Source organism: Streptomyces misionensis (assembly GCF_007896895.1).
GTDB classification, from domain to species: Bacteria; Actinomycetota; Actinomycetes; order Streptomycetales; family Streptomycetaceae; genus Streptomyces; species Streptomyces misionensis_A.
In genome coordinates, this window is sequence record NZ_VOGW01000061.1 from 23,360 (window position 1) to 64,209 (window position 40,850).

At 72.0% G+C, this 40,850-nt stretch carries 38 protein-coding genes; 23 read left to right on the top strand and 15 right to left on the bottom strand.

Annotated features, from left to right (window positions below):
* Together FRZ03_RS11140 and FRZ03_RS11145 are read right to left on the bottom strand one after the other, a co-directional pair.
* Nucleotides 1–516: Pr6Pr family membrane protein (locus tag FRZ03_RS11140; protein WP_146465013.1), on the bottom strand; the 516-nt coding region annotated here is incomplete at its 3' end.
* Between the two features lie 133 nt (nucleotides 517–649).
* The gene (locus tag FRZ03_RS11145; RefSeq protein WP_146464984.1) at nucleotides 650–1,576 is read right to left on the bottom strand and encodes a metallophosphoesterase; all 927 of its coding nucleotides are present in this window, start codon (nucleotides 1,574–1,576) and stop codon (nucleotides 650–652) included.
* Nucleotides 1,577–1,670: 94 nt separating this feature from the next.
* Between FRZ03_RS11145 and FRZ03_RS11150 the strand changes: the two genes are divergently transcribed.
* Nucleotides 1,671–2,138 carry a GatB/YqeY domain-containing protein gene (locus FRZ03_RS11150; protein ID WP_146464985.1) on the top strand — a complete coding sequence of 156 codons (468 nt, stop codon included), beginning with the start codon at nucleotides 1,671–1,673 and terminating at the stop codon, nucleotides 2,136–2,138.
* A 131-nt stretch (nucleotides 2,139–2,269) separates the two neighbouring features.
* Here the strand turns inward: FRZ03_RS11150 and FRZ03_RS11155 are convergent, their stop codons facing one another.
* Complete coding sequence (locus FRZ03_RS11155; protein WP_186785354.1) at nucleotides 2,270–4,573, bottom strand: transglycosylase domain-containing protein; 2,304 nt, start codon at nucleotides 4,571–4,573, stop codon at nucleotides 2,270–2,272.
* Nucleotides 4,574–5,067: 494 nt separating this feature from the next.
* On the opposite strand from FRZ03_RS11155, the gene FRZ03_RS11165 reads away from it, so the two are divergent.
* Nucleotides 5,068–5,406: a WhiB family transcriptional regulator gene (locus FRZ03_RS11165; RefSeq protein WP_070022059.1), complete on the top strand. Its 339-nt coding sequence runs from the start codon at nucleotides 5,068–5,070 to the stop codon at nucleotides 5,404–5,406.
* A 187-nt stretch (nucleotides 5,407–5,593) separates the two neighbouring features.
* Here FRZ03_RS11165 and bagB read toward each other — a convergent pair whose 3' ends face one another.
* On the bottom strand, nucleotides 5,594–6,958 hold the full coding sequence (gene bagB, locus FRZ03_RS11170) for an ATPase BagB (protein WP_146464986.1): 1,365 nt from the start codon (nucleotides 6,956–6,958) through the stop codon (nucleotides 5,594–5,596).
* Nucleotides 6,955–7,932, bottom strand: a complete 978-nt coding sequence (bagA, locus tag FRZ03_RS11175; RefSeq protein WP_146464987.1) for an ATPase BagA — start codon at nucleotides 7,930–7,932, stop codon at nucleotides 6,955–6,957. Before bagA ends, bagB begins: the two co-directional genes overlap by 4 nt.
* 102 nt (nucleotides 7,933–8,034) lie before the next feature.
* Here bagA and FRZ03_RS11180 point away from each other — a divergent pair, with 102 nt between their 5' ends.
* The 4 genes from FRZ03_RS11180 (at nucleotide 8,035) to FRZ03_RS11195 (ending at nucleotide 10,471) form a co-directional block, all read left to right on the top strand.
* Nucleotides 8,035–8,193: a DUF4177 domain-containing protein gene (locus tag FRZ03_RS11180; protein WP_146464988.1), complete on the top strand. Its 159-nt coding sequence runs from the start codon at nucleotides 8,035–8,037 to the stop codon at nucleotides 8,191–8,193.
* Nucleotides 8,190–8,654, top strand: coding sequence for a RidA family protein (locus FRZ03_RS11185; RefSeq protein WP_146464989.1), 465 nt, complete (start codon nucleotides 8,190–8,192; stop codon nucleotides 8,652–8,654). Before FRZ03_RS11180 ends, FRZ03_RS11185 begins: the two co-directional genes overlap by 4 nt.
* A gap of 96 nt (nucleotides 8,655–8,750) precedes the next feature.
* Nucleotides 8,751–9,644 (top strand): NUDIX hydrolase, encoded by an 894-nt coding sequence (locus FRZ03_RS11190; protein ID WP_146464990.1) that lies wholly within the window; start codon nucleotides 8,751–8,753, stop codon nucleotides 9,642–9,644.
* On the top strand, nucleotides 9,641–10,471 hold the full coding sequence (locus tag FRZ03_RS11195; RefSeq protein ID WP_146464991.1) for an MBL fold metallo-hydrolase: 831 nt from the start codon (nucleotides 9,641–9,643) through the stop codon (nucleotides 10,469–10,471). Before FRZ03_RS11190 ends, FRZ03_RS11195 begins: the two co-directional genes overlap by 4 nt.
* 32 nt (nucleotides 10,472–10,503) lie before the next feature.
* Here the strand turns inward: FRZ03_RS11195 and FRZ03_RS11200 are convergent, their stop codons facing one another.
* On the bottom strand, nucleotides 10,504–11,340 hold the full coding sequence (locus tag FRZ03_RS11200; protein ID WP_146464992.1) for a nucleotidyltransferase domain-containing protein: 837 nt from the start codon (nucleotides 11,338–11,340) through the stop codon (nucleotides 10,504–10,506).
* 141 nt (nucleotides 11,341–11,481) lie between these two features.
* Nucleotides 11,482–12,156 carry a Crp/Fnr family transcriptional regulator gene (locus tag FRZ03_RS11205; protein WP_014674022.1) on the bottom strand — a complete coding sequence of 225 codons (675 nt, stop codon included), beginning with the start codon at nucleotides 12,154–12,156 and terminating at the stop codon, nucleotides 11,482–11,484.
* Between the two features lie 275 nt (nucleotides 12,157–12,431).
* On the opposite strand from FRZ03_RS11205, the gene nth reads away from it, so the two are divergent.
* The 3 genes from nth (at nucleotide 12,432) to FRZ03_RS11220 (ending at nucleotide 15,504) form a co-directional block, all read left to right on the top strand.
* Entirely contained in the window at nucleotides 12,432–13,433 is a 1,002-nt protein-coding gene (gene nth / locus FRZ03_RS11210; RefSeq protein ID WP_398660116.1) for an endonuclease III, read from the top strand.
* A 55-nt stretch (nucleotides 13,434–13,488) separates the two neighbouring features.
* On the top strand, nucleotides 13,489–14,184 hold the full coding sequence (locus FRZ03_RS11215) for an NUDIX hydrolase (RefSeq protein ID WP_146464994.1): 696 nt from the start codon (nucleotides 13,489–13,491) through the stop codon (nucleotides 14,182–14,184).
* A gap of 120 nt (nucleotides 14,185–14,304) precedes the next feature.
* Nucleotides 14,305–15,504 carry a MarP family serine protease gene (locus tag FRZ03_RS11220; RefSeq protein ID WP_146464995.1) on the top strand — a complete coding sequence of 400 codons (1,200 nt, stop codon included), beginning with the start codon at nucleotides 14,305–14,307 and terminating at the stop codon, nucleotides 15,502–15,504.
* A 9-nt stretch (nucleotides 15,505–15,513) separates the two neighbouring features.
* Here the strand turns inward: FRZ03_RS11220 and FRZ03_RS40230 are convergent, their stop codons facing one another.
* From FRZ03_RS40230 to acs, 5 genes are all read right to left on the bottom strand, one after another.
* Nucleotides 15,514–15,693 (bottom strand): hypothetical protein, encoded by a 180-nt coding sequence (locus FRZ03_RS40230; RefSeq protein WP_070022044.1) that lies wholly within the window; start codon nucleotides 15,691–15,693, stop codon nucleotides 15,514–15,516.
* A gap of 139 nt (nucleotides 15,694–15,832) precedes the next feature.
* Nucleotides 15,833–16,768, bottom strand: coding sequence for an alpha/beta fold hydrolase (locus FRZ03_RS11230; protein WP_146464996.1), 936 nt, complete (start codon nucleotides 16,766–16,768; stop codon nucleotides 15,833–15,835).
* On the bottom strand, nucleotides 16,765–17,253 hold the full coding sequence (locus tag FRZ03_RS11235) for a phage holin family protein (protein ID WP_146464997.1): 489 nt from the start codon (nucleotides 17,251–17,253) through the stop codon (nucleotides 16,765–16,767). The genes FRZ03_RS11230 and FRZ03_RS11235 overlap by 4 nt, the downstream gene beginning before the upstream one ends.
* A 109-nt stretch (nucleotides 17,254–17,362) precedes the next feature.
* Complete coding sequence (gene nhaA, locus FRZ03_RS11240; protein ID WP_186785356.1) at nucleotides 17,363–18,805, bottom strand: Na+/H+ antiporter NhaA; 1,443 nt, start codon at nucleotides 18,803–18,805, stop codon at nucleotides 17,363–17,365.
* Nucleotides 18,806–19,050: 245 nt separating this feature from the next.
* On the bottom strand, nucleotides 19,051–21,006 hold the full coding sequence (gene acs, locus FRZ03_RS11245; RefSeq protein WP_146464999.1) for an acetate--CoA ligase: 1,956 nt from the start codon (nucleotides 21,004–21,006) through the stop codon (nucleotides 19,051–19,053).
* Nucleotides 21,007–21,384: 378 nt separating this feature from the next.
* On the opposite strand from acs, the gene FRZ03_RS11250 reads away from it, so the two are divergent.
* The gene (locus tag FRZ03_RS11250) at nucleotides 21,385–22,659 is read left to right on the top strand and encodes a polysaccharide deacetylase family protein (protein ID WP_146465000.1); all 1,275 of its coding nucleotides are present in this window, start codon (nucleotides 21,385–21,387) and stop codon (nucleotides 22,657–22,659) included.
* A 3-nt stretch (nucleotides 22,660–22,662) separates the two neighbouring features.
* Here FRZ03_RS11250 and FRZ03_RS11255 read toward each other — a convergent pair whose 3' ends face one another.
* Entirely contained in the window at nucleotides 22,663–23,763 is a 1,101-nt protein-coding gene (locus FRZ03_RS11255) for an ATP-binding protein (protein WP_261398879.1), read from the bottom strand.
* Between the two features lie 101 nt (nucleotides 23,764–23,864).
* Here FRZ03_RS11255 and FRZ03_RS11260 point away from each other — a divergent pair, with 101 nt between their 5' ends.
* Nucleotides 23,865–24,689 carry a Fic family protein gene (locus FRZ03_RS11260; RefSeq protein ID WP_146465001.1) on the top strand — a complete coding sequence of 275 codons (825 nt, stop codon included), beginning with the start codon at nucleotides 23,865–23,867 and terminating at the stop codon, nucleotides 24,687–24,689.
* A 337-nt stretch (nucleotides 24,690–25,026) separates the two neighbouring features.
* Here the strand turns inward: FRZ03_RS11260 and FRZ03_RS11265 are convergent, their stop codons facing one another.
* Nucleotides 25,027–25,857 carry an HAD family hydrolase gene (locus tag FRZ03_RS11265; RefSeq protein WP_146465002.1) on the bottom strand — a complete coding sequence of 277 codons (831 nt, stop codon included), beginning with the start codon at nucleotides 25,855–25,857 and terminating at the stop codon, nucleotides 25,027–25,029.
* A gap of 590 nt (nucleotides 25,858–26,447) precedes the next feature.
* Here FRZ03_RS11265 and ssd point away from each other — a divergent pair.
* From ssd to FRZ03_RS11300, 7 genes are all read left to right on the top strand, one after another.
* Nucleotides 26,448–27,545, top strand: coding sequence for a septum site-determining protein Ssd (gene ssd / locus FRZ03_RS11270; RefSeq protein ID WP_146465003.1), 1,098 nt, complete (start codon nucleotides 26,448–26,450; stop codon nucleotides 27,543–27,545).
* A gap of 103 nt (nucleotides 27,546–27,648) precedes the next feature.
* Entirely contained in the window at nucleotides 27,649–28,842 is a 1,194-nt protein-coding gene (locus tag FRZ03_RS11275; RefSeq protein ID WP_146465004.1) for a TadA family conjugal transfer-associated ATPase, read from the top strand.
* Nucleotides 28,823–29,695: a type II secretion system F family protein gene (locus tag FRZ03_RS11280; RefSeq protein ID WP_186785357.1), complete on the top strand. Its 873-nt coding sequence runs from the start codon at nucleotides 28,823–28,825 to the stop codon at nucleotides 29,693–29,695. The genes FRZ03_RS11275 and FRZ03_RS11280 overlap by 20 nt, the downstream gene beginning before the upstream one ends.
* A 56-nt stretch (nucleotides 29,696–29,751) precedes the next feature.
* Complete coding sequence (locus FRZ03_RS11285; RefSeq protein ID WP_146465005.1) at nucleotides 29,752–30,531, top strand: type II secretion system F family protein; 780 nt, start codon at nucleotides 29,752–29,754, stop codon at nucleotides 30,529–30,531.
* 91 nt (nucleotides 30,532–30,622) lie between these two features.
* Nucleotides 30,623–30,832: a DUF4244 domain-containing protein gene (locus FRZ03_RS11290; RefSeq protein WP_146465006.1), complete on the top strand. Its 210-nt coding sequence runs from the start codon at nucleotides 30,623–30,625 to the stop codon at nucleotides 30,830–30,832.
* A gap of 22 nt (nucleotides 30,833–30,854) precedes the next feature.
* Nucleotides 30,855–31,193 (top strand): TadE family type IV pilus minor pilin, encoded by a 339-nt coding sequence (locus FRZ03_RS11295; RefSeq protein WP_146465007.1) that lies wholly within the window; start codon nucleotides 30,855–30,857, stop codon nucleotides 31,191–31,193.
* A gap of 146 nt (nucleotides 31,194–31,339) precedes the next feature.
* The gene (locus tag FRZ03_RS11300) at nucleotides 31,340–31,690 is read left to right on the top strand and encodes an Rv3654c family TadE-like protein (RefSeq protein ID WP_261398890.1); all 351 of its coding nucleotides are present in this window, start codon (nucleotides 31,340–31,342) and stop codon (nucleotides 31,688–31,690) included.
* 279 nt (nucleotides 31,691–31,969) lie between these two features.
* Here FRZ03_RS11300 and FRZ03_RS11305 read toward each other — a convergent pair whose 3' ends face one another.
* On the bottom strand, nucleotides 31,970–34,495 hold the full coding sequence (locus FRZ03_RS11305; RefSeq protein ID WP_261398889.1) for a DEAD/DEAH box helicase: 2,526 nt from the start codon (nucleotides 34,493–34,495) through the stop codon (nucleotides 31,970–31,972).
* A gap of 81 nt (nucleotides 34,496–34,576) precedes the next feature.
* On the opposite strand from FRZ03_RS11305, the gene bldG reads away from it, so the two are divergent.
* The 5 genes from bldG to FRZ03_RS11330 all read left to right on the top strand — a co-directional run bounded on the left by bldG (nucleotide 34,577) and on the right by FRZ03_RS11330 (nucleotide 40,817).
* On the top strand, nucleotides 34,577–34,918 hold the full coding sequence (gene bldG / locus FRZ03_RS11310; RefSeq protein ID WP_010986038.1) for an anti-sigma factor antagonist BldG: 342 nt from the start codon (nucleotides 34,577–34,579) through the stop codon (nucleotides 34,916–34,918).
* A 230-nt stretch (nucleotides 34,919–35,148) separates the two neighbouring features.
* Complete coding sequence (locus FRZ03_RS11315; protein WP_146465009.1) at nucleotides 35,149–35,586, top strand: ATP-binding protein; 438 nt, start codon at nucleotides 35,149–35,151, stop codon at nucleotides 35,584–35,586.
* Nucleotides 35,587–35,904: 318 nt separating this feature from the next.
* Entirely contained in the window at nucleotides 35,905–38,310 is a 2,406-nt protein-coding gene (locus FRZ03_RS11320; RefSeq protein ID WP_146465010.1) for a sodium-translocating pyrophosphatase, read from the top strand.
* 192 nt (nucleotides 38,311–38,502) lie between these two features.
* A complete protein-coding gene (locus FRZ03_RS11325; RefSeq protein WP_186785358.1) occupies nucleotides 38,503–39,135 on the top strand; it encodes a small secreted protein in 633 nt (210 codons plus the stop codon).
* Between the two features lie 161 nt (nucleotides 39,136–39,296).
* On the top strand, nucleotides 39,297–40,817 hold the full coding sequence (locus FRZ03_RS11330) for a DUF7059 domain-containing protein (protein ID WP_146465011.1): 1,521 nt from the start codon (nucleotides 39,297–39,299) through the stop codon (nucleotides 40,815–40,817).
* Nucleotides 40,818–40,850 lie beyond the last annotated feature (33 nt).

The following is a 40,850-nucleotide window of genomic DNA, read 5'->3' on the forward strand; positions in this document are numbered from 1 at the left end:
GTGCAGGCGGGCCGCCGGGGTCAGGCACAGCCAGTCCAGCAGAGTCGCCGCCGGGGCCACCGTGTGGAGGAGCTGGAGGGCCGCCCACTGCAGGTGCCAGCGTTCCGGGGGCGTCGTCGCGCCGGTCATGGAGAACGGGGGCGTGCCGTGGGCCAGGAGCAGGTGGTAGGCCAGGGCCGAGACCAGCGTGTAGAGGAGGGCCGCGCCGGACAGCCAGGGGGAGAGGGGGCGGCGGGCTCGCCATGCCCGTGAGGCCGAGATGAACATCGTCAGGGCCAGCAGCGCGTTCGCCTGTACGGCGAAGTAGCTCAGGGCGTGCGGTGGCGTGCTCCGGAGGATCGCCAGGGTGACGCCGGCCGTCGCGATCAGTGCCGTCAGCAGGCGGAACAGCGCTGCCCTCGGGCGGTGGGACGGGGCCAGTACCGCCGTGGCCGGCACCGGGGGGCGCAGCAGCGGGGGTGTGGTGGCCCGGACCGCGGGCAGGTCCGGGATCTCCCTGGGTATCGGGGCGGTCATGCCCTCACGCTAGGAGCGGGGGTGGTGAGGGGCCATGTGGCCTAGCCCGAGCGGGTGAGGGCGGCAGTCGCATCGGCCACCGCCGCTTACCCGGGCCATTCGAGTTGCCGAGGGCTGCGCGCCCCCCTCCGCGCTACCCCTTCGCCACCAACGTCAGCAACGTCGCCTCCGGCGGGCACGCGAAGCGGACCGGGGTGTAGCGGTTGGTGCCGCAGCCCGCGGAGACGTGGAGGTAGGAGGTGCGGCCCTCCGCGGTGTGGGTGGAGAGGCCCTTCACGCGGTCCGTGTCCAGGTCGCAGTTGGTGACCAGCGCGCCGTAGAAGGGGATGCACAGCTGGCCGCCATGGGTGTGACCGGCCAGGATCAGCGGATAGTCGTCCGCCGTGAAGGCGTCGAGGACGCGCAGGTAGGGGGCGTGGACCACGCCGAGGGAGAAGTCGTACGAGTCGGTCGGGCCGCCGGCCACCCGTGCGTAGCGGTCGCGCTTGATGTGGGGGTCGTCCAGGCCGGTCAGCTCGATCGATACGCCGTCGATCTTCAGGGCGCCCCGGGTGTTGGTCAGGTTCACCCAGCCCGCCTCGTCGAAGCCGTCCCGCAGGTCCTCCCACGGGTTGTGGATGGCGCCCACGGCCGGCTTGTTGCCGTTCAGGCCGTGGCGGCCGTTCGCCTTCTCCAGCAGGTAGCGGGCGGGGTTGCGGAGTTTGGGGCCGTAGTAGTCGTTGGAGCCGAAGACGTACGCGCCGGGGAACTCCATCAGCGGGCCCAGTGCGTCCAGCACCTCCGGCACGCCCTCGGGGTCCGACAGGTTGTCACCGGTGTTGATGACGAAGTCCGGGCGCAGGCCCGCCAGCGAGCGCAGCCAGCGCTGCTTCTTGCGCTGTCCGCTCACCATGTGGATGTCAGACACCTGGAGCACGCGCAGCGGGTGCATGCCCGGCGGGAGGACGGGGACGGTCACCCGTCGGAGGCGGAAGGAGCGGGCCTCGAAGCCCGCCGCGTACACCAGACCGGCGGCGCCTGCCGCCATGATTCCCAGGGGGACTCCGTATCGCGCGCGCATATGACCATCGTGTCAGACCGCAGGGGGGCGGTGAGACCGCCCGGCCCCTAAATCGGCGGGCGTCCGGCCCGCCGCACCTGAGACAATCGACCACATGACCACCAAGCTCAAGTCGAAGCTGCAGGACGACCTCAACACCGCGATCAAGGAGCGCAACGAGCTCCGCTCCTCGACGCTCCGGCTGACGCTCGCCGCCATCACCAAGGAGGAGGTCGCGGGCAAGGAGAAGCGGGAGCTGTCCGACGACGAGGTCCTCAAGGTGATCACCCGGGAGGCGAAGAAGCGCCGCGAGGCGGCCGAGGCGTTCGCGCAGGGCGGTCGCGCCGAGTCGGCGGACCGGGAGAAGGCGGAGGGCGAGGTGCTCGCCGAGTACCTGCCCAAGCAGCTGTCCGACGAGGAGCTGAACGCGATCGTCGCCGAGGCCGTCCAGGAGGCGAAGGCGGCGGGTGCCGAGGGGCCGAAGGCCATGGGCGCCGTGATGAAGATCGTGAACCCGAAGGTGGCCGGGCAGGCCGAGGGCGGCCGCGTCGCCGCCGCGGTGAAGAAGCGCCTCCAGGGCTGAGCTCGCGGAAGCTCCTCCAGGGCTGAGCCCGCGGACGCCGGTGCGTCCGGCGGGTACGACGGTGGGGCCGCCCCCTCGGGAAGAGGGAGCGGCCCCACCGTCGTGTCAGTGGACCGGAGTCCGGCGGACGCCTACCGCCGGCCCCCGTTCCCGTGTCCGTTGCGGCCCCCGTTCGTCTGGCCCTGGATGAGGGTGCCGGGGAGGGTGAAGGTCGGGTTCGGGTTGGGGCCCCCGGTGCCGCCGCCCGTCGCGGCGCCGCCCGGCAGTCCGCCGAGCAGTCCGCCGATCACCTGTCCCGGGTCGCCGGTGGTGCCGCCGTGCTGCCCGCCGTTGCCCCGGTCGTGGCCGTTGCCCGGGTTGTTGTCGTCCGGGATGTCGACCAGGTTGAAGTCCTGCACGGGCTTGCCCTCCAGGGCGCCGTTCATCATGTCGCGCCAGATCGGGCCGGGGACCTCACCGCCGAACACCTTGTCGTGCGGGACGCCGCCGATGGTGATGTTGATCATGCGGCGCCGGTGCTGCGGGTCACCGACCCAGACCGCGCCCGCCATGTTCGGGGTGTAGCCGACGAACCAGGCGGCGAAGCGCTCGTCCGTCGTACCGGTCTTGCCCGCGCTCGGGCGGTCGCCGAGACCGGCCTGCTGACCGGTGCCGTCCTCGACCACGCCCTTGAGCAGCGTGCTGACGGTGTCCGCGGTCTTCTCCGACATCGCGCGCGAGCACGTCGACTTCGGCACCGGCAGGGACTTCACCCGGCTGCCGGTCGTCTGGGTGATCGACTCGATGGCGATCGGGGTGCAGTACATGCCGCGCGAGGCGAAGGTGGCGTACGCGCTCGCCATCGTCAGCGGGGACATCTCCTGGGTGCCGAGGGCGATCGAGGGGGCCTGGTCGATCTTGCGGCCGTCGGAGCGCGCCACGCCCATCTTCTTCGCCATGTCGATCACCGGGCAGATGCCGATGTCGCTGATCAGCTGCACGTAGTAGGTGTTGACCGACTTCGCGGTCGCCTCCTTCATGCTGTACGGGCCGTGCTCCGTCTCGTTCTCGTTGGTCAGCTTGGCCGGCTTGCGCGGATCGTTCTTCCAGGTCTTGCCGTCACAGGCGGCCACCGGGCTCGGGTACGGCATCTCGTACGGCGACGAGTACTCCTGCGTCGCCGGCTTGCCGCCCTCGAGCGCGGCCGCCGCGACGATCGGTTTGAACGTCGAACCGGGCTGGTAGCCCGCGCCGCCGCCCATGCTCTGGTTCACCGACAGGTTGATCTGGGTCTCGTCGGTGCCGAAGCCGTACGGCCGGGACTGGCCCATGGCGAGGATCTTGCCGGTGCCGGGCTCGACGATGGTCGCTGCCGTCGCCACCTGGTCGGACTTGTAGACGTGGTCCTTGATGGAGCTCTGCACGGACTGCTGGGCCTGCGGGTCGAGCGTCGTACGGATCGTCAGGCCGCCCTGGTTCCACAGCTTGGCGCGGGCCTCCTTGGTCTTGCCGAAGACCGGGTCGGTCAGGAAGACCTCGCGCACGTAGTCGCAGAAGAAGCCGGCGCCCTGCACCGCGGTGATGCAGCCGTTCTTGGGCCGGCTGGTGTTCAGCCCGAGCGGCTGCCGCTTGGCCTGGGCGGCCTCCTGCGGGGAGATGTCGCCCAGCTCGGCCATGCGCTGGAGGACGATGTTGCGCCGCTTGGTGGCCTCCGCCTCGTCGTTGACCGGGTCGTAGCGGCTCGGCGACTGCACGATGCCGGCCAGCAGCGCGGATTCCTGGAGGTTCAGGTCCTTGGCGTGCTTGGAGAAGTACCGCTCGGAGGCGGCCTCCACGCCGTAGGCCTGCTCACCGAAGAAGGTGATGTTCAGGTAGTTCTCCAGGATCTTCTTCTTGCCGAGCTTCTCCTCGATCTGGATCGCGTACTTCAGCTCACGGATCTTGCGGCCCATGGTCTGCTGGGTGGCCTCGGCGACCTTCGTCGGGTCGTCGCCGGCCTCCTCGATGAAGTAGTTCTTCACCAGCTGCTGGGTGAGCGTGGAGGCGCCCTGGGCGACCCCGCCCTCCTGCGCGTTCTTGTTCAGGGCGCGCAGCACGCCCTTGAGGTCGATCGCGCCGTGCTGGTAGAAGCGCGAGTCCTCGATCGCGACGATCGCCTTCTGCATGTACGGCGAGATGTCCTTGAGGTCGACCACCGTACGGTCGCGCGAGTAGATACTCGCGATCTGCCGGCCCCGGCTGTCCAGGATCGTGGTGCGCTGGCTCAGCTGGGGGCTCTTCAGGTTGTCCGGGATCTCGTCGAAGCTCTGCACCGAGCCCTTGGCCGCGAGACCCAGTGCGCCGGCCCCGGGCAGCGCGATGCCCGCCATCACGGCTCCCGCGAGGACACTGACACCGAGGAACTTCGCGGCCTGCTGCAGCGGCGACAGACCACCGCCCGAGCGCTTCTTTGGCATGGGGGCAGCCTAATCCGTACTCCTGAACGTTTTGAGGGAGCGGCTTGCCTTCGGGATGTTCCGGTGCCGTCCTGCCCTCGCCGGGCCGCCTGACCTGCCTACGTTTCCATTTCCCGGACAGGCGCGCAGCCCTTGGCCTAAGCTGCTCCCAACTGTCACGGCAGTACGGCCCCGTGCCACCGCGTCCGGCGTTCCCGAATCGTTCCGCACCACCCCTGTCGTGTGCCGAGGTATGTCCGAATGCGCCTCGTGTGTCACCCGATGCCCGCTGTGGCGCACCGCAGCTGTCCTGGTATGCCGGGATGGTCGCGCATGTCGCCAGCTCACTCCCGCGGGTGATCTGCCGCTTACCCATAGTCCGTTCGGGCCATTCAAGATTGGGCCCGAAGGGGGTGTTGCGCTGTCCCCACCTTCCGTAACGTCCTCAACTGGCGGCGGTGAATATGCCGCTGCCGCCGTGGGGGAGCCTCGATTCGGGAGAGGACGGCGCCGGTATGGGCTGGGTTACCGACTGGAGTGCGCAGGCTGCCTGCCGCACTACCGATCCGGATGAACTGTTCGTTCAAGGAGCAGCGCAGAACAGAGCCAAGGCGGTGTGCACCGGATGCCCGGTACGCACCGAGTGCCTGGCCGACGCGCTGGACAATCGCGTCGAGTTCGGCGTGTGGGGAGGCATGACGGAGCGGGAGCGCCGCGCACTGCTGCGCCGGCGACCCACCGTGACCTCGTGGCGCAGGCTGCTGGAGACCGCCCGCTCGGAGTACGAGCGGGGCACCGGGATCATGCGCCTCGACAGCGACGAGGTGTACGACGAGTACGCGGCGGTCAGCTGAGGGCCTGGCCGACTGAGAGCACGGCCGGCCGAGAGCATGGCCGACCGACGCCACCGGCCCAGCGCCCGGGTCCGGCCGAGAGCCCCGGGCGGCCGCATGGTCCCGCGACGCCCGGTTGGTCCGGCCGTGTGACGACGGCTCCGCTGGTACGGCGGTGCGACGACGGCTCTGCCGGTTCGGCGCGGTGTTACGACGGCTCCGTTCGCCCCGTCGCCGCGCCCGCCGCGAGCCGGTCGCCGATGTCGCGCAGGCCCGTGAGGTCATGGACGTCACCGGGGAGCGCGGGGACGTCGACCACCGCCACCTCGGGGTGGCGCGCGGTGAAGCGGTCGCGTGTGCGCTGCTCGCGCGCCAGCAGATGCATGCGTTCGGCGTGCAGCCTCAACAGGCCCGCGGCGAGCCGGTCGACGGAACGTTCCTGGTCTTCCTGGTCTTCCTGATCGGCGGGGGAGCCTGTGTCGGAAGCGTCGGCACCGGTTGCGTCCTCGGCTGCGGGAGATGATGAACTGCCGCACGTGTCGGGGGAGTTACGAAGTCCAGCTTTCCCGCCCCCCTGATCCACAATGCCGGGGTCCGCAAGATTTTCCGCGGCGTCCAGCGCCCTCTCGGCCGACAGCCCGCCGGCTCCGGTGCCGTGCACCCGGTTGAGCACCAGCCCCACCAAGGGCATGTCCTCCGCGGCCAGCCGCTCCACGAAGTACGCGGCCTCGCGCAGCGCGTCCCGCTCCGGGGCCGCCACCACCAGGAACGCCGTGCCGGGCGCCTGGAGCAGCTTGTACGTGGCGTCGGCGCGGGTGCGGAAGCCGCCGAAGGTGGTGTCCATCGCGGACACGAACGTCTGGACGTCCTTGAGGAGCTGGCCGCCGAGGAGCTTGCCCAGGGTGCCGGTCATCATCGACATGCCGACGTTCAGGAAGGCCATGCCCGCGCGGCCGCCCAGCTTGGCCGGCGCGGTGAGCAGACGGATCAGCCGGCCGTCCAGGAAGGAGCCGAGCCGCTTGGGGGCGTCCAGGAAGTCCAGGGCCGAGCGGGACGGCGGGGTGTCGACCACGATCAGGTCCCACTCCTCCTTCGCGCGCAGCTGGCCCAGCTTCTCCATCGCCATGTACTCCTGCGTGCCCGCGAAGCCCGCCGAGAGCGACTGGTAGAAGGGGTTCGCCAGGATCGCGGCGGCCCGCTCCGGGTCCGCGTGCGCCTCCACGACCTCGTCGAAGGTGCGCTTCATGTCGAGCATCATGGCGTGCAGCTCGCCCGTGCCGTCGGTGCCCTTCACCCGGCGGGGCACGTTGTCGAGGGAGTCGATGCCCATCGACTGGGCCAGTCTGCGCGCCGGGTCGATGGTGAGCACCACCACCTTGCGGCCCCGCTCGGCCGCGCGCAGGCCCAGGGCGGCCGCGGTCGTGGTCTTGCCGACCCCGCCCGAGCCGCAGCACACCACGATGCGGGTCTTGGGGTCGTCCAGCAACGAGTCGATGTCGAGCACCCGGGAGGAGGCGAGTCTGCGGCCCGCCACCTCCCGGTCCTCGGTCTCGGCGTGTTCCTCGGCCGTCATGACACCCCCTGCTTCCGCAAGTCGGCGGCGAGTTCGTACAGGCCCGCCAGGTCCATTCCCTCGGCGAGCAGCGGCAGTTCGTGCAGGGGCAGGCCCAGCTCGCCGAGGACCGCACGCTGCTCCTGCTCCAGCGCGTACCGCTCCGCGTACTCGGCGGCCTGCGCCAGCAGCGGGTCCACCAGTTTCTCCGCGTGTCCGCCGCGCCGGGCGCCGCCGAGCCCCGCGGCCGACAGGGACCGGGCGACGGAGGAACGCTCCACCGTGCGCACGAGTTCCAGGTCCGCGGCGTCCAACACCTCGGGCCGGACCATGTTCACGATGACCCGGCCCACCGGCAGCCGCGCCGCGCGCAGTTCGGCGATGCCGTCGGCGGTCTCCTGGACGGGCATCTCCTCCAGCAGCGTCACCAGGTGGACCGCGGTCTCCGGGGACTTCAGGACGCGCATCACGGCCTGCGCCTGATTGTGTATCGGGCCGATCTTCGCCAGGCCCGCGACCTCGTCGTTGACGTTGAGGAAGCGGGTGACGCGGCCGGTCGGCGGGGCGTCCATGATCACGTAGTCGTAGACGAAGCGGCCGGCGCGGTCCTTGCGGCGCACCGCCTCGCACGCCTTGCCGGTGAGCAGGACGTCCCGGATGCCCGGCGCGATGGTGGTGGCGAAGTCGATGGCGCCGAGCTTCTTCAGGGCTCTGCCGGCGCCGCCCAGTTTGTAGAACATCTGGAGGTAGTCCAACAGGGCCAGTTCGGCGTCTATGGCCAGGGCGAACACCTCCCCGCCCCCGGGCGCTACGGCGATCTTCCGCTCCTCGTACGGCAACGCCTCCGTTTCGAAGAGCTGGGCGATGCCCTGCCGGCCCTCGACCTCCACGAGAAGCGTCCGCTTCCCCTCGGTCGCGAGGGCCAGCGCGAGTGCGGCGGCGACCGTCGTCTTTCCGGTCCCGCCCTTGCCGCTGACGACCTGGAGCCTGCTCACGTCTTCGAGACTAACCAGTCCGGCCGACGGTCACGCGGGAGGCTGTGGATAACGGGGGAGACGGCGGGGGAGTGATCGGTCACAGCGGCTACAGTCGGCCCCATGACCAAGTGGGAATACGCAACCGTGCCGCTGCTCGTCCATGCCACGAAGCAGATTCTGGACACCTGGGGCGAGGACGGCTGGGAGCTCGTCCAGGTCGTGCCCGGGCCGAACGCCGAACAGCTCGTCGCCTACATGAAGCGGGAGAAGCAGGCATGAGCGCGGTCGAGGAGAAGCTGGCCGCACTGGGCCTGAGCCTGCCGGAGGTCGTGCCGCCGCTGGCCGCGTACCAGCCGGCCGTGCAGTCCGGCGTGTACGTCTACACCGCCGGCCAGCTGCCGATGGTCGACGGCAAGCTGCCCGTCACCGGCAAGGTGGGCGCCGAGGTCACGGCGGAGGAGGCCAAGGACCTGGCCCGCGTCTGCGCGCTGAACGCGCTGGCCGCCGTGAAGTCCGTGGCCGGCGACCTGGACCGGATCGCGCGCGTGGTGAAGGTCGTCGGGTTCGTCGCCTCCCAGGCAGACTTCACCGGCCAGCCGGGTGTCGTCAACGGCGCCAGCGAGCTGCTCGCCGAGGTCCTCGGCGACAAGGGCGTGCACGCCCGCAGCGCGGTCGGCGTCGCGGTGCTGCCGCTGGACGCGCCGGTCGAGGTCGAGATCCAGGTGGAGCTGGCCGAGTAGTCACCTCGGTGGCCCGGTGGCCCGGTGGATCCCCCGGTTCCGCTCCGGCCCCGGGTACCTCTCGAACATTCGCCCTACACGGGATAGCCTCCGGCCATGGCGAACGGTCAGTGGTACCCCCCGGAGTGGCCGGACCGCATCCGCGCGCTCGCGGACGGCGCCCTCACCCCGGTGTCCCCCAAGCGCGCGGCGACGGTCCTCCTGCTCAAGGACACCGAGGCCGGACCGGTCATCCACATGCTGCGCAGACGCGCCTCCATGGCCTTCGCCGGAGGCGCGTACGCGTACCCCGGGGGCGGCGTCGACCCGCGCGACGACGACACCCGGATCCGCTGGGCGGGCCCCACGCGCGCGTGGTGGGCGAAGCGGCTCGGGGTGGACGAGGCGGGCGCCCAGGCCATCGTCTGCGCGGCCGTACGGGAGACGTACGAGGAGGCGGGTGTGCTGCTCGCCGGGCCCGGCCCGGACACGGTCGTCGGCGACACCACCGGCGCCGACTGGGAGGCCGACCGCGCCGCCCTGGTCGCGCGCGAGCTGTCCTTCGCCGAGTTCCTGCACCGGCGCGGTCTGGTGCTGCGCTCGGACCTGCTGGGTGCCTGGGCCCGCTGGATCACCCCGGAGTTCGAGGACCGCCGCTACGACACCTGGTTCTTCGTGGCCGCCCTGCCGGAGGGCCAGCGCACCCGCAACGCCTCCACGGAGGCCGACCGTACGGTGTGGACCCGTCCGGCCGAGGCCGCCGCCGGGTACGACCGGGGCGAGTTGCTGATGATGCCGCCCACCATCGCCGCCCTGCGCGAGCTGCTGCCCTACGGCACCGCCGCCGAGGCGCTGGCGGCCGCCGACGCGCGCGATCTGACACCGGTGCAGGCGACCGCCCGGCTGGTGGACGGCGAGATCGTGCTGTCCTGGCCGGGGCACGAGGAGTTCACCAAGCACGTTCCGGCCGGGGCGAAGGCCGCCGACGCGACCGGTGGAGGCCAGGCATGACCCACGCCGGCGCGCTGCCGGGCCAGCCCAGGGGAGCGGTCGGTTCGGGCCCCGCCACCGAGCGGGCCGTGAACGTCCTCGCGCCCAACGCCTCCGCGATGACCCTGGACGGCACCAACACCTGGATCGTCGCCGAGCCCGACTCCGACCTGGCCGTGGTGATCGACCCGGGCCCGCTGGACGAGGGGCATCTGCGGGCGGTCGTGGACACTGCCGAGAAGGCCGGCAGGCGCATAGCCCTGACCCTGCTCACCCACGGCCACGAGGACCACGCCGAGGGCGCCGCCCGCTTCGCGGAGCTGACCCGCACCCGGGTGCGGGCGCTCGACCCGGCGCTGCGCCTCGGCGACGAGGGCCTGGCCGCGGGCGACGTGATCACGACCGGCGGCATCGAGCTGCGGGTCGTACCGACCCCGGGGCACACCTCCGACTCGCTGTCCTTCCACCTCCCGGCCGACCGGGCGGTGCTGACCGGGGACACCATCCTCGGGCGGGGCACGACGATGGTGGCCCACCCCGACGGGCGGCTGGGCGACTACCTGGACTCCCTGCGCCGCCTGCGCTCCCTCACGGTGGACGACGGCGTGCACACCGTGCTGCCGGGCCACGGGCCGGTCCTGGAGGACGCACAGGGCGCCGTGGAGTTCTATCTGGCCCACCGCGCCCACCGGCTCGCCCAGGTGGAGACGGCGGTCGAGAACGGCCACCGCACCGCGGCCGAGGTCGTCGCCCACGTCTACGCCGACGTGGACCGCTCCCTGTGGCCGGCGGCGGAGCTGTCGGTACGGGCCCAGCTGGAGTACCTGACCGAGCACGGGCTGATCTGACCGGCGGCCCCGGCCGGTCCGGTCGGCGGTCGCTAGCCGGCGGGTTCGTCCTCCGGCCGCGGGGCCTTCACGCCGTGCACGCGCGCGTACTCGGCGGCGAGCCAGGGGCCCAGGTCGTCCACGTACGTCCGCAGCACCTCCGGATCGCCGACGGGCTCGTGGCCGTGGCGGGCGGCCGTGCGCAGTTGGGCGGCACGCCCCGGGTAGTACGCGCCGCAGACCTCGGCCATCTCGGGCAGATCGCTCGTCCAGCCGTTCCAGCGGGGCATGACGAGGGTGAAGCCCGTTCGGACGAGGTGCCGGGACATGAAGCGCACCAGGGGCCGCAGGGCCGCCTCGCCGTCCCCGGCGTCGGCGATCCGCCGCCGCCAGCGGGGCAGCAGACGGCCGAGGTCGCCGTTGGTCTCGCGGGCGAGCAGCGAGTCGGGACCGTAGCGGGGCAGGTGGTCGGCCAGGTCGGCGCCGAGCAGCGGGGTGCACAGACAGGCCACGAACCAGCCCAGGTCGTACCGCTCCTGCTCGCTCAGCAGCCGCCGCCGGCCGTACAGCAGCGCCCCGACCCCGTCGATCTGCGGAAACTCCCGGTCCAGGGCCGCGCCCAGGGTGCGTACGACCGCGTGGTCGGCGTCCGCTGGCTCCTCGCGCAGGACGACGAACAGGTCCAGGTCGCTGCGGCCGGGGCGGGCGGTGCCGCGGGGGATCGAGCCGTAGAGGTACGCGCCGTCCAGCCGCGCCCCGAAGACCTCCGGCAGCCGCTCACGGACGGCGGCCACGACGGGGCGGAAGGCGACGGGTACGCGGGCCAGGGAGCCTTCCCGGGCGATGAAGCCGTGGGGGTCCAGGCCGCGCGGGCGGGGTGGCTGGGGCATGGGGTCACTGTGCCGCACGCCCTCGTCGCGGGCAGCCGGTTTTCGCCCTCGGGGGAGGGCCGCCCCAGAGCGCTCGGCCGGGACGCGGGCCCGGGCGGGCCCGCCCTGCGTGTCGTACCGGCCGGGACCCGTGTCGGCGGGTCAGCGCGAGCGCTTCGCCAGCCGCTCCACGTCCAGCAGGATGACCGCCCGCGCCTCCAGGCGCAGCCAGCCGCGCTGGGCGAAGTCGGCCAGGGCCTTGTTCACGGTCTCGCGGGACGCGCCGACCAGCTGGGCCAGCTCCTCCTGGGTGAGGTCGTGGACGACGTGGATGCCCTCCTCGGACTGCACGCCGAAGCGGCGCGACAGGTCGAGCAGGGCGCGCGCGACGCGGCCGGGGACGTCGGAGAAGACCAGGTCGGACATGGCGTCGTTGGTCTTGCGCAGCCGGCGGGCGACGGCGCGCAGCAGGGCGCCGGCCACCTCGGGGCGGGCGTTCAGCCAGGGCTGGAGGTCACCGTGGCCGAGGCCGAGGAGCTTGACCTCGGTCAGCGCGGTGGCGGTCGCCGTGCGCGGGCCCGGGTCGAACAGCGACAGCTCGCCGATCAGCTCGCCGGGACCGACGACGGCGAGCATGTTCTCGCGGCCGTCGGGGGAGGTGCGGTGCAGTTTGACCTTGCCCTCGGTGACGACGTACAGGCGGTCGCCCGGGTCGCCCTCGTGGAACAGGGAGTCGCCGCGAGCGAGGGTCACCTCGCTCATCGAGGCGCGAAGCTCCGCGGCCTGCTCGTCGTCGAGCGCCGCGAAGAGCGGGTTGCGCCGCAGAACGTCGTCCACGAGTTCTCTCCTATTCGACCTGCTCAGGGGATCTTGCATCCCCTGTGTGCCAGGGGACCGTGTTCTCATTTTGCCGGACGGTCCAAACAGTGTGATCTGTCACAAGGATGCCGCACGGGTGTGCCGGGGTAAGCGTCAGGGGTCCAATCGGGGGCCGATCTCCGGGGTCCGAGGCGGATGCCGGTGGCGGGCTCTAGGCTGGCCGAGTGTCCAAAACGCCGGTGAGAGCACAGGCCAAGGGGGCTTAGCGGGTGGTTGTACGTCGCGATTCCGCTGTGGGCGAACAGGGTCCCGAAGGCAGTAAGAAAAGTAGAAAAAAGGCTGAGGTGACTAAAAAGTCGGCTTCGGCCAAGAAGACGGGAACTGCCAGGAAGGCGTCCCCTGCCGGGAAAACGGCCTCCGTCCGGAAGGTCACCCCGGTCAAGAAGGCCGTGGCCACCGGCGCGTCGGTGGCCGTCGAGAAGGCCGCGCCGGCGAAGAAGGTCGCCGTCGAAGCGCCCGCCGGGGAGTCCCGCACCGCCCTGGTCCGCCGGGCCCGCCGGATCAACCGCGAGCTGGCCGAGGTGTACCCCTACGCCCACCCCGAGCTGGACTTCGAGAACCCCTTCCAGCTGCTGGTCGCCACCGTGCTGTCGGCCCAGACCACCGACCTGCGCGTCAACCAGACGACCCCCGGGCTCTTCGCCCGCTACCCCGCGCCCGAGGACCTGGCCGCCGCCGACCCGGAGCAGGTCGAGGAGATCCTGCGCCCGTGCGGGTTCTTCCGGGCCAAGACCAGGTCGGTCATAGGGCTGTCCAAGGCGCTGGTGGAGGACTTCGGCGGCGAGGTGCCGGGACGGCTGGAGGACCTGGTCAAGCTGCCCGGAGTCGGCCGCAAGACCGCGTTCGTCGTGCTCGGCAACGCCTTCGGACGGCCGGGGATCACCGTGGACACCCACTTCCAGCGGCTGGTGCGGCGCTGGAAGTGGACCGCGGAGACCGACCCGGACAACATCGAGGCCGCCGTCGGCGCGCTGTTCCCCAAGAGCGACTGGACCGACCTGTCCCACCACGTCATCTGGCACGGCCGCCGCATCTGCCACGCCCGCAAGCCCGCCTGCGGCGCCTGCCCGATCGCCCCGCTCTGCCCGGCCTACGGCGAGGGCGAGACCGACCCGGAGAAGGCGAAGAAGCTGCTGAAGTACGAGAAGGGCGGCCTGCCCGGCCAGCGGCTCAAGCCCCCGCAGGCGTACCTCGACGCGGGTGGCAGGCCGGCGCCGCCGCTGGGGGCCGCGTGACGGAACGATCGCGGCGCCCTCGGCGTTGGAAGAAGGCAGAGCGAGGGGGTGGGCGATGACGCGGGCCAGTGAGGCGCGGGACGGTGCGGTGACGCTCGACAGCCGGGGATTGCCCGCCTGGCTGGACCCGGTGGTGAGCGCGGCGGGGACCATCCAGCCGCTCCAGCTCAGCCGCTTCCTGCCGCCGGAGAACGGCTCGGGCCGGCAGTCCGCCGTGCTGATCCTGTTCGGGGAGGGCGAGCGCGGCCCCGAGCTACTGCTCATGGAGCGCTCCGGCTCCCTGCGCTCGCACGCGGGCCAGCCGTCGTTCCCGGGCGGCTCGCTCGACCCGGAGGACGGCGATCCGCGCGGCGAGGGCCCACTGCGGGCCGCGCTGCGCGAGGCCGAGGAGGAGACCGGGCTCGACCCGGCCGGGGTGCAGCTCTTCGGTGTGCTGCCCCGGCTGTACATCCCGGTCAGCGGCTTCGTCGTCACCCCGGTGCTCGGCTGGTGGCGCGAACCCAGCCCGGTCGGGGTCGTCGATCCCAACGAGACGGCGCGGGTCTTCACCGTCCCCGTGGCGGATCTCACGGACCCCGCCAACCGCGCGACCGCCGTCCACCCCCGGGGCCACCAGGGCCCGGCATTCCTGGTCGAATCGGCCCTCGTGTGGGGTTTCACGGCCGGGGTGATCGACCGCCTGCTGCACTACGCGGGCTGGGAGCGGCCATGGGACCGGGAGAAGCGGGTCCCGCTCGACTGGCGCGCATGACAGGGTGATCCCCGTGCTGTCTCTTTCCCGGGGACGCTGGGTCCCTCTGCCCTGCGGGGGCGGGCCGGACGCCTCGTCCGAGCCGCGGGAAGCGGAACGGAGTAGGCGAGGCCTGAAGCGGTGAACGTGCTGGACATCCTGTTGCTGGTCGCGGCCGTGTGGTTCGCGGTCGTGGGCTACCGCCAGGGCTTCGTCGTGGGCATCCTGTCGGTCATCGGCTTCCTGGGCGGCGGCCTCGCCGCGGTGTACGCGCTGCCCGTCGTCTGGGACGCGGCGACCGGGAACTCGGAGGTGAACACCACCGCGGCCGTCGTCGCCGTGGTCGTCGTCATCGTCTGCGCCTCCGTCGGCCAGGCCCTGACCACCCACCTCGGCAACAAGCTGCGCCGCCACATCACCTGGTCACCGGCCCGCGCCCTGGACGCCACCGGCGGCGCGCTGGTCAACGTGGCGGCGATGCTGCTGGTCGCCTGGCTGATCGGCTCCGCGCTGGCCGGCACCACCCTGCCGACCCTCGGCAAGCAGGTGCGCGGCTCCAAGGTGCTGCTCGGGGTCTCCCGGGCGCTGCCCGCGCAGGCCGACACCTGGTTCGCGGACTTCTCCTCGGTCCTCGCCCAGAACGGCTTCCCGCAGGTCTTCAGCCCGTTCTCCGACGAGCCGATCAAGGATGTCCAGCCGCCCGACCCGGCCCTCGCCGGCAGCCCGGTCGCCACCCGCGCCCAGCGCTCCATCGTCAAGGTCACCGGCACCGCCCAGAGCTGCGGCAAGGTCCTGGAGGGCTCAGGCTTCGTCTTCGCGGACCGCCGCGTGATGACCAACGCGCACGTCGTCGGCGGCGTCGACGAGCCGACCGTGCAGATCGGCGGCGTGGGCCGGCGCTACGACGCGAAGGTCGTCCTGTACGACTGGAAGCGCGACATCGCCGTGCTCGACGTACCCGACCTCAAGTCGAACGCGCTGAAGTTCACCGGTGACGAGGCGACCGGCGGCGACGGCGCGATCGTGGCCGGCTTCCCGGAGAACGGCGCGTACGACGTGCGCGCGGCGCGCGTGCGCGGGCGGATCTCGGCCAACGGACCCGACATCTACCACCGCGGCACCGTCCGCCGTGACGTCTACTCGCTGTACACGACCGTGCGCCAGGGCAACTCCGGCGGCCCGCTGCTCACCCCCGACGGCAGGGTGTACGGGGTGGTGTTCGCCAAGTCGCTGGACGACGCCGAGACCGGGTACGCGCTGACGGCGGACGAGATCCGGCCGGACATCACCCGCGGCCGTACGGCGAACGAGCAGGTGGACACGGACCGCTGCGCCCTGTGAGCGGACGGTTCAGCCGCGCGGGTGACGCAGACGCACCGAGACCCAGCGGGCCCGGCGGCGCAGGATGTGCGGAATCCCCACGCGGAGGTCCGCCTCCGCCAACTGCGGGGTGCCTCGCTGAGGCGTGCTCAGACCCGCGGCCGAGCGGCGGTTGCGGGGTGCGTCACTGTAGTCGTGCGTCCAGCCCATACCCCTGCGTGTGCCCCCGACCCATGGTCCATAACCGCTTGGACGACGGCCAATTGGCCTATGCGGCAGGCATGTGGCCGCAGGGGGGACAACCGGCGTGGAACCGGATACTCCACGCATCGCTGCCGTCACCCGGTCGTCACCGGTCGGGCTCGGGGTCCTTCAGCCAGTTGATCAGCTCGGTGGAGAACGCCACCGGGTCCTCCTCGTGCGGGAAATGCCCGAGCCCGTCGAACAGCCGCCAGCGGTACGGCGCTTCGACGTACTCCCCGGAACCGGCCGCGCTCCGCGTGCGGGTCACTGGATCGAGTGAACCGTGCAGATGCAGCGTGGGCACCCGCACCGGCCGCTTCATCCTGCGGTAGAACTGCACGCCGTCCGGGCGGGCCAGGGAGCGCACCAGCCAGCGGTACGGCTCGACCGAGCAGTGCGCGGTGGACGGGATGCACATGGCGCGCCGGTACGCGAGCACCGCCTCGTCCTCCGGGGCCCGGGGCCCGGACCACTCGCGGACCAGACGCCCCACCAGCTCCCCGTCGTCCGCGGTGAGTTGACGCTCCGGGATCCAGGGGCGCTGGAAGCCCCAGATGTAGGAGTTGGCGGCCGTCTGCCGGGCGTCCCGCAGCATCGCCGAGCGCCAGCGCCTCGGGTGCGGCATCGACACCACCGCGAGCCGCCGGACCAGCTTGGGCCGCATGGCCGCCGCCGTCCACGCCAGGTAGCCGCCGAGGTCGTGACCGACCAGCGCGGCGTCCGGCTCGCCGAGCGAGCGGATGACGCCGGTGACGTCCAGGGCGAGGTTGGCGGGGTCGTAGCCGCGGGGCGTGCGGTCGCTGCCGCCGACGCCCCGCAGATCCATGGCCACCGCCCGGTAGCCGGCGTCCGCCAGCGCGATCAGCTGGTGCCGCCAGGTCCACCAGAACTGCGGGAAGCCGTGGAGCAGCAGCACCAGGGGACCGTCGCCGAGCTCCGCGATGTGGAAGCGGGCGCCGTTCGCGGCGACGTCCCGGTGGATCACCTTGTGTCCGTGCGGCAGGTCGATCCGTACGGCCGAGGGATTCGCGGGGTCCGTCATGAGGACGAGCGTGCCACAGCCTCGATGGCCGCGGGGGTGCGATCCTCGGGAAGCTCCGGGCGCGGGTGCGGCTTGGCCTTCCCGAGGACGTTCGCCGACTGCTTCATCGACGCGGCGACCTTCTGCGGGCCCCGGCCCTTCTTGGCCTTCTTGGCGAAGACCACGCCGATCAGCGCGAGGAGGCCGGCGACCAGCACATTGGCCGCGAAGGACAGCACGAAGCAGATCGCCAGGTTCCAGTGGGTCCAGGTGCGGATGCCGTAGGCCAGCGCGAAATTGAGCATCGGCAGGGAGAACACCAGGACCGCGCCCGCCAGCGAGAACGCGCCACCGCTGGTCGCGCCGCGCTTCACGTCCTGCTTGAGCTGGGCCTTGGCCAGCGCGATCTCGTCGTGCACCAGCGCCGACAATTCGGTCGTCGCGGAGGCGAACAGCTGGCCGATGCTGCGTTCGGCGCCGACCGGGCTGCCGTCGGGTGCGCTCATCGCGTTCTCCCTTACGAGTCTTCTCGTCTCCCTGAGCCGTTGGGGCGAGCCGTCATGGCGCCGCCGCCCCGCTCATGGGGACCGTCTTGATTTGTACCGTCTCGTCAGATCATGCCGGACGGCCGCCCTCCTCGCCTGCCCCGCCCGGCACTTCCACACGCCCGTCACCCGCGGCGGCCGTGCGCTCGGCGGCGATCCGCCGGTGTTCGGCGGCCCTGCGCTCCAGGATCTCGGCCATGCGCAGGTGGTAGGCCGGGTCGTCCTGCTCGTAGACGTCCGGCACGCCGTCCAGGTCCTCGTCGCGGTCCTCCGCCTCGCACAGCCGGCGGTACTTGGCGTTGCGTATCTTCAGCAGCACGGTGGCACAGGCCGCGGCGATCAGCGATCCGGTGAGGACGGCCGCCTTGGTCTCGTCGGTCAGCAGCACGTTCCCGTCGTAGGCCAGTTCGCCGATCAGCAGGGAGACCGTGAAGCCGATCCCGGCGAGCGAGGCCACCGCGAAGACGTCCGCCCAGGCGAGGTCCTCGCTGAGGGAGGCGCGGGTGAAGCGGACGGTCAGCCAGGTGCCGCCGAAGATGCCGAGCGTCTTGCCGAGGACCAGGCCGAGGACCACGCCCAGTGTCTCGGGCCGGGTGAACAGGTCCCCGAGGGCCCTGCCGGACACCGTCACGCCCGCGCTGAACAGTGCGAACAGCGGCACGGCGAGCCCGGCCGACAAGGGGCGCGCGAGGTGCTCGATGCGCTCGCCCGGCGAGCGCTCCTCGCCCTCGCGGGTGGTGCAGCGCAGCATCAGGCCCATCGCCACGCCGGCGATGGTGGCGTGCACGCCGCTGTTGTACATCAGCGCCCAGTTCACCAGCGCGAGCGGCAGGTACACGTACCAGCCCCGCACCCCCTTGCGCAGCAGCAGCCAGAAGACGGCGAGCCCCACGAACGCGCCGCCGAGCGCGGCGAAGTTCAGCCGGTCGGTGAAGAAGACCGCGATGATCAGGATGGCGAAGAGGTCGTCGACGACGGCGAGGGTGAGCAGGAAGGCGCGCAGGGCGCTGGGCAGCGAGGTGCCGATCACCGCGAGGACGGCGAGGGCGAAGGCGATGTCGGTGGCGGTGGGCACCGCCCAGCCCCGGGTGGAACCGTGCCCGGCGAGGTTGGTGACGGTGTAGACGAGCGCCGGTACGGCCATGCCGCACAGCGCGGCCACCACGGGCAGCACGGCCGCCTTGGGGTCGCGCAGTTCGCCGGCGACCAGCTCGCGTTTGAGTTCGATGCCGGCGACGAAGAAGAAGATCGCCAGGACACCGTCGGCGGCCCAGTGGGCGACGGAGAGGTCCAGGCCGACGGCGGCGGGGCCGAAGCTGAAGTGGCTGACCGCCTCGTAGCTGTGGCGCAGGGCGGGGATGTTCGCCCAGACCAGTGCGGCCATGGCGGCGAGCAGCAGGATGACGCCGCCGACGGTCTCCGTGCGCAGCGCGTCCGCGACGAAGGTCCGCTCGGGCAGGGACAGGCGTCCCAGGGCCTTGCGGGCGGTGTTCGGGGTGCGGGGCGCGGACACGGTGGGGACCTCCGGGAAGTGGGCAGGACGGCTTTCATGCCGACCAGACTTCCCGGCGCACCCCATTTTGGATCTTGTCGCGCTCCTGGCGCTTTTATTACTTTACCTAAATTGTCAAAAGATCGGAACCGTTGAGCCCGGCGGGCGGTACCGCTGAGCCCGGCGGACGGACTCGCATGGAGTCTGCGGCCGGAGGGGGCACCGGGCACCTGGTGTGTCCGGTGCCGCCCCCCAGCCGGGTCGGCTCAGTCCTCGCTGGTGGTGGTGGGGAGTTTGGACTGGATGAGGTCCATGACGCTGGAGTCGGTGAGGGTGGTGACGTCTCCGAGTTGGCGGTTCTCGGCGACGTCGCGCAGGAGGCGGCGCATGATCTTGCCGGAGCGGGTCTTGGGGAGTTCGGCGACGGGCAGGATGCGCTTGGGTTTGGCGATGGGGCCGAGGGTGGCGCCGACGTGGTCGCGGAGTTTGCCGGCCAGTTCGGTGGTCTCGGCGGTGGTGCCGCGCAGGATGACGAAGGCGACGATGGCCTGGCCGGTGGTCTCGTCGGCGGCGCCGACGACGGCGGCTTCGGCCACGGCGGGGTGGGAGACCAGCGCGGATTCGACTTCGGTGGTGGAGATGTTGTGGCCGGACACCAGCATCACGTCGTCGACGCGGCCGAGCAGCCAGATGTCGCCGTCCTCGTCCTTCTTCGCGCCGTCGCCGGCGAAGTACTTGCCCTCGAAGCGGGACCAGTAGGTGTCCTTGAACCGCTGGTCGTCGCCCCAGATGGTGCGCAGCATGGAGGGCCAGGGCTCGGTGAGGACGAGGTAACCGCCGCCGCCGTTGGGGACCTCGTTGGCCTCGTCGTCGACGACGGTGGCGCTGATGCCGGGCAGCGGGCGCTGCGCGGAGCCGGGCTTGGCCTCGGTGACGCCGGGCAGCGGGGAGATCATCATCGCGCCGGTCTCGGTCTGCCACCAGGTGTCCACGACCGGGGTGCGGTCGTGGCCGATGTGCTTGCGGTACCAGACCCAGGCCTCGGGGTTGATGGGCTCGCCGACCGAGCCGAGGACCCGCAGGCTGCTCAGGTCGTACTTGGCGGGGATGTCGTCGCCCCACTTCATGAACGTGCGGATCGCGGTGGGCGCGGTGTAGAGGACGGAGACCTTGTACTTCTGCACGATCTCCCAGAAGCGGCCCTGGTGCGGGGTGTCCGGGGTGCCCTCGTACATGACCTGGGTGGCGCCGTTGGCCAGCGGCCCGTAGACGATGTAGGAGTGGCCGGTGACCCAGCCGACGTCGGCGGTGCACCAGTACACGTCGGTCTCGGGCTTGAGGTCGAAGACCGCCCAGTGGGTGTAGGCGACCTGGGTGAGGTAGCCGCCGGAGGTGTGCAGGATGCCCTTGGGCTTGCCCGTCGTACCCGAGGTGTACAGGATGAACAGCGGGTGCTCGGCGCCGAACGCCTCCGGCGTGTGCTCGGCCGACTGGCGGGCGACCAGGTCGTGCCACCACACGTCGCGCGTGTCGTCCCAGGCGATGTCCTGGCCGGTACGGCGCACCACCAGGACGTGCTCGACGTTGCCGGCCTTCGCGACCGCCTCGTCCACGGCGGGCTTGAGCGCGGAGGGCTTGCCGCGCCGGTAGCCGCCGTCGGAGGTGATGACGACCTTGGCGTCGGCGTCCTGGATGCGGGTGGCGAGCGCGTCGGCGGAGAAGCCGCCGAAGACGACCGAGTGGGCGGCGCCGATGCGGGCGCAGGCCAGCATCGCGATGGCGGTCTCGGGGATCATCGGCATGTAGACGGCGACCCGGTCGCCCTTGCGGACCCCGAGTTCGAGCAGGGCGTTGGCGGCGCGGGAGACCTCGTCCTTGAGCTCGGCGTAGGTGAGGGCGCGGCTGTCGCCGGGCTCGCCCTCGAAGTGGATGGCGACCCGGTCGCCGTGTCCGGCCTCCACGTGCCGGTCCACGCAGTTGTAGGCGACGTTCAGTTCGCCGTCCTGGAACCACTTCGCGAACGGGGGGTTCGACCAGTCCAGCGTCTCGGTCGGCTCCTTGGCCCAGGTCAGCCGGCCGGCCTGCGCGGCCCAGAACCCGAGCCTGTCAGCCTTGGCCTGTTCATACGCCTCCGCCGTGACATTGGCGTTGGCTGCCAGGTCGGCGGGGGGCGCGAACCTGCGTTCTTCCTTCAGCAGGTTGGCCAGGCTCTCATTGCTCACGACATCCGCCTTTCGAGGGTGTCCGATGTGTCCCAAGCCACAGCTCATCAGACACGAGGGGGCGATGACAAGGGTCGTCGAGAAAATTGGTTTAGACCTGTGCTGCGCGAGGTGGTCGCCGTCCGGAGCGGGGGGTGACGTTGCGTAAAGAGTAGGCAATGCCACGTAAAGATCGTGTATGGCTTTTCGTGGCGAATAGCCCACTCGATCCCTCTCTGCGGTGAATAAATCATTTGATCAGCTTGTCGCCCTTATTCCTTCCCGGCTCCGTGCGATCTTGGCGGAACCGTCGGTGCAATCCCGGCGGATCACCACAAAGAGCCCTCATCGGCTTTCGCCTGAGAGGTCGTCTGAGAGAAGGAAGAAGGTGGGCGGAACATGGCCGCCACCCAGAGGATCGCCGTCGGCGCCGTGGTCGCCGCGGCCTGTGCCGCCTCGCTCACAGGTTGCGGGGCCGACTCCAACGGTTCCGGGCAAGGGACCTCCGGCCCGCAGCAGGGGGCGCCGGCGGCGCCCGCCCCGAAGAGCGTGCTCCGGCTGATCGGCGACGGATCGACCGCGTACACCGGTGCGCAGCCCCATCTGCCGCGGCCCGAGCGCCTGAAGCCCGGTCAGAAACCACCGCAGTTCGTCGTCTTCTCCTGGGACGGCGCGGGAGAGGACAGCCAGAAGCTGTTCTCGCACTTCCGCAAGGTCGCCAAGGAGAACAACGCCAACATGACGTTCTTCCTCAGCGGGGTGTACCTGCTGCCGAAGGAGAAGCGCGACCTGTACAAGCCCCCGCAGCACTCGCCGGGCAGCTCCGACATCGGCTTCAACGACCAGCAGGGAATCGCCGACACCGTCAAGCAGGCGCGGCTGGCCTGGCTGGACGGCAACGAGATCGGCACCCACTTCAACGGCCACTTCTGCGGGCCCGACGGCGGGGTCGGCACCTGGTCGGTGGACGAGTGGAAGAGCGAGATCTCCCAGGCCAAGCAGTTCGTGGAGAACTGGAAGACCAATGCGGGCATGAAGAACGCCGCCCCGCTGCCCTTCGACTACGAGAAGGAGCTGATCGGCGGCCGCACCCCCTGCCTGGAGGGGCAGAAGAACTTCGTGAAGGCGGCCCGCCAGCTGGGCTTCCGCTATGACTCCAGCGGGGTCGACAACCAGCTCTGGCCGAAGAAGAAGGACGGCCTGTGGGACCTGTCGATGCAGCTGGTCCCCTTCCCCGGGCACGACTACGAGCAGTTGACCATGGACTACAACTTCATGATCAACCAGTCCGGCACCCAGACCCAGGGTGACCCCGACAAGTTCGACTACTGGGGCGACCAGGTGCGCGACGGCCTCGTCCAGGGCTTCTACCGGGCCTACGACGGCAACCGCGCACCCCTGATCATCGGCAACCACTTCGAGTCCTGGAACGGCGGCACCTATATGCGCGCCGTCGAGGACACGGTGAAGGAGGTCTGCAACAAGCCCGAGGTCCGCTGCGTCTCCTTCCGCCAGCTGGCCGACTGGCTGGACGCGCAGGACCCCAAGACCCTCGACAAGCTGCGCGGTCTGAAGGTGGGCGAGGCGCCCAGGCAGGGCTGGGCGTCCTTCCTCTCCGGCCGCCCGGCTCCGGCGCCCAAGGGGGTCCCCGGGGCGCCGGCCGTCAAGGGGTAGGCGTCAGGCGGGAGCCGAAACGCTCGCGTCGGCACCGGCTTCGACGTCCGCGTCGATGTCTTCGCCGAGCAGTCCACCGGCGTTTTCACCGCGCCGTTCGCCGCTCTCCTCACCGGGCCGTTCGCCGGCGTCTTCGCCGATGTTCTCGCCGAGCACGAAGCCGGGGTCGACCTGCGCCGCCAGGTCGGCCCCGGTGCGCTCGTTGCCCCACGACTCGGCGTTCTTCAGGTGGAAGTGCACCATCTGCCGGGTGTAGCGCTCCGGGTCCCGCCGCTCGTAGGTGGCGTCCGCTGTGGCCCGAAGGGTCTTCAGGGCACGGGCGTTGTCCTCCTCCAGGAGGTCGAATCGGGGCGGGCGGCCCTTCTCCATGGCCCGCACCCAGTCCGAGCGCCCGACGGTGACCAACAGGTCGTCCCCGACCTCCGCGCGCAGGAAGTCGATGTCGTCCTGCTCCTGGATCTTGTTGCCGACGACCTTCAGGGCGACGCCGAAGTCGCGGGCGTACTCCTTGTACTGGCGGTAGACGGAGACCCCCTTGCGGGTCGGCTCGGCGACGAGGAACGTCATGTCGAAGCGGGTGAACATGCCGGAGGCGAAGGAGTCCGAACCCGCGGTCATGTCGACCACCACGTACTCGTCGGGGCCGTCGACGAGGTGGTTCAGGTACAGCTCCACCGCTCCCGTCTTGGAGTGGTAGCAGGCCACACCCAGGTCGGCGTCGGTGAAGGGGCCGGTGACCATCAAACGGACGGCGCCGCCGTCGAGTTCCACCGGACGCGCGCAGGCGTCGTAGACCGGATTGGGCTCGCGCACCCGGACCAGCCGCGAACCCCGGCCCGGCGGGGTGGTCTTGATCATGGTGGCGGCGGAGGCGATGCGCGGGTTGGTGCCGCGCAGGTAGTCCTTGATCAGCGGCAGCCGCTCGCCCATCGCGGGCAGTGCGGCCGCCTCGGCCTCGTCGAGGCCCAGGGCCGGGCCCAGGTGCTGGTTGATGTCGGCGTCGATCGCGACGACGGCGGCCCCGGCCGCGGCGAGGTGACGGATGAAAAGGGAGGAGAGCGTGGTCTTGCCGCTCCCGCCCTTCCCGACGAAAGCAATTTTCATGTTCACGAAGCGTAGTTGCGTAGTCGCTGTAGGTGGCATGGTTGAGTGAAGAAGACCACTCCTTCGTGGGGTCTGCCGATCGGATGCGTAGGGTCGTACCCATGAGTACGACAGGCGCGACCGCCGATCCGCTCGCGGCCCTGGGCTCGCTGCCCGGCGTGGCCGAGTCCGTGGAGTCCGTGCGCAAGGCCGTTGACCGGGTCTACGGGCACCGGATCATGCGGCGCCGCAGCAACGAGATCACCTCGGAGGCGGCCCTGCGCGCCGCCCGGGGCTCGGCGGCGCTCTCCGGTGCCGACTGGGCGCTGGAGGAGGTGCGCCGGCGCACCGACTTCGGCACCGACGACGAGGCGCGGGTCATGGGCGCGGCCCTGCGGCTGACGGCCGAGGCCGGTCAGCTGCTGTCCATCTGGCGGCAGTCGCCGCTGCGGGTGCTGGCCCGGCTGCACCTGGTCGCCGCGGCGAGCGACGACGCGCGGGTCGGCAGGCCGCGCCAGGAGGGCGAGCCGGTCGACGAGCCGCTGATCGAGCTGCCGCTGCCGGACGCCCGGGAGGTCTCCGGGCGGCTGGAGGGGCTGGCGGACCTGATCATCGCGGGCACCTCCGCCCCGGCCCTGGTGACGGCGGCCGTGGTGCACGGCGAGCTGCTCGCGCTGCGCCCCTTCACCTCGCACAACGGGCTGGTCGCACGCGCCGCGGAGCGGATCGTGCTGATCGGCAGCGGCCTGGACCCCAAGGCGATCTGCCCGGCCGAGGTCGGCCACGCCGAACTGGGTCGCGCCGGGTACCTGGCGGCTCTGGAGGGGTATGTCTCCGGCACCCCCGAGGGCATGGCGGCCTGGATCGCGCACTGCGGGCGGGCGGTCGAGTTCGGGGTCCGGGAGTCGACGGCGGTGTGCGAGGCGCTGCAGCGCGGCGCGGCCTGAGCGCGGGGCCGGACACAGGGTTGCGGCGGTACGAGTGCTCGTACCGCCGCTGGCATGAGCACCGGGTTACCAAGCGTCCTCGAAAACTCGCCCATCAGGCCGGGGTGCTTTGCCCGTCACCTGGTGCGGCTGGCCCGTAATCGACGGGTCGACGTCGCGTGGGTGCCCGGTGTTCGATGCGTGGTCCGTGGGCCAATTGCGCAGTGGTCGGGAATCCTCCCGGATGTCCTTGGTCTCGCGGGCCTCTGTTTTCTTTGTACCGCGCCCCGGAAGCGAGCGGAACCCCTGCCCCCGTTTCTCTTCGCTCCGGGCGCGAAAAGAGACGAAGCGGGCGCGGTCAGGCGGTGCCGCGGCGCCGGCTGGCGTACCAGACGAGCCCGGCGGTCGCGGCCGCCGCTCCCACGGCCGCCGCCGCGACCAGGGCCGGGCGCGGCGGTACGGAGAGGGTGGGCAGCCGCTTCTTGAGCGGGACGGGCCGGCGGAACTCCAGCACCGGCCAGCCCCGCGCGACCGCCTCGCGGCGCAGCGCGCGGTCCGGGTTGACGGCGTGCGGGTGACCGACCGCCTGGAGCATCGGCAGATCGGTGGCCGAGTCGCTGTAGGCGTGGCAGCGGTCGAGGTCGTAGCCCTCGGTGGCGGCCAGTTCGCGGATCGCCTCCGCCTTGGTCGGACCGTAGGCGTAGTACTCCACCTCGCCGGTGAAGCAGCCGTCCTCGCCGACGACCATGCGGGTGGCCACCACCCGGTCCGCGCCCAGGAGTTCCCCGACCGGCTCGACCACCTCGGCGCCCGAGGTGGACACGATCACCACGTCCCTGCCGGCCGTGTGGTGCTCCTCGATGAGCGAGGCGGCCTCGTCGTAGATGATCGGGTCGATCAGGTCGTGCAGGGTCTCGGCGACGATCTCCCGCACCTGCTGGACGTTCCAGCCCCGCACCATGTCCGACAGATAGGCGCGCATGCGTTCCATCTGGTCGTGGTCCAGACCGCCGACCAGGAACACGAACTGCGCATAGGCGGTGCGCAACGCGACCCTGCGGTTGATCAGGCCGCCTTGGTAGAAGGACTTGCTGAAGGTGAGTGTGCTGGACTTCGCAATGACCGTCTTGTCCAGGTCGAAGAAGGCCGCGGCGCGGGGCAAGGAGTGGTTTTCCACGTCCCCGAGCATAGGCGCCCACCATTCGGCGTAAGGTGGGGCGCGTGGGTTTGCCTGAGAAGGCTCTCGGGTACACCATGGAAGTCACGGATCGTTCGCGACCGTGCTAACCCGGTCCGGCTCCTCCCCCCCCGAGTCGGCCGTGGGGACGACCCCCGCTCTCCCCCCCGGCGGGGGTCGTCGCATGTCCGGACGGGTTTTTCCGCCCCTTTCCCTCCCTCGCACGGCCCAGCGGCCGACGCCTGCGCGTCGAGACCGCCGCTTTCACGTGCCCATGATCCGTTACTGCGGGTAATCGTAAGGCTGCGCTGTGGATGGCGTACACGGATCAGTACGGCGGTCACCGGTTTGGGTGAGCGAGTTATTCACAGGGCCTGAGTTGTCCACGGTTTTCCACCAAGATCCACACGATTTCCCGGACCGCCGCATCGTGTTTCCCACGCGCTGCGCACGGCGAGTTCACGGCCGGTTCCGTTTGTGGCGGGCGCGTATGGCCGATTCCTGTCGGCCGTTCACGGGGAAGCAGCTCACCGCTTCTCCGCAAGCCGGGAAATCGCGTGGTCGCGCCCGTAAGCGGACCACGCGGCGAAGGGGGAACTCCCATGTCCGTGACCATCACCCACGACCCGCGGTCCGCCGCCGGGGGCAGTCCGCTCATCGTCACCGAGGACGCCGCGCTGCTGGACGATCTACTGCGCCTGTGCGCGGCCGCCGGCGCCACACCCGAGGTGCACCACGGCCCGCCGGACCAGGGCGGCGACTGGGACGCGGCCCCGCTCGTCCTGGTCGGGGACGACGCCGCCCACCGGCTGCGTGGATCGGCGCGCCGGCGCCAGGTGGTACTGGTCGGCCGGGACCAGGACGACCCCGGGGTGTGGAGACGCGCCGTGGAGATCGGCGCCGACCACGTCCTGATCCTCCCCGACGGCGAGCAGTGGCTGGTCGACCGGATCGCCGACGTCGCCGAGGGCGTCGGCCGCCCGGCCCTCACCGTCGGCGTGATCGGCGGCCGGGGCGGGGCCGGGGCGTCCACCCTCTCCTGCGCGCTCGCCGTCACCTCCGCCCGGGAGGGGCTGCGCACGCTGCTGGTGGACGCCGATCCGCTCGGCGGCGGACTCGACGTGCTGCTCGGCGGCGAGGGCGCCGAGGGCCTGCGCTGGCCCGCCTTCGCCGCCTCCCGCGGCCGGGTCGGCGGCGGTGCTCTGGAGGAGTCGCTGCCCGCGCTGCACTCCCTCAGGGTGCTCAGCTGGGACCGCGGCGACTGTGTCGCCGTGCCGCCCCAGGCCGTGCGCGCGGTGCTGGCCGCCGCCCGGCGCCGCGGCGGCACCGTCGTGGTCGACCTGCCCCGCCGCCTGGACGACGGGGTCGGCGAGGTCCTCGCCCAGCTCGACCTGGCCCTGCTCGTCGTCCCCGCCGAACTGCGGGCGGTCGCGGCGGCCGGCCGGGTCGCCTCCGTCGTCGGCATGGTCGTCCGCGATCTGCGGGTCGCGGTCCGCGGTCCCTACGCCCCCGGCCTGGACGACCACGAGGTGGCCCGTCTGCTCGGGCTGCCGCTGGCCGGTGAGGTGCCGGTCGAGCCCGCCCTGCTGCGCCCGCGCGGCGCCGGGAAGCCGCCCGGCGCGAGCGCCCGCGGCCCGCTGGCCCGCTTCTGCACGGAGTTCTGGGAGCGGGCGCTGACCGAGGCGGGAGGGGCGCGATGACTTTCCGTGGGCTTGGACGAGTGGCTACGGCTCGGCCCGGCGGCCGGGGCGGCTGCCGAGCGGGGTTGCGGCCATCCGGGCCGGCCTGGGCGGGAGGCTCCCGATGAACCTTCCCGGACTCGGCCCGGCCGACGGCGCCGCCCTGCTCGACGGGGTCCGGCGGCGGCTCGCCGAGAGCGGCGCGGAGCCCACGCCCGCGCGGGTCGCCCAGGCGCTGCGGGAGCAGGGCCGGGTGCTCGGTGACGCCGAGATCCTCGGCGCGGCCGAGCGACTGAGGTCCGAACTCGTCGGCACCGGCCCGCTGGAGCCGCTGCTCGCGGACCCCGACGTCACCGATGTGCTGGTCTCCGCCCCGGACCGGGTGTGGGTGGACCGCGGCGGGGGCCTGGAGCTGACGCGGGTGGCCTTCCCCGACGCGGCGGCGGTACGACGCCTCGCGCAGCGACTGGCCGCGGTGGCCGGACGCCGGCTGGACGACGCCCGGCCGTGGGTGGACGCCCGGCTGCCCGACGGCACCCGGCTGCACGCCGTGCTGCCCCCGGTCGCCGTCGGCTGCACCTGCCTGGCCCTGCGTGTGGCGCGGCCCCGCGCCTTCACCCTCGCGGAACTCGTCGCGGCGGGCACCGTGCCGCCCGGGGGCGACCGGATTCTGCGGGCCCTGCTGGCAGCCCGACTGTCCTTCCTGGTCAGCGGCGGCACCGGCAGCGGCAAGACGACGCTGCTCAGCGCCCTCCTGGGCCTGGTCGGGCCCGATGAGCGGATCGTGCTCGCCGAGGACTCCGCCGAGCTGAGGCCCGATCACCCGCATGTGGTCCGGCTGGAGACCCGGCCCGCCAACCAGGAGGGCGCCGGGCTGGTCACCCTGGAGGACCTGGTGCGCCAGGCCCTGCGGATGCGGCCGGACCGGCTGGTGGTCGGAGAGGTGCGCGGACCCGAGGTCGTGCATCTGCTCGCCGCGCTCAACACGGGCCATGAAGGCGGTAGTTGCACGATCCACGCCAACACCGCGGGCGATGTGCCGGCCCGCCTGGAGGCGCTGGCCACGGCCGCCGGACTCGACCGGGCCGCCCTGCACAGCCAGCTGTCGGCCGCCCTCTCCGTGGTGCTCCACCTGGTGCGGGACCGTTCCGGGCGGCGCCGGATCGCGGAGGTGCACGTGCTGGAGCGGGACGCCACGGGACTGGTGCGGACGGTGCCCGCGCTGCGGTGGGGAGAGCGGGCCTTCGCGCGGGAGCGGGGATGGGGGCGGCTGGCGCTCCTGCTGGGCGAGGACGGAGGTGACGGGCGTGAGCGCTGAACTGCCGACGGGGGCCGCGCTGATCTGTCTCGGGGCGCTGGCCTGGCTGCTGGCCGAGCGGCACCACGGGATGCGGCGGGCCAGGCTGCTGCTGGCCGGTGGCGGCGGGACGGCGACCGGGCCACCGGCCGGAGACCGACTCGCGGCGTCGTTAAGGCGGTTGCACGACCGCTGGGGAGCCGAGTGGTGGGCCCTTGCCGCCGGGCTGCTGCTCGCGGTGCTGGGCACCTCGGTGATTCCGGCCGTCGCGGGGGCGGCCGGGGTGCCGGTGCTGCGCCGGGTGCGGCTGGCCCGACGGGCGAGAGGTGCCTGGGAGAGGAGGGCGGACCGGGTGATCGCCCTGTGCGGGGCGCTCGCCGGTGAGGTGCGCGCCGGGCGGCAGCCCGGGGAGGCGCTGCTGCGGGCGGCGCGGGACTCGGGCGGGCTCGGCGGGGCAGAGGCGGCCGTGGTGGCGGCGGCCCGCTTCGGCGGGGACGTGCCCGGTGCCCTCGCGGTGGCGGCCCGCCGGCCGGGCGCCGAGGGGCTGCTCGGGCTGGCCGCGTGCTGGCGGGTGGCCGTCGACCAGGGCGCCGGACTCGCGGCCGGCCTGGACCGGCTGGACGCCGCGCTGCGCGCGGAACGGGACCAACGAGCCGATCTGCGCGCTCAATTGGCGGGCGCCAGAGCCACCGCGGTACTGCTGGCGGCCCTGCCCGCCCTCGGTCTCCTGCTCGGTGCCGCCCTGGGCGCCGCCCCGCTGCGGGTCCTCCTGCACACCGGTCCGGGCCTCGGCTGCCTGGTGATCGGCGCGGCCTTCGAAGCGGCAGGGCTGTGGTGGGCGGCACGGATCGTGCGGGGAGCGGGGGCGGCGTGAGGGAGCGGCTGTCCGCCCGATCCGGGTGGTCGGGGACGCGAGGAAGGAGTGAGGGCGTGAACGGGGACGTTGTGCACAGGCTGGGGACGGCCGTGGCCGTGGCGGTGGCGCTCGGCTGGGGCGTGCGACTGGTGCTGTCGGCCCGCGGGGCGCGCCGGGCGCGGCACCGGGCGGCGGAGCTGCTGGCGCCCGAACCGGCGTCGCCCGGACGGCGGTTGCCGGTCGTGGACACGGCGCGGCGCTGGCTGCCGCCGGTGGGCGCGGCGGGCGGGGTGTGGGTGCTGGTCGGCGGGATCACCGGGGCCCTGCTCGGGCTGGGTGCCGGTGTCGTGCTCTGGCGGTGGTGGTGGCGTGCGACGGCGGCGGCCGGACCGGAGGCCGTGGACACCGCCGGGGCGGTGCGCCAATTGCCGCTCGCCGCGGATCTGCTGGCGGCGTGCATCGCGGCCGGCGCCGGGCCGGTGGTCGCCGCGCAGGCGGTGGGGGAGGCCCTGGGCGGCCCCGTCGGACAGGCGCTGGCACGGGGCGCGGCGGAGACACGGCTCGGCGGCGCACCGGCGGACGCCTGGCGGTGGCTGGCCGCGCTGCCCGGCGCCGGACCCCTGGCCCGGCTGCTGGAGCGGGCCGACGAGTCGGGTCTGCCCGCGGCCGGTCCGGTGGCCCGCATCGCCTCGGACACCCGCGCGCAGTGGGGGCGGACCGCGACGGCCCGGGCCCGCCGGGCGGCCGTGCTGATCTCCGCCCCGGTGGGCCTGTGCTTTCTGCCCGCCTTCATCGCCATCGGGGTGCTGCCCGTGGTGATCGGGCTCGCGGGCGGGGCGATGGCAGGGAGGTGAGACCCACGAGAGAGGCGCAGGACGCCGAGACGGCCGAGCACGACCACTGACCAGGAACACGAGAACAGACCGAGACCTCACGGGGGTTGAAATGAACAGGAAGATCAGGAAAACGGTGGCCAGGCTGGCCCGGCTGCGGCGGTGGTGCCGCGGGGACGCCGGAATGGTGACCTCCGAATACGCGATGGGCATCATCGCGGCCGTCGGATTCGCCGTGCTGCTCTACGAGGTCGTCACCAGCGGCCAGGTCCGCGCGGAGCTCCAGTCCATCGTGAAGAAGGCCCTCAGTGCGCGGATGTGAACGGGGGACGGACCGCGGGTTCGTGACCGTGGAGGCGGCCGTGGTGCTCTGCGTGCTGGTGGCGTTCACGATGGCACTGGTCTGGGGGCTGCTCGCGGTGGCCGCACAGATCCGGTGCGTGGACGCGGCCCGCGCGGGCGCCCGGTCCGCCGCCCGCCAGGACCCGCCCGGCGCGGTGCTGTCGGTGACCCGGGCAGCGGCGCCGCGCGGGGCGCGGGTGACGGTGGGGCGCGAGGGCGATCAGGTCCGGGTGACGGTGGTGGCCCGGCCGCCGGTGCTCAGCGGGCTGCCGTTCGAACTCCGCGAGGACGCCGTCGCGCTGGCGGAGGAGACGGTCGGGGCGACGGGGGCGGGGCCATGAGGCCGGAGCGGGTCCGGACGCGGTCCTGGGCGCCTGCCCGGGCCCGGAGGACGGCGGTTCGCCGGGGCCTCCCGGATCACGGCAGCGGCGGGCGCAGCGGCTCCGGTTCCGACCGGGGTTCCGCCTCCGTCTGGAGCCTCGGGGCGATCGCGGTGCTCTGCGTGGTGTTCGGAGCCGTGCTCATGCTGGGGCAGGCGGTGGTCGTCCGGCACCGGGCGGCCGGCGGCGCCGATCTCGCGGCGCTCGCGGCGGCGGACCACTGGGCCGAGGGCGGCCCGGCGGCCTGCGCCCGGGCCGGGCGGCTGGCGGCGGCCCAGGGCGCACGGCTGGTGCGCTGCGCGGTCGAAGGCGAGATCTCGGACGTGACCGCGGCCGCGGGAAGGGGCCCGTTCACGGCGCGGGTGAGAGCGAGGGCGGGTCCGGCGGGCCCACCACCGCCCGGCGTGGGCCGATCGGGTGTGCCGGGTGTGCCCGCGTTCGAGCTGCCACCACCCTGAGGTGCCGCAACCCGCTCGCCGCTGCCCGGCGTGGCCGTTGCCCGGCCCGCTGCCCGGCGTGCCTGGACCGCCTCTGGCCAGCCGGCCCAAAACCGGTCCGGCGGCGTCACCCGGCCGGCCCAAAACCGGCCTGACTCGCCCGACCTGTCACCACCGGACCTGTCACCACCCGACCTGTCACCGCCTGGCCTGCCGAAAGCCGGACCGGCTCCGCCTGACCCGCACCGTCTGGCTTGCCGAGAGCCGGCCCGGCTTCACCCGGCCGAACGCCGTCCCCGCTCAGACCTGGGGCGCCTGTCCGGGAGCCGGAGCCGGAGTCGGAGTCGCCTCGTCGCCCGGCCGGTCCTTGGCCTCCTCTTCCGGCGCCCCGCGCAGCAGGACGGTGAGGAGGCGGACCGCGCCTCGCTTGTGCAGGGGGTCGTTGCCGTTGCCGCACTTGGGGGACTGGATGCAGGACGGGCAGCCGGCCTCGCACTCGCAGGAGGCGATGGCCTCGCGGGTGGCGGCCAGCCAGGCGCGGGCGGTGTGGAAGGCGCGCTCGGCGAAGCCCGCGCCGCCGGGGTGGCCGTCGTACACGAAGACCGTGGGAAGGAGGGTGTCGGGATGCAGCGGCACGGACACGCCGCCGATGTCCCAGCGGTCGCAGGTCGCGAAGAGCGGCAGCATGCCGATGGATGCGTGCTCGGCGGCGTGCAGGGAGCCGCCGAGGATCTCCGGGGTGATCCGCGCCTCGTCCAACTGGTCCTCGGTGACCGTCCACCACACCGCGCGGGTGCGCAGCGTGCGGGGCGGGAGGTCGAGCTTGGTCTCGCCCAGCACCTCACCGGTGATCAGGCGTCTGCGCAGGAAGGAGACCACCTGGTTGGTGACCTCGACGGAGCCGTAGCACAGGCGGCCGTCGCCCCAGGGGATCTCGGTGTCGGTCTCCAGGACGGAGATGGCGGTGGTGTCCCGGGCGACCGTCGAGTACGGCGGGTCGGCTTGCTCCACCAGGGCGACACAATCCTCCAGGTCGAGGGAGCGCACCAGATAGGTGCGGCCCTGGTGGAGGTGGACCGCGCCCTCGTGCACCGTGGAGTGCGCGGCGGCCGCGTCCACCGTGCCGAGCAGCCGCCCGGTGCCGCTCTCCACGATCTGGACCGGCCGGCCGCCCGTGCCGCGGATGTCGGTGAGGTCGGCGGCCCGCTCCCGGCGGGTCCAGTGCCAGGCCCGGGTCCGCCGGCGCAGCAGCTTCGCGGCCTCCAGCTGCGGCAGCACGTCCGCGCAGGCGGGACCGAAGAGCTCCAGGTCCTCCTCGGTCAGCGGAAGCTCCGCGGCGGCGGCGCACAGGTGCGGGGCGAGGACGTAGGGGTTGTCGGGGTCGAGGACGGTCGACTCCACCGGCTGGTCGAACAGGGCCTCCGGGTGGTGGACGAGGAAGGTGTCCAGCGGATCGTCGCGGGCGACCAGGACCGCGAGGGCGCCCTGGCCGGAACGCCCCGCGCGGCCCGCCTGCTGCCACAGGGAGGCGCGGGTGCCCGGGTAGCCGGAGATCACCACCGCGTCCAGTCCGGAGACGTCCACGCCCAGCTCCAGGGCCGTGGTGGCGGCGAGCCCGAGGAGTTCCCCGGAGTGCAGGGCACGCTCCAGGGCGCGGCGCTCCTCGGGGAGGTAACCGCCTCGGTAGGCCGCGACCCGCCGGACCAGGGAGCGGTCCACCTCGGCCAGTTTCTCCTGGGCGATCACCGAGATCAGCTCGGCGCCGCGCCGGGACCGTACGAAGGCGACCGAGCGCACGCCCTGCACGGTCAGGTCGGTCAGCAGATCGGCGGTCTCGGCGGTGGCGGTGCGCCGTACGGGAGCGCCCCTCTCTCCGTGCAGTTCGGTGAGCGGGGGCTCCCAGAGGGCGAAGACCAGCTCGCCGCGCGGGGAGGCGTCGTCGGCGACCTCGACCACCGGCAGGCCGGTCAGCCGGCGGGCGGCGACGGAGGGCTCGGCGGCGGTCGCGGAGGCCAGCAGGAAGACCGGGTGGGCGCCGTAGCGGGCGCAGATCCGGCGCAGCCGGCGCAGCACCTGGGCGACGTGCGAGCCGAAGACGCCCCGGTAGGTGTGGCACTCGTCGATCACGACGTACTCGAGCGACTTCAGGAAGGAGGACCAGCGCGGGTGGGAGGGCAGGATGCCGCGGTGCAGCATGTCGGGGTTGGTCAGGACGTAGTTGGCGTACTGCCGGATCCACTCGCGTTCCTCGAACGGAGTGTCGCCGTCGTACACGGCCGGGCGTACCGCGGTGCCGAGAGGTTGTGAAAGTTCCTTCACCGACCGGCACTGATCCGCCGCGAGTGCCTTGGTGGGGGAGAGGTACAGCGCGGTGGCCCCTCGGCCGTTCGGCGCCTGGGAACCCTCCAGAAGAGTGGAGAGCACGGGGACGAGATAGGCGAGCGATTTCCCGGAGGCGGTGCCGGTGGCGACGATCACCGAGTCGCCGTCCAGGGCGTGCTCGGCGGCCAGTGCCTGGTGTGCCCAGGGATGCTCGATGCCGCACTCCTGCACGGCCGCGATCACCTCTGGCCGAATCCGGTCAGGCCAGACGGCATGGCGCCCCGCGCGCGGGGGCAAGTGCTCCGTATGAGTGATGCGCGCAGCCCGGCTCGGACCGGAGGCGAGCCGGTCCAGGACCGTGCCCGGCAACGGGCGGGACGCCGGGTCCCGCACAGGTTGATCGGATCGGTGATTCTTGGCCATCGGCACCGAGTGTGTCACTGGAGTGACGGACAATGGGGTCAAGGCGTCGTGCACGCCTGCCGGTAAGTGATTGAATGCCATCGCGGCTGGCGTTGCGTCCCGGGGGCCGCAAGCCGAGGTGCCCGAGGGGCGACCGCTCGATAGCAAGGTGCTGGAGGATCCGTGGACCTGTCCCTGTCGACCCGTACCGTCGGCGATCGTACGGTCGTCGAGGTCGGTGGCGAAATCGATGTATACACCGCGCCCAAGCTGCGCGAGCAGCTGGTCGAGCTGGTGAACGACGGCAATTTCCACCTTGTCGTCGACATGGAGGGCGTGGACTTCCTCGACTCCACCGGTCTCGGCGTGCTGGTCGGCGGCCTGAAGCGAGTACGTGCCCATGAGGGCTCGCTGCGCCTGGTCTGCAACCAGGAGCGCATTCTCAAGATCTTCCGCATCACCGGCCTCACCAAGGTGTTCCCGATCCACACCTCGGTCGAGGAAGCGGTGGCGGCCACCGACTGACCCTGTTGCCGGCCCGTGCGGGCCACCGGCCGACTCCGCGTCGCCGACCGTCCTCACCGACGGCCGGTGACCGGTGTGGACCGGTGTGCCCCGTCCGGGGCCGGTCCGGCCGGGCTCGTACTTCGTCGGGGCCCGTGCCGGGTGTGCCCGGGTGAATCCGGGTATCGAAGTTCATGAGGGCCGGTCCGCGGGCCGGTCCGACCGCAGTCCCGTAGTCGCGAGGGGGATGCATGGCCACCGTCGAACTCCGCTTCAGCGCGCTGCCGGAGCACGTCCGGACCGCCCGGTTGGTGGCGGCAGCGGTGGCACGCAGGGCCGGGGTGGACGAGGCCGTGCTGGACGAGGTCCGGCTCGCCGTGGGCGAGGCCTGCTCCCGTGCCGTGGGACTGCATCAGAGCGGTGGCATCACGGCGCCGGTGAAGGTGGCGCTGATCGAGGAGGAGAAACAGTTCTCCATCGAGGTCGGCGACGAGGCTCCGCACGCGGTCCCCGCCGAGCGGATCTCCCGGGGCGCCGCCGCCGACGCGGACGTGGAGGCCGAGGAGGACGAGATGGGCCTCGCGGTCATCAGTGGCCTCGTGGACGACGTCGAGGTCACCACCGGCGAGAACGGCGGACTGATCCGCATGACCTGGCCGGCCGCCCCGCCGGCCGTCACCGCCGCCTGAAGCTCCACCGAAGACCGAGTACTCGACGATCAGGGCCCTGCCGATCAGGGCCCTGATCGTGTTTTTTGCAGATCATTTTTCGCCGCCTGCAAGGCCGGAGCGGAATTCGTGAAGGAATTCACGATCAATAGCCGTATCATTTGATCAAGGTTCAATGGGACCGACGGCGTCCGTCAATGCCTTTGAGGCATTACTTCTTTCGGGTTCGCTCACCTGGGCAGGCAAGCCAATTCTGTTTACCGTGCTCTTTTGGCATCACCCAGTGGTACCTACAATCCGTCCACATCTTGAGCTCAGCCCAAGCGTCAAGGAGGACGAATGGCGGGGCTTTCTACCCCCTCTCAGTTGGGCCACCCCACATCCCTCGCGGCCGCGGTACTCACCGACGACAACAGGGTCATCGTGGCCGTCATCGCGGCGGTCGCCCTCGCCGCGCTGGTGGTCGCGGGGATCCTGGTGCGCCAGGTGCTTGCGGCGGGCGAGGGCACCGACAGCATGAAGAAGATCGCCGAAGCGGTTCAGGAAGGCGCCAAGGCGTATCTCGCCCGGCAGCTGCGCACGCTCGGCGTATTCGCGGTCGTCGTCTTCTTCCTGCTCCTGCTGCTGCCCGCGGACGACTGGAATCAGCGTGCCGGGCGTTCGGTGTTCTTCCTGATCGGTGCCGTGTTCTCGGCGGCCACCGGTTATATCGGCATGTGGCTCGCCGTACGAAGCAATGTCCGGGTCGCCGCGGCGGCCCGGGAAGCCACCCCGGGTGAAGGCGAACCCGAAAAAGATCTCACGACCGTCTCGCACACCGCGATGAAGATCGCATTTCGCACGGGCGGTGTCGTCGGCATGTTCACGGTGGGCCTCGGCTTGCTGGGTGCCTCGTGCGTGGTGCTGGTCTACGCCGCCGACGCGCCGAAGGTCCTGGAGGGCTTCGGTCTCGGTGCCGCCCTGATCGCCATGTTCATGCGTGTGGGCGGCGGCATCTTCACCAAGGCCGCCGACGTCGGCGCCGATCTGGTCGGCAAGGTCGAGCAGGGCATTCCGGAGGACGACCCGCGCAATGCCGCGACCATCGCCGACAACGTGGGCGACAACGTCGGCGACTGCGCCGGCATGGCGGCCGACCTGTTCGAGTCCTACGCCGTCACCCTGGTGGCCGCGCTGATCCTCGGCAAGGCCGCCTTCGGCGACTCCGGGCTCGCCTTCCCGCTGCTGGTGCCCGCCATCGGGGTGATCACCGCGATGATCGGCATCTTCGCGGTCGCCCCGCGACGCGCCGACCGCAGCGGCATGTCCGCGATCAACCGCGGCTTCTTCATCTCCGCGGTGATCTCCCTCGCGCTGGTCGCCGTCGCGGTCTTCGTCTACCTGCCGTCGACGTACTCCGGCCTCAGCGGCGTGACGGACGCGGCGATCAAGGGCAAGGACGGCGACCCGCGGATCCTCGCCCTGGTCGCGGTGGCCATCGGCATCCTGCTCGCCGCCGTCATCCAGCAGCTGACCGGCTACTTCACCGAGACCACCCGGCGCCCGGTCCGCGACATCGGCAAGACCTCCCTCACCGGTCCCGCCACCGTCGTCCTGTCCGGCATCTCGGTCGGCCTGGAGTCCGCCGTCTACACCGCGCTGCTCATCGGGCTCGGCGTGTACGGCGCGTTCCTGCTCGGCGGCACCTCGATCATGCTCGCGCTGTTCGCGGTCGCGCTGGCCGGCACCGGCCTGCTCACCACGGTCGGTGTGATCGTCGCCATGGACACCTTCGGGCCGGTCTCCGACAACGCGCAGGGCATCGCCGAGATGTCCGGCGACGTCGAGGGCGCGGGCGCCCAGGTGCTCACCAACCTGGACGCGGTCGGCAACACCACCAAGGCCATCACCAAGGGCATCGCCATCGCCACCGCCGTGCTCGCCGCGTCGGCGCTGTTCGGGTCGTACCGTGACGCGATCACCACCAATGTGCAGGACGTCGGGGTCAAGCTCACCGGGCCCGGAGCGCCGCTGAGCCTGTCCCTGGACATCTCGCAGCCCAACAACCTGGTCGGTCTCGTCGCGGGCGCCGCGGTCGTCTTCCTCTTCTCCGGACTGGCCATCAACGCCGTGTCGCGCTCGGCGGGTTCGGTGGTGTTCGAGGTACGGCGGCAGTTCCGCGAGAAGCCCGGGATCATGGACTTCACGGAGAAGCCCGAGTACGGCAAGGTCGTCGACATCTGCACCAAGGACGCCCTGCGGGAGCTGGCCACGCCCGGTCTGCTCGCGGTGATGGCGCCGATCTTCGTCGGGTTCACGCTCGGCGTCGGCTCGCTCGGCTCCTACCTGGCCGGCGCGATCGGCGCGGGCACGCTGATGGCGGTGTTCCTCGCCAACTCCGGCGGCGCCTGGGACAACGCCAAGAAGCTGGTGGAGGACGGCCACCACGGCGGCAAGGGCAGCGAGGCCCATGCGGCCACGGTGATCGGCGACACGGTCGGCGACCCCTTCAAGGACACCGCGGGCCCGGCCATCAACCCGCTGCTGAAGGTCATGAACCTGGTCTCGCTGCTCATCGCGCCCGCGGTGATCAAGTTCTCCTACGGCAACGACAAGAACCTCGGCGTGCGGATCGGGATCGCGATCCTCGCGCTGCTGGTGATCATCGTGTCCGTGTACATCTCCAAGCGGCGCGGCATCGCCGTCGGTGACGACGAGAGCGCCGAGCGGGTCGCCAACTCGGCGGACGCGGCGGTGGTTTCGTAGGTTTCCGGGCGAAGCTCCCGTAACGGGCGGGCGGACGGCGCGTGCTGACGGCGTGCCGCCCGCCCGTCCGTGTGCGCGGGTGCGTTGCCGTCGTGAGCCTTCTCTCGCGCAAAAAGTAATAAAAGGTGCTTAGGGGGCGATCGGTGTGCGGAGGGTGTGCGTCCGCCGTGTAGGGTCCGGGGCCCGAGAGCCATGGAAGGGACCAATCCGGTGAACAAGAAGCTCGCGGCCGCACTGTCCGGCGGTGCGGTACTGGTGGTGGCGCTGTCGGGCTGCAGCAGCAACAGCGCGCCCAAGGGCCCCGACCCCAAGCTGGTCGCCTGGGCCAAGTCGGTGTGCGACGCCGTGCCCGCGCAGGACGCGAAGATCAAGGCGGCGAACGACGCGATCTCCACGACCGCCGCCGACACCGCCAAGCCCGAGACGCTCCAGAAGACCGACTCCCAGGCCTTCCAGGACATGGCCGACGGCTACAAGGCGATCGCCACCGCCGTCAACGAGGCCGGCGCGCCCCCCGGGGTCGAGGGCGGCGCCAAGCGACTGGGCGATGTCGTCAAGAGCTTCAACAGCCTCGCGACCTCGTACGCCGACCTGAAGAAGCAGGTCGACGGGCTGAACACCAAGGACCAGGCGAAGTTCGCCTCCGGGCTGCACGATGTCGCCCAGCAGATGACGGAGCTGGAGAAGAAGCACCAGAGCGGCACCGAGTCGCTGAAGAAGCTCCAGCAGGGCGAGGTCCAGGACGCCATCGCGCAGCAGGCCAGCTGCAAGAAGGTCGCCGACGCGGCGTCCGCGTCGCCGTCCACGGGAGCCACGGCGGGCTGACGTCGTCCACAAGGGCCGCGGTGGGCTGACGTCGTCCGCGGGTGCCTGGTGGGCTGACGCCGTTGCGGGCGCCTCGGTGGCCGATGCCGTCACGGAGGCGCCGTCCCCCGCCGGGCGTGCTCAGGCAGTCCCCGGCGGGACGCGCGGGACACAATGGGGGCGTGACTCACTCCGGACCCGCCTCCCTGCCCGCCGCCGACCGGCCCGAGACCACCGCGCGCCTGCGGGACGCGCTGCTGGCCGCCTCCTTCACCGCCGACGGTCTGCTGGACCTGCTCGGCGCCCCCGCGTACGCGGCGCTGGCCCGCAGCGAGACCGTGCCCGCCCTCCGGGCGACCCGCGGCGACACGCCGCTCGAGACACTCGTACGGCTCTTCCTGCTCCAGCAGCCCGTGGCGCGGGCGCGCGTGGCCGCCGTACTCCCCGTCGAGGAGGCCGTCGAGGCCGGGTGGCTCACGCCGGTGCGCGGTGACGAGGTGGCCGCCACCGTGGACGTACGGCCGTACGGCGGTCCCGGCGGCGAGGACTGGTTCATCGTGTCCGACCTCGGGTGCGCGGTCGGCGGCGCGGGCGGCATCGGACAGCGCGCCGAGGGCGTCGTGCTCGGCGTCGGCGGCGCGTCGACCACGCTGGCCGGCATCACCGTGCGCACACCCGTCGCCTCCGCGCTGGACCTCGGCACCGGTTCCGGCATCCAGGCGCTCCACGCCTCCCGGCACGCCACGCGCGTGACGGCGACCGATCTCAATCCGCGCGCGCTGCACATCACCGCGCTCACGCTGGCTCTCTCCGGCGCGCCCGCCGCCGAGCTGCGCGAGGGCTCGCTGTTCGGACCGGTCCGGGACGACGAGAAGTTCGACCTGATCGTCTCCAACCCGCCCTTCGTCATCTCGCCCGGCGCGCGGCTCACCTACCGCGACGGCGGGATGGGCGGGGACGATCTGTGCCGCTCGCTCGTTCAGCAGGCGGGGGAACGGCTGAACGAGGGCGGGTTCGCGCAGTTCCTCGCGAACTGGCAGCACGTGGCGGGGGAGGACTGGCAGGACAGGCTCAGGTCGTGGGTGCCGCGCGGGTGCGACGCCTGGATCGTGCAGCGCGAGGTGCAGGACGTCACGCAGTACGCCGAGCTGTGGCTGAGGGACGCCGGGGACCACCGCGGGGACCCGGCCGAGTACCAGGCGCGGTACGACGCCTGGCTCGACGAGTTCGAGGCGCGCAAGGTCAGGGCGGTCGGCTTCGGCTGGATCACCCTGCGCAGGACGGGCGCGGCCGAGCCCTCCATCACGGTGGAGGAGTGGCCGCATCCCGTCGAGCAGCCCCTCGGGGACACCATCCGGGCCCACTTCGAACGCCTCGACTACCTCCGGGAGCACGACGACGCGGCCCTGCTCGCCAGTCACTTCCGGCTGGTCGGCGAGGTGATGCAGGAACAGGTCGGGCTGCCCGGCGCGGAGGACCCCGAGCACGTCGTACTGCGCCAGCACCGCGGCATGCGCCGCGCCACCAAGGTGGACACGGTAGGCGCCGGTTTCGCGGGCGTGTGCGACGGCAGCCTGAGCGCCGGTCGCATCCTGGACGCCATCGCCCAGCTGATGGGCGAGGACTCCGTCCGCCTGCGCGACCGGACGCCGGCGCAGATCAGGCTGCTCGTCGAACAGGGATTCCTGGAGCCGGCGGGGTGAGGTGACGCCGGACCTCCTCGCCGACCCCACCAC

Bases quoted from the DNA above. Each gene is read 5' to 3' on its own strand.
- FRZ03_RS11185 (WP_146464989.1), top strand. From the start codon at position 8,190: ATGAGCGCGGTCGAGGAGAAGCTGGCCGCACTGGGCCTGAGCCTGCCG.
- FRZ03_RS11315 (WP_146465009.1), top strand. From the start codon at position 35,149: ATGGCCACCGTCGAACTCCGCTTCAGCGCGCTGCCGGAGCACGTCCGG.
- FRZ03_RS11195 (WP_146464991.1), top strand. From the start codon at position 9,641: ATGACCCACGCCGGCGCGCTGCCGGGCCAGCCCAGGGGAGCGGTCGGT.
- FRZ03_RS11215 (WP_146464994.1), top strand. From the start codon at position 13,489: ATGACGCGGGCCAGTGAGGCGCGGGACGGTGCGGTGACGCTCGACAGC.
- FRZ03_RS11265 (WP_146465002.1), bottom strand. From the start codon at position 25,857: ATGCTCGGGGACGTGGAAAACCACTCCTTGCCCCGCGCCGCGGCCTTC.
- FRZ03_RS11305 (WP_261398889.1), bottom strand. From the start codon at position 34,495: ATGGCATTCAATCACTTACCGGCAGGCGTGCACGACGCCTTGACCCCA.
- FRZ03_RS11165 (WP_070022059.1), top strand. From the start codon at position 5,068: ATGGGCTGGGTTACCGACTGGAGTGCGCAGGCTGCCTGCCGCACTACC.
- FRZ03_RS11235 (WP_146464997.1), bottom strand. From the start codon at position 17,253: ATGAGCGCACCCGACGGCAGCCCGGTCGGCGCCGAACGCAGCATCGGC.
- FRZ03_RS11180 (WP_146464988.1), top strand. From the start codon at position 8,035: ATGACCAAGTGGGAATACGCAACCGTGCCGCTGCTCGTCCATGCCACG.
- FRZ03_RS11250 (WP_146465000.1), top strand. From the start codon at position 21,385: ATGGCCGCCACCCAGAGGATCGCCGTCGGCGCCGTGGTCGCCGCGGCC.
- FRZ03_RS11190 (WP_146464990.1), top strand. From the start codon at position 8,751: ATGGCGAACGGTCAGTGGTACCCCCCGGAGTGGCCGGACCGCATCCGC.
- FRZ03_RS40230 (WP_070022044.1), bottom strand. From the start codon at position 15,693: ATGGGCTGGACGCACGACTACAGTGACGCACCCCGCAACCGCCGCTCG.
- FRZ03_RS11320 (WP_146465010.1), top strand. From the start codon at position 35,905: ATGGCGGGGCTTTCTACCCCCTCTCAGTTGGGCCACCCCACATCCCTC.
- FRZ03_RS11255 (WP_261398879.1), bottom strand. From the start codon at position 23,763: ATGAAAATTGCTTTCGTCGGGAAGGGCGGGAGCGGCAAGACCACGCTC.
- FRZ03_RS11200 (WP_146464992.1), bottom strand. From the start codon at position 11,340: ATGCCCCAGCCACCCCGCCCGCGCGGCCTGGACCCCCACGGCTTCATC.
- FRZ03_RS11290 (WP_146465006.1), top strand. From the start codon at position 30,623: ATGAACAGGAAGATCAGGAAAACGGTGGCCAGGCTGGCCCGGCTGCGG.
- ssd (WP_146465003.1), top strand. From the start codon at position 26,448: ATGTCCGTGACCATCACCCACGACCCGCGGTCCGCCGCCGGGGGCAGT.
- FRZ03_RS11230 (WP_146464996.1), bottom strand. From the start codon at position 16,768: ATGACGGACCCCGCGAATCCCTCGGCCGTACGGATCGACCTGCCGCAC.
- FRZ03_RS11145 (WP_146464984.1), bottom strand. From the start codon at position 1,576: ATGCGCGCGCGATACGGAGTCCCCCTGGGAATCATGGCGGCAGGCGCC.
- FRZ03_RS11155 (WP_186785354.1), bottom strand. From the start codon at position 4,573: ATGCCAAAGAAGCGCTCGGGCGGTGGTCTGTCGCCGCTGCAGCAGGCC.
- FRZ03_RS11325 (WP_186785358.1), top strand. From the start codon at position 38,503: ATGGAAGGGACCAATCCGGTGAACAAGAAGCTCGCGGCCGCACTGTCC.
- FRZ03_RS11260 (WP_146465001.1), top strand. From the start codon at position 23,865: ATGAGTACGACAGGCGCGACCGCCGATCCGCTCGCGGCCCTGGGCTCG.
- FRZ03_RS11150 (WP_146464985.1), top strand. From the start codon at position 1,671: ATGACCACCAAGCTCAAGTCGAAGCTGCAGGACGACCTCAACACCGCG.
- bagB (WP_146464986.1), bottom strand. From the start codon at position 6,958: ATGACGGCCGAGGAACACGCCGAGACCGAGGACCGGGAGGTGGCGGGC.
- FRZ03_RS11275 (WP_146465004.1), top strand. From the start codon at position 27,649: ATGAACCTTCCCGGACTCGGCCCGGCCGACGGCGCCGCCCTGCTCGAC.